The following is a 57,671-nucleotide window of genomic DNA, read 5'->3' on the forward strand; positions in this document are numbered from 1 at the left end:
ACGGCCAGCTCGAGAAGAACCTGCCCCGATATGAGGGCACCTCGCACGAGCAGTACCAGGGGAAGGTGCGACGGAAGCTGCGCCGCGGCTACGAGAGCTACAAGAAGAAGGATGTCGCCCTGGCCGAGACGCGCAAGGACCTGGCGCAGGCCCGCAAGGACCTTGCTGCGGTCAAGGGCGAAACGCAGAGAGGATAAGCGCCCGGGAGGCCATCAGCACCGCCGGGCGTCACAGTGAGGCTCCGAAGGGAGAGGAACCGAGCACGCGGCGACTGCCGCTGCTCGGATCAGTCCTCTCGGGTCTTGTTCCAGTACTTCTTGGACTTCTTGTGCCCTCGGGGAAGTCCGTCGATGCCGGGTTGCCGATAGGTCAGCAGAGGGCGCTCCCACGCGGTGTCCCGCTTGACCACGCGCGCGGGAGCCCCGACGGCGACGCAGTTGTTGGGGAGGTTCTTCGTGACGATCCCGCGAAGGCCTACGACGGACCCGTCTCCGATCTTCACGCCGCCCATCACCACCACGTCCTTGCCGAGCCAGACATGCTCCCCCACCTCGATCGAGGCTGCTGGATTGGACCTCTTTCCGGTGCGCACGTCGTATATCGCGTGCGAGTCATCGGCACGGAATGCGACGCCGGAAGCGAGCATGCAGTCATCGCCGATATTGACACTCTGCCCTTCGGAGACCCGGATGAAGGACTTGGTCTCGGCGCCGACGTTCGCCCCGATCCGGACGGTGCACTGGTGCCCCAGGCGCATCGAGAAGCGCAGTCCCGTGCGGGGCACCGTGGTGTCCCCGATGACGACCAGCGCGTCGTCGCCGGAGAAGTCGACCATCAGGTCCACGATCTTCGAGGTCGGGGCGACCACGAGCCTGTTCCCGGAGCCGCGGAGCTTGATGGTCACATTCGCGCTCGGGGGAAGCTCGCCGTCGTATTCGATCGAGTTGCCACGCTCGTCGAAGTAGGGCACGAGCTCGCGAAGCGTCTCCAAAGGTGGGACCTGCTTTCTGGTGGATAGGGAGCCATGTGATCAGGACTATCGCACGCGGAAAAGATCAGGCTCCACCGGGTCGACCCGAGCACGGTACGTCCCGGCGAACGTCCATTCAAGCGACACATCGAAGTGTGCCCTGCCCACGTCAAGGTCGAGCAACAACCGTGGCACGAGTCCGGCGTACCCTGCAGAGCACCAGCTGGCTTTATTTCCCGTGACGCCAGGCTGCGAAACGCTCCCAGGACCGCACCGGCCACATCTTCTGGAGCCGCCCGAGCTTACTCGCGTTCGTGACCGTGCGAGCCTCCGTCACCGCCAGACGCTTCTCGAGAGTCCGCATACGCTTCTCCAGGGAGGACGGGGCGACCCCAACCAGCGCATCCGCGGAGGTTGCTACGGCCTTGCCTTTCGCGGGAACCACTCTCTTGGTCGACGCAGACTCCGCAGCGCAGGTGACGCCGTTGTTCGGCGCAGTCACCGCACCATCACTGTTCGTCTTCGCGGCAGCGGCGAGCCCCCTCTTTCGAACCTTGGCGTCGTACTCGGAGATCAGACCGCGTAGAACCTCGGCCACGTCATCAGCCCCTTTGGCCTCGGCGTGATCCAGGTTCGCCTGTGCGTAGGATCGCTTACCATCGCTGGACACCTTCATCTCACGAATCGCGTCCAGGGAAATATTGGATTCGAAGGTCTTGAACTTCGGCAACACGCCCTCCACGGCGGGTGTAATCATAGTGCGCTTGCACTTCTCACATTCGCCGCAGTTGTACTTACCGGTGTTCTGCCAGCACACACGCAAGTGCCGCTGGGCTACGGGGTCACGCGAGATTCCCACGATCTTCGTGACGCGATCCGAGCCATTGCCGTCGTCGACGACGGAAAGGCGATCGCTTGATCACCGGTGGTCAAGAATCGGGTGAGTCCCCCACGCGAACGTGTCGCTGAAGGTGTAGGAGCCTGGCATGAGCATGCGGCCGAAGCGGCTGTTGAGCAGGTGTCCGACCGATGAAAGCGCTGCGCCGTGGGCAATCAGCGGCCAGGAGCCCGCTCGGTTCTGGAACCGGCGGATGTTGGTGGAAATCTCGATCAGCTCCTTGCCGGTCTCCTCGGCCACCGCCTGCAGGTGCTCAGAAGTCACCTCGCGAATCTCCTTGCGAGACAACGCGATATCGAAACCATGCACGTACACCAGTGCATCGATGTCACCCTTGTTGTTGACCAGCGTGTCGAACGAGTCCACACCACCCGTGAAACAGGCCATGGTGCGGTTCGACCGCGGAGCGCTGTCCGCCTTCCGCACAGGAGCGTCGACGTCGAAGGCCCGCAGCTTCTCCGGATACCAGGTGAGGAAGATGTCCTGGATGGCCCGCTTGTTTTACACGAGTCGCTTCGAAACGGGACTGTCCAGTCTCAGCGTACCGTCGCTGCCCAGAGCGAGGATCATCCCGATCGTGAAGAACGAATCCGCTGCGCCCTCAAGGTCCGTCCCGGCGTCGAGCGGCAGTCGGTACCACGCCTCACCTTCGTATTCGGGCATGGCGATGTTCGCCGATACGACAAGAGCGTCTCCGTCTTCCCGAATTGCAATGGATGAGATGTCAACCACGACGCTCCCCCTCTTCCTGCGCTTTAGACTTCGATAAGAACCCGTACACGCGCACACATGCAATGTGCTCGAGGAAGCGTCACTGCCCCCTCGGGCGTCGACACAGTGGCCGGTGGCAGATGTGCACCATTGCTGATCCGTCGTCACGGATACTAGCCGACGACATGCGACTCCTCAGGCTGCGACTCACAGCCCTCCACATCGCGTCGCGCCGGATCCAGCGGGCCGCAGCGGCGGCGATTGATAATCGGATGGGCAGCCCACGCCACGCACCGGAGAGTCTTCGCGCAAGAAAAGGCAGCGTCGCTCACGTTCACGCGGTAGTCATCTGCACGATGATCACTATTCCCCACGCACGAAAGCTCTGCGCACTCGGCCGATGGTCCTGCCCAGCGGAGCGAGCAGGGCGCGCCCTCTCGCAAACCGGCCTCCAGGCGTCCCCGTCGCAGCCGTGTCCTGCCCTGAGTCGACAGGCAGGGACGTCTCGTCCTTCTTCCAACGTGCCTCGAACACAACCGAGCTGATGTGGTTGACAGGCATGTGAGGGATCCTCGCCCCGTCGGGAATGACCGCCTTGGCCGCCCGGCCGCCCGCTGTGAGCTGCTCACTCGTCGCGAATGAGCCGTCCGCCAGGTACCACAGCCATCGGTTGTCGATCCGAAACCGCATGGCCCAGCCGACGAACGCGCGTCCTGCAGCGACGAACTCTCCTCGCGGCAACGGGCTGCGACCGTCGTTGACGAAGCGACGACCTGGCCACCAGTACTCAAGCGCTCCGCTGGGAACCACTTTCGTCTTCACGCGCTCAGCCTCGTCGCGAAGTGCGACCGAGCGGCCAGCACTACCGCTGTGGAAGTGGACAGGGAACTGGATCTCCCGACGCCTCTGCTCGAACCGCTCCCGATCGATGGCAGTTCCGTCAGCGATCGAGGCTTCCGCGCGGCGTAGCGCCTCGAAGATGAACGCCTCCGAGTGCTCGCGCATTGACCGCAATGGGGCGTCGGTCGAGCGGAAGTCGACGTCCGAGGACAGCGTGCGGACGTCGTCATCGGGCGCAAACTGTTGGCCCTGAAGACCGAACGTGGCCAGAAAATTCGGCACTTTCTTCCCCATCCTCTTCCCAACGAAGAAGGGCGTCTCAAACAGCAGCGAAAAGCAACAACCATGGAAGGAGTTCGTGAACACACACTCCGCGTTCTCAATGTATCCCAACCATTCGTCCTGCCCAACGTCATACCGCGCCACATGCCGCACTTCGGGATCGTTGACTTGGCCATATTTCAAGGGCCTGTCAGACAGCTCTACAATCGTCAGATCATGAAGCTTCGCGTACTCTACGGCCTTCTCTACTGTGTCTGCGGAACGCCCCATCACGTAATAGAGCAGCAGATACTTCTCCTCGCGCGGGGCTACCGCCAGATCCCGCCAGAAGCGGCCGTCGTGCAACAGGACAGGATCGAGCACTGTCGTCGCGTCCAGATCGGAGTTCTGCTCGATGTACGCTTCGAGGTCTGGTTCCCGCACTCCGATAGCCTCGATTTCCCCGAGGTAGGAGAAGAAGATATCTGCAGTCTTCCCCGTGAAGTCCTTGGAGATCCCTCGACTAGCCGCGTAAGCGATCTTCGGCTTACCCTCGAACGCCTTGCTACCCAACAGGAAGCCCCGGTCGAAAGTGTATGTGGGGTCAGCAGACCAGATCACGTCGGTCACGCAGATGTAGCAGTCAAAGCCGGGATCCTGTATCTCCAGGAGTTCGGAATCATACTGTTCCTCGGTGACGGTGAGATTCCTGCGCTCGAAGTCCTGGAATCGGTCAAATCGGCTAGCGCGTTCTGCGGCGAGGCTCCGGTAGCCGACGGCCAGATCGGCCAGCCTCTCAAGCTTCGCCGGTGACGCGCCAGCCATAACAGCCTGCCGGTACTCTTTTTCGGCGTGGGCTGCCGGACTGCGCATGTCGTGGTCGCCGTACGTCACGGGCTTATAATCCAGAATGGTCGAGGAGTACCCGTTCTTCTCTAGGAATTTCTGGAACGCGTACGCGTGCAGCTGGCACGCAAAATTTAGGAACCGCGCATACTTGTTGATGCCGATGAGCCCGATCTCCACGTTGCACCCTCGCCTTTCGGGTGCACCGACGATGGCGCACCGCCTAGAGGATAGACAAGACAGAACCGGCAGCCGTAGTCGACCCGCCTACTGGATGCTCCGTGAACTACGAGCACAGTCGAAGGGACGAGACCACACCTACCGGGTGCCGAGGCCGTGGCATGCCTATTGCATCCACATCCGCGTCGGGGCTGGCTGAGTGTCGACACTGCACCGCAACACATCGTCGAGTCCGTTCTGTGCCCGCTTTCGCCGGTGGCGAGGCGCGTGTGCGGGAACGGCGATCCGCAGCACGGCACGCACGGGCCAGGCCGCGAGCAGCGCGCGCTGACAGCCCTCCCGGCAAACGGGCAGATTCCGGAAACCGAGCAACCGGATGATCGGCTCCACCCCCCGCCCCCCGAGGACGCGCGAGGCGCCAGGTGCACGGCTCTGCCACATGAGCTATGCAGCAACCACACCGCTCTTGCTGTGGCGCCCGCCACATATATCTGGTGCAATCGTGAGTGCTGCGGTCACCACCGCACGCCCTCCCGGCCCGGAAGAACGGGTCCGATCGAAGGAGAAGCACATGGGTAACCTGCCCGGCTGGGTCATCCCGGTCATCATCCTCGTCATCGTGGTCCTCGCGATCCTGATCATCGTGGGGGTCGTCAGCTCTCGTCGGCGCCGTGCGCGCCAAGAGGAGATCGACCGCCAGCGGGCTGCCGAGCTCCGGCAGCAGGCGCAGAAGGACCAGGTCGGCGTGAAGGAGCGGGAGATCAGGGCCCGCGAGACCGAGCTCGAGGCCGACAAGGCGAAGGTCGAGGCCGAGCGCCGCGAGCAGTCCGCGCAGGAGCAGCGGCAGGAGGCCGACAACGCGCGTGCGGACGTCGATGATCGCCTGCGCCAGGCCGACGCTCTCGACCCCGACGTCGACACCAAGCACTCCGGCGCGCAGGACGGGACCGCCGTCCGCCGCGACACCGGTGACGCCGACGGCGCGACGGCGCGCCGGGATGCCGGCGCCCCGGCGGACACCTCGGACTCCCCGCCGACCACCGATCGTGAGGACGGTCGAGCGGCAGGAACGGGCGCGGCCGTCGGCGCAGGGGCCGCCGGCGCCGATGCCGGCGTCACCGCCAGCGAGGCCGGTGCCCGCTCGCGAGAGGAGAGCACCGACGAACAGGCGACGCGTTCGCATCGCAACGACGATGCCGTCACGCCGCGGGAACCCGTCCAGGAGGACGTCGACCACGACGGGCGCCGCCGGGCGGTCGACGGGCACGAGGACCGTCGCTCCACGGGCGAGACCGGGACCGCAGCCGCCGCGGGCGGAGCGGGCGCGGCCACGGCCGCCGGAGCCGGCGCCGCGGGAAGCCGCCCCGGCGACCAGCCGGCGGATGCGCGCCGCGTCGACGACGACCGTCCGCAGACCCACCGCGACGATGCCCGCGACCCCGAGACCGCGCCGCGGGACGCACGAGAGGTGCAGGCGCCTCGGCGCGAGAGGGACGAGCGCCCAGTGCCCGACCAGCAGGATCCCGGCGTCAGCACCCAGGACCCGCGCGCCGCCGAGCACGGGCTGCGGGACGATCGACGCGTCGGCGGCTCGCACGAGGCGACCACCGACACGGCCGCCGCAGGAGCCGGAACGACCGCTGCAGGAGTCGGAGCGGCCGGCGCCGGCGCCCGGCGGCCCGGCGACGAGACCCGGAGACCGGGAGACGACGAGGGCCGCGTCCTGACGGACGAGGAGATCGAAGCCCAGGGCGCCCAGCACGGCGAACGAAGTGAGAGCGCCGACGGCGTCGCGGGACACCGTGCGGAGGCTCCGGACGCCGCGGATCGCCGCGAGGTGGGCGAGGGCACCCCGGATCGTCGCCTCCAGGATCAGGGCGTCGGCACCCACCGGGACGACATCCACGGCGGCACCCACGCCGCGGATGGCCGCGTCGCCGATGGGACTGCCGACCGCCCACGGGATGACGACCCTCGCATCGCAGGTCGGGACGACCGCGGACAGGGCGCCGAGCCGACCGATTCCGCCGCCGCGGGATCCGCCGCGGCGGGCACCCGCGCCGATGGCGCCGGGGCGACCGATGAGTACGACCGGGATCGGCAGGCGCCGGTCCAGGATCGACAGGCGCCGGTCCCGAATCAGCAGGCGCGGGTCCAGGATCGGCAGGCACCGGTCGATCCCGGTCAGCAGCAGCCTCTGAATAAGCAGGACCAGGTCTCGGGCCAGTGGGGCGCGGTCCCCGCTCAGGGCGATCAGGTCCCGGAGCAGCGCGGCCAGGCCCCCACCGGTGAGCAGGGAGAGGTCGACCCCTCGCAGCAGACCGAGCGCCCCGGCGGCGGGAGCACTCTCCCCGGGTCCGAGGCCGAGGGCTCCGACTCCGAGCAGGGGCTGCTCGACCGTCTGAAGAAGCTTGGCAAGGGCGACGACGGGCGCGGGTCCACCGGCATCTGATCCCGTCGCCCCGACAGCGGGCGAGGGCAGCGTCTCCGGACGTTGCCCTCGCCCGCTGCGAAGGGGCATGTGCCGGCCGACCTCGGCCTGGAATCCCATGCTCGAGGAAGGGGATTAGACTCGATCCAATGATGCCGCTCGAGCCCCTCTTGGCCTTCTACGGGTGCTCCGCCCTCGTGCTGATCCTCCTTGTCATCGTCGGTGTCGTCATCGGACGGCGCTTCCGCCGCCGCGACGAGCAGGAGGCACGGCGAGAGCGCGAGCGCGCCGCGGCCTCCCCCGTCAGTCCCCCGGAGGATGCGACCGGCCGATGAGCCGTGACGCGCGCGGGCGCAGACGCCCGCGGGTTCAGTGGGCGAGCAAAGCGTCCGCAATCCGCTCGTAGACGTCCTGGGTGTAGTGGAACGGGGCGTGGCCCCAGCGGTGCTCGGGGTCCGAGCGGACCTCCTCGGCGTCCAGCTCGATCGTCTGCACCCCCAGTCCCCGCAGGTGGGCGTAGTAGCGGGCGAAGCGCTCGTTCGCGTCCTCAGGGCTGATGCCCATGCTCGCCGGGGTTTCGGAGCCGTCGGCCGCAGTGCGCGCCCACGGCACCTCGAGCACGACCGTGCGCTGCGCGAGGCCGGCTTCCGACAGCGTCGCGTGGAAGGCGGTGGCCGCCGTCGCCCAGGCCTCGAAGTGCTCGTCGTCGCCGAAGGGGACGTGCAGGGATCCCGCGAGGGCCGCCCGCACGTCGGGGTTGCGCATCACGTCGATGCTGCGCGTGACCACGTCGCCGTCGAGATACCCTTGGACGCCGTGGCGCTCGTCTGCGAGATCCCACACCACCAGGTCGCTGTGCGGGGCCTCTTCGAGGATGCGCTGGGCGGCGTCGCCCGCGAAGTCGCCCTCCATCATCCGGCGCTGGAAGGGCGAGTCGATCACCGCGTCCTGCGGGAACTTGGCGCTCGCGTCGTTCCCGACCGAGAGCACGGACTGGCGCGCGATGTATCCGGCCACCTCGATGCGATCGTGCGCGGCGAGGTCCACGGTGTCCCGCGAGACGCAGCTGCCGAAGATGGTGACCCGCAGCACGGGCCGCCCTGTGGTCTCGGGCACGGGTCTCCTCAGGTCTGCGGACAGGGGCATCCGCCAAGCGGCTGCACTATACGGTGTGAGCGTCAGGGTACTCGGGCTCGCTCGGGCCCCGGCGCTTCCATCCCGACCTGTGCAGGAGACCACTGTGTCCGAGTCCCGTTCGCCGCTGCGCACCGCGCGCACCGCCTTCTGGCATCTCCGCCACGGGGGCCTGTCCCAGGTGCGCACGTGGAGGCGTCGGCAGCGGGTGGGCGCGCTCACCGCGACCGCCGAGAGCACAGCGAGCGACGACGGCCGCCTCACCTTCGCCCCCGGCGCCCTGCCCGAGCGTCCCCCGCACCTGCCGGGGCTGCGCGCGGCCGTGATCCTCGACGATTTCTCGATGCTCGCCTGGTCCTACGAGATGGAGACCATCGCCGTCACCCCGGGCGAGTGGCACGAGCAGCTCGCGGACGGAAATGTGGACCTGCTGCTCGTCGAGTCCGCCTGGCACGGGAACCAGGACGCCTGGCAGTACCAGCTGACCGGGTCGAAGGCACCGAGCACGGCCCTGCGCGAGGTCGTGGAGCACTGCCGCGCCCTTGGCATCCCGACCGTCTTCTGGAACAAGGAGGACCCGCCGCACTTCGAGGACTTCCTGGACACCGCGCGGCTGTTCGACCAGGTGTTCACGACGGACGTGACGCTGCTGCCCCGCTACCGCGAAGAGCTGGGGCACAATCGCGTGGACGTGCTGCCCTTCGCCGCGCAGAGCGCCGTGCACAATCCGGTGCGGCCCCAGCACGGCCATCAGACGCGGGACGTGGCCTTCGCTGGGATGTACTTCGCGCACAAGTTCCCCGAGCGCCGCGAGCAGATGGCCATGCTGCTGGGTGGTGCGCTCGACGCCTCCGCGCGCATGGACCACGGGCTCGAGATCTTCTCCCGCTTCCTGGGCGACGATCCGCGCTACCAGTTCCCCGGGGAGCTCGCCCAGCGCGTGGTGGGCTCGCTCCCCTACCAGCAGATGCTCACCGCCTACAAGGCGTACAAGGTCTTCCTCAACGTGAACTCGGTGGTGACGAGCCCCTCGATGTGCGCGCGGCGCATCTTCGAGATCTCCGCCTCGGGCACTCCCGTGGTGACGGCCCCCTCCCCTGCACTGCACCACTTCTTCCCACCGGACGAGGTGCCGGTGGCCGGCGACCGGGAGGAGGCCGCGCACCTGACCCGCGCCCTCGTGCGCTCGCGCGAGCTTCGCGACCGCACGGTCCACCTCGCCCAGCGCCGCATCTGGCGGGAGCACACGTACACCCACCGGGCACGGCAGGTGCTCGAGTCCGTGGGTCTGGGCGAGCGCGCCGGCCGGGCGGGGATCGCGGGCGACGCCGGTCTGCCGACGGTGAGCGTGCTCGCCGCCACGAACCGTCCCCGTCAGGTCGAGCACCTGGTCTCCCAGGTCGCGCAGCAGATCGTCTCGCCGCAGCTGGTGCTCGTCACACATGGCTTCACCGTCGATCCCCGCGTGGTCGCCGCGGCCCATGAGGCCGGCATCGCGGAGCTCGTGATCCGGGAGATCCCCTCCGACCTCTCGCTGGGAGCATGCCTGAATGCAGCGGTCGCCGCCTCCGACGGCGCCGTGCTCGCGAAGATGGACGACGACGACCTCTACGGCCCCTGGTACCTGCACGACCTGCTGCGGGCTCGGGATTTCGCGGGCGCCGACGTGGTCGGCAAGCAGGCCCACTTCATGTACCTGGGCGGGACCAGGGCAACGCTGCTGCGCTTCCCGTGGCAGGAGCACCGCTTCACCGACCGGGTGATGGGGCCGACGATCACCGCTGGGAGGGAGGTGTTCGAGGCCCATCCGTTCGCCGACGTCGCGCGCGGGGAGGACACCGGGTTGCTCGAAGCTGTCGGCCGGGCCGGCGGCGTCATCTACTCCGCGGACCGCTTCGGCTTCACCCAGATGCGCGCCGGGGACTCCCATGGCCACGCCTGGTCCACGAACGACCGCGAGCTCCTGGCCACCGGGGACGTCGCCTGGTTCGGGCGCAATGACGCTCACGTGATGATCTGAAGCTGGGGGCGACTCAGCTCCGCGCGTGCGCGCTCAGAACTCTCTGATCGGATTCGCTGGAAATCGTGTGAATCGGACATGTAGTCTCACGGGCGAGCACGAGGAGGCACCATGACGACGTACGCACAGCTGAGGCGGCTCGCGGCCGACTGCCGCGCCGAGAGGGAGAAGGCCCCCCTGGATCCGGACTCCCTGGACGCCCTTCTCGATATCGCCGAGCTGCATGACGCGGCGCGCGGCGAGGCCGAGCACAGGCCGGAGGAGCGCGTCGGCTCGACCGTGTCCTGACCTCGCCGGAGGGGACGTCGCGGGCTCGCGCGAGAGCCTGTCGACGGCGATCCCGCGGTGGGGAAGAATGGCGGGGCACCCCGACCTCGGCCGCGATGCGGCCGGCGCGATGTCCTGAGAGGCGTCCATGCCCCCTTCCCCCCGCGGTCCCCACCCTGCGCTGCGTCGCTGGGGGCCGGTGGCCCTTCTTGTGCTCGCCGCCCTCGTGGCCGCGTGGATCGCCATTCCCCGCCTCACAGGCGACGGCTCCCCCGAGGCACCGAGGGCGGCTCCGGCCCCCGACCCTGCCGATCAGCTGCTCGCGGAGGGCTACGACCCCACACCCGGCACCTTCTCCCTGCCGGACGCCGCAGACGACGCGGAGGAACCGATCTCCGTGCAGCTGCGGGAGTCGCGCAGTGCGGCGACCTGGGGCGGGAATCTGGGCCTCAGCTTCGAGGCCACCGATCTCGCCGACCCCGCGTGGGACTCGGGTGACTCCAACCTCGACGAGATGCTCGATGCCCTGGACCGTCCGGTGCTGCGCTTCGGCGGCAATTCGGTGGACCGTCGTATGTGGTGGACCTCGAGCGACGAGCCCGCGCCCGACTGGGCCCAGGCCACCGTGACCCCGGACGATCTGGATCGCGTCGCCCGGGTCGCGAAGAGGGCCGACGCCTCGGTCACGCTGACCGTTGACCTGGGGCACGAGGATCCCCGTCGCGCGGCGGACATGGTGCGCTATGCGAAGAAGGCCTTCGGCACGCACCTGCTCGCGGTGAGCATCGGCAACGAGCCCAACGGCTTCCATCACCCGCATCAGAAGCAGCTCGCGGTGCGGGACGCCTCGTGGGGGCCGGAGGAGTACACCTCCCAGCTCGAGATGTATGCGCGCGCGATCGAGAAGGAATCCCCCGACACCCCGATCGCCGGCCCCGGCACCTACGACGCCCCCTGGTGGCGGGCCTTCGCGGGATCGGACGTGCGCCACAAGGCCGCACTGACGATGCACTGGTACCCGCTGTGGGACTGCGACGGCCCTGCGACGTCCATCGCGAACCCGACCGTCGAGGACCTGACGTCTCCGAAGCTGCGCACACAGGCCCGGAAGATCATCGGCATGGGCGAGGACGTCGCGAGCGCCGAGGGTCTGCCTCTGTGGATGGAGGAGACCGGCCCGACCTCCTGCGCAGGGACGAACGAGACCTCTCGCACGCATGCGCAGGCACTGTGGACCTCCGACTACGCCCTGACCGCGGCCGAGAGCGGCGTGGAGCGCATGGCATTCCACACGACCCTCGGCGCGTGCCGGGGCGGTGCCCCGATGAGCCCGCTGTGCGCACGCGGCACGGTCGACGACCCGGACCCGATCTTGGAAGGCCGCACCAGCTTCCTCTCCCTCGTTCAGCTGGGCCAGATCCCCGCGGGGCGCGTGCTGACCCCGACAGTCTCCGGAGACGGGAAGATCATGGTCCATGGGGTGCTGAGTAGCAACGGCACACTCTCGATCATCATCGTGGACATGCGCGATCCTTCGGGCGAGCAGCACCCCCGGTCGGTGCGGATCAACGCGCCCTCCAGCATCGGGCAGGACGTCCCGGATTCCTGGCACCCCGAGCAGGGATCACTCCTGACCGGAGCGTCCCCCGAGGCCCACACCAGTACTCTCGGGGCGATGTCGCCAGTGGACGCGGACCTGGAGGCCGCGACGCTCGCGCGGGGGCATCCCCTCACGCTCGACAGCGCCCCGGGCAGCACCACGGTGATCCGTCTGGCGCCGGGGGCCAAAGGGTCCGCTGCATCGTGAGGATGAGCGCGCGTTCGCTCGACGAGCGCACGCGTCTGCTACCGACCAGAAACGATAAGATCGCTCCGGTCTGCCCTTCTCCCTCCCCACCCCCCTCAGGAGGTCTCGATGAGTCCGAATGCTCCCCTCAACACTGTCTGCGTTGTCGGTCTCGGCTACATCGGCCTGCCCACGGCCGCCGTCCTCGCTCAAGCGGGGAAGCGCGTGATCGGCGTCGACGTGAAGCAGTCGAACGTCGATGCGATCAATGCGGGCACGGTGCCCTTCGTCGAGGAGGGTCTCGAGACGGTCGTCGCCGGTGCCGTAGCCCAGGGCCGCCTCTCGGCACAGACGGATACGCCCGAAGCGGACGCCTACATCGTCTCGGTCCCCACTCCTTTCAAGGGCGACCACGACGCAGATCTCTCCTACATCGAGGCGGCCGCGCGCGGCATCGCGCCGCAGCTGCACGGCGGCGAGCTCGTCGTCCTCGAGTCGACCTCCCCGCCTGGGGCGACCGAGTTCATGGCCGACGTGATCCTCGGGATCCGGCCCGAGTTCACGAAGGAGCCGAACCTTCCGAACTCCCTCTACTTCACCCACGCACCCGAGCGCGTGCTCCCCGGCCGCATCATGATCGAGATGGTCGAGAACGACCGCATCATCGGAGGCCTCACCGTCGAAGCCTCGGAGATGAATCGCGACCTCTATGCGAGCTTCTGCTCCGGGGAGCTGCTGCTCACCGACGCCCGCACCGCCGAGATGGCCAAGCTCACCGAGAACGCCTTCCGCGATGTCAACATCGCCTTCGCCAACGAGCTGTCGATGATCGCCGACCGCCAGGGGATCGACGTGTGGGAGCTCATCGAGCTCGCCAACCACCACCCGCGGGTCAACATCCTCCAGCCCGGGCCCGGTGTGGGCGGGCACTGCATCGCGGTGGACCCCTGGTTCATCGTCTCGGCCGAGCGGGAGACCGCGAAGCTCATCGCGACCGCCCGAAACGTCAACGACTCGAAGCCCGAGCTGGTGATCTCCAAGGTGCTCGAGCGCGCGAACCGCCTGAAAGACCCCGTGGTCGCCGCGCTGGGCATCGCCTTCAAGGCGAACATCGACGACCTGCGCGAATCGCCCTCCAAGGACATCACCATCCAGCTCGCGGACCGGCTCGATCACGGCACCGTCCTCGTTGTCGAACCGAACATCGACGAGCTCCCGAAGGAGCTCAGCGGACGGGACAACGTCGAACTCAGCAATCTCGACGACGCTGTGAGCCGAGCGGACATCGTGCTCCTCATGGTCGATCATGATCCTTTCAAGCAGCTGGATCGCGAGACCCTGCAGGAGAAGGTCGTCGTTGACACCAAGGGACTGTGGCGGTGACGGCCCGTCGAGTGAGTCCGGAAGGCGCCAGTACGTGCACGAACAGAGTTTCATGGGACAGCTGAACGTCGAACGCGCCCGCGACGTCACGACAGGCACGATGTTCCTCGCCTCACGGCGGGACCCCGCATCCGTGCAGAGCGTGCTCAGTGGGAAGATCGTGCTCAATCCGCACCCGGAGGCTTCCGTCGACGAGAAAGTCGATTGGGAATCAGATCCCTTCGGAGACCGGAATTGGCGAGCGCAGTTCCACATGCTCCGGTGGATCGATCCGCTTCGACGAGAGGCAGAGAACGGCGATCGTGCGGCTGCCGATCGATGGCTCGACATCGTGACGCAGTGGTGCGAGGGAAACCTCGACCCTATGGCTGCGGCCGAGAGCGCCTGGATGGACATGATCGACGGTATGCGCGCTCGAGAGATCGTCGCCGGCATCCCCCTTGTGAGCCGTGAATACCCCGATGCGCTCGACATGATGGCCACCGCAGTGCGGATACATGCGGAGTGGTTCTCCGACGAGGACAATCTGGGCCATTCCAACCACCGCCTCCACCAGCTCATGGGTCTCGCCGCCTGCGGGGCGGCCCTCGATGACACGCACTACGTGGAGCTCGCCGCGAACAGGGCTTCCGCTCTGCTCTCTCAGGAGTACGACTCCGAGGGCATCAATGCCGAGGGCGCCGTCGGCTACCACCTCAACAACTACCGATGGTGGAACGAAGCCCGAACGCTCTTCATCGCAACCGGGCACGATGTCCAGGGCGACTTCGACGTGCTCGCCGGCGCACCGACCGCATTGGCACACGCCACCCAGCCCGATGGGACGCTCGTGCCCATCGGGAACACCGGCACAGTCCGCCCCACCTCGGTGCGCCACCCGCATCTGGACTATGTGAACTCCGCCGGAGCACGCGGCGAAGCTCCCGACTCGAACGTCGCCGTCTATACGGCAGGCTACGCATACGGGCGGAGCGGCTGGGGCGAACACGAACGCTCGTTCGACCAGGAGACCTTCTTCTCGCTGAGTTTCGGATCCAACAGCAGAGTGCACGGCCACAAAGATGGCGGGTCGTTGACGCTCTTCGCCGACGGAGGTCCGTGGATCGTGGATCCCGGAAAATATTCGTACGACTTCTCTGCCGATCGCACCCATTTCGTCGAACGCGAATCTCACAATGTCGTGATCTTCGCCGGAGAGGATCGCCACCGCAAGACCAGTGTCGATCTCATCCAGCACAAGGCGTCCGCGGCTGTCGAAGACTTCAAGTTCCGAGACGAGGGCTATCCGGACTCGACAATCGAAAGGCGAGTCGTCTACTCGAACAGCGGAGAGTACCTCGTTGTCGTCGATACGATCGACTCGCGTCGCGAAGTCGATGCTAGGCAGCAGTGGCAGACTGCCCCCGGGGTCACCGTCGAAATGGACAAGAACTCTTTCCATCTCGAGAGGGATGGGGCGCATGCATTGGTCTCGACCTTCGGCATCCCCCCCGAACTCGAGATCCACGAGGGGGAGGAAGACCCTCTCGTAGGCTGGGTCGCCACGGGGTGGCGGGAGCGAGAGCCTGCACCGCTTCTCAGCGCACGGCGCCAAGGGACGCGATTCCGATTCGTCACGGCCATTGTTCCAGGGTTCCGCTCGAACAAGCCCACAGTGACGAACGTGCAGGGCCTGCCGAAGGGCTTCATCGGTCTCGACGTGGATACCGGTCGAGCGACAGAGCGCATCCTTATCTCCGCCAACAGCGTGTCCGTCTGCCCGCCGACGATCTCCCCCGAGGCACTGCTGCGCCTCGTGGAGAACGACGCCGCATCCGACGACACCGAGACCGAGTACGACATGGGGCGGGAGGAGCTGGTCCGGGCAAGCCGGGACACGCGGGCGAATGCCTGGCGGAAGCCCTCGATCGAGTCCCGTTCCCTCTTGGCCGAGCGACTCATAGAAGAGGCCGCGAGAGCTCATCCGAGCGAACGTGCCATTGCTCGCTCGACAGTGACGGACCTCCTAGGCACCACGGACACCTCCTCTGTGGTTGGAACCCGTAGCCGCGCCGGCCTCCTCGCCTGGCCCGGCATCGACCTCAACAGCACTTCAGGAGACCGCGTCCGCTCCCTGCTGGGCACCGACGAGATCGTCGACGTGCCTCGCGAACAGGAACTCCACACCTACGATCTCGGTGACCTGGTGCTGCCGCTCCTGGTCGCACCGGACCCGGGGGACACGCTGACGGTCCTCTTCCATGGCGCGATCGACAGAGCGCGTATCGAACTCCCCTACTTCCAACGGATCCGTTATCAGCGGACGTTGGGAGCCGGGCCGACTATCGCGGTCTCCGATCCCACGCTGGACCTGAGCGAATCCCTGCGACTCGGGTGGTACCTCGGGACGACGGAGCTCGACCTCATACGTAAGATCGCGGACGTGATCTCGACCTATCGTGAAGCCCTTGGAGTGCGCAATGTCGTGCTGCAGGGTGGGTCGGGTGGCGGATTCGCGGCCATTGCCGCGTCCATCTATGTCCCCGGCTCCATCGCAGTGGCGTTCGACCCCCAGACCGATCTTCCCGCCTACAGCGCTCGCTTCTACCAGGCGGCCATCGACGCCGCCTTCGGCTCAGCGGCCGCGCGAGATCAGTCCCTCGTCCCTAGGGAGCGAGTCGATCTCATCGCGCGCATGACGGCCCACGGCCATCCGGCGAAGGTCCACCTCGTCTCCAACATCGGAGACGAGATCCACCGAGAGCGACATGCTCGGCGGCTGCGTGAGTTCCTCTTGGAGCAGAATGGAGAGTGTTTCGCGGAGACGGCCCTCGACCTCGGTCCTGGGCATAGCTCGCCCTCGAACGAGCAGTACCGGATCGTGATGGAGAGCGTTTACTCGGAACTCGAGTGAGGCGAGGAGACAGCACCGGTGCCGGACTCGTGAACGACGAACGGCGGTCCGGCCGTGCTGTCCACTCGCGTGATGATCCGAGCGGAGGCCGCCGGGACGTCGCCGGGCGGCTGGATCCCGCTGATGTTCACGGTCCATGGAAGGTGGTGAACGGCGGGATCGATCGAGTTCACCTCGTCCCATACGGTTCGATCGGCGACCTCGTTGCCCTCGGCGTCGTACCAGACCACATTGATCCGGACCCGGGCGGCCGCCGGCTTATCGCTCACGAGCCCAGGCGTGCAGAGATTCCTGCTCTCGCCCCCGTCGCGGGATCCGCCCTCGGTCGTGCACGAGGTCATCCGGACCGTCTGAGTCAGATCGAAGCCCTTCTTCGGCTGATCGATCCGGCCCTCCGTCACGTATGCGGGACGATTGCGAGACACGAGCTGCGGCTCCGAGCCCTTCATGTCCAGGAACTCGACTCCAGCGCCCGACGCCGCCGCAGTGAGCCGAGTTCTTACGGTGACCTCGGGCTGAACAGAAGCTGCAGCAGAATCGAGCGGGGCACTGACGACGACCCGACAATGCGTCGCTGCCGTGGCGTCGACAAGGGCCTCGCCCTCGAGCGAGCCTCCCCGGGCGAGGACCACGTTCGTGCTCGTAATCCCGTCGAACACCATGTCCGCGCCGCCACTCGTATCGCACGCAACGCGAGCCGCCACGAGCACGCCCGTGTCGGAGTCGATGGCCGCGGGCGAAACCTCCACGTGGTACTTGAGCTGCGTCGGACCCTTGGAGTCTGCGGGAACTTCGACTTCCGACATCTTGGTATCGCCGGCCGGGAGGGCGAGCGTCTGCATGTCCTCCCCCTCTCGCGCAGGTGCAGGCGGCTTCTCCATGCGATCTAGCACGACGACGAGGACGGCGAGCGACAAGACGACGAGCACTGCCACACAGATCGCAGCACGTATCGGGAAGGCACGTCCCGAGGTAACTGAATCGCCTCCGCGGCGCATCATCGTGCATCCCCTTCCGAGGGCTCTGGCTTCGTCGTGCTGACATCGAAAGTCACGGTCCCTACAGTGACCTTCACGCACTCGGCCCGGAACACGATGCTCCAGCACGGAGTGACCTCGCCATCCGACTCACTGCGCCATCCTTCCAGTGGGTCCGGCCAGCCGAGGGCGACGTCGGGGACACGCTCGAGCGCGTCATGCCCTTGGATCCGGAGAACCACACCTGCGTCCTCCCGACACATCTCGACCACCCCGTCCACCATGCGCATCGAGAATCGACCGTCAATCAGGAATCGCGACTCCATTCGATGAGCCTGGCCGTCGTGCAGTCGCACCGTGTCACGGACCGTGAGTTTGCGCCCCGGTCGGAAGCCGATCAGCCGGCGGTGCGTCCACGTCCCATGAGGCGCTGTCCCAGAGAGGGTGAACCGTCCGGAGCGGAGCCCTGCCTGTACGTCTCCTCCGCCATAGGGCTTGCGGTGCACGCGGTCATGATCAACACCGTCCAGCAACACCGTGCTGTGGGCCCGTGTGGACTCGATGTACTGCCGCCTGGGGTCCGCGTAGTAGAAACCATTGCGTCGGAGATCGCTGTCCCGCGGCAGCACGGCCCCGTACCCGAATTTGCCCCCATCGACGAGAATATTCACGAGGCCCTCTGACCAGCACAGCGAGAGGTCATCTGCGTGCTTGTGCGAACGGGAATGAAATCCCGCATGGAAGGCGAGGTAGGACTCGCCCCCCGGCTCACTCGCGGAATCCTCAGATGGGCTTCGCACGAACGCCCACCCGGAGTCGGGAAGAGCCTTCCATTGTCGGCGTGCCCGTTGGCCCTCCCCGCCACGACTAAAGACGAATCTGGCATTCGGGGACATCGGGGGGGCCGTCGGGACCGGCAGGCGTTCCGGGGTGGTGTCACCGATCTCCACCAGATTCCCGTCCGGTCGGTACATCCACGACAGCGCCTCGTACGCCCCGCGGAGTGGAGACCCGAGCGCCGGGTGCCCACTGGGGACGAACCTCTTGAAAACCGAGTGGAACCCCAGAAGCGTCATGCGCTGGTGAGCAGGCGAATGTTCCACGTGGCCGCCGTCGGGCATGAATTGCTGGGAGAAGAGCGCAAGGATCTCGTCGATCACCGCGGCTGCTTCTCCCGAGGACTCGCCGACGGCATCATCGATGACGGCGATCTCGGCCAGAGCCGCGAGCACGAAGAGCGACTTGTTCGAGATCGTCGCACAAAGCAGGCTCGATAGGCGCTCCCGATGTCCGTTCAGGAGGTGCGGGATCATCCGGGCGATCGCCTCCCCGTGCTGCGAGTGGTCTCGCAGTGCCCGCGCCGCAACCCCCAAGATGCGCGGAACGCGAAGCGACGTCGACAGGTCATACCAGCACATGCTCGAGTCCGGCGGATCGGACTGCGCGAATTCTCCCCAGGAGAGAAGCACGCTCGCCAGATAGTCGAGATCAGCCGGCTCACGGTCACGGTCGTACGCGAGCAGAACGGCATCGAGGAACTTCAGGGACTGCAACTGCGATGCGAACGACCTGCTCAGGGCGGAAGAGTCCGCCCAATCGAAGGATGGTGCCAGGGGAATCGGCGACTCAGCACCGGGGGCCCATCCAGAGAGGGCCACGTCCTGCCCCGAACGAGGTGCATCGCGCCCCTTGTCCATACTGTGCCACCCCATGACGGGCGGGATGCGTGCGAGTAGGGCCGCACGGAGCTCAGGCGCCTCACCCAACGACGGGCCTCTGGTCGTTCACGGTCATCAGCCTGCCGTCTCCGACACGCGTCCGAGGCGCGAGTACACCTCGACGTATGCCGGAACGTTGGCGTCCCACGAACGCGCGGCACGCACCCAGTCCGCACCTGCGGCAGACATCCGCTCCTGCTCACCGTCGGTCGTGACGATTCCTCCGATCACGCTCGCCAGGTCGTGGTCGTCCCCCGCGGTGAACGTCGCGGCCGCGCCACGGGCATCATCCGCGATCTCCTTCAGCGCAGCAACATCCGAGAGCACGACCGCACGGCCGGTCGAGAAGGCTTCGAACGGCTTGAGCGGCGTCACGAGCTCGCAGACACGGGCAGGTTTCCGGGGCACGACGAAGACGTCGATCTGGCCGTAGAAATCGAGGATACGCCTATGAGGAATCCTCCCCGGCATAATGACCCCGTCGATCCCGAGCGACTCCACGAGCCGGCGCAGATGATCGAGATGCGGCCCATCGCCGACGACGAGCAGCTTGAGGCCCGTACTGACCTTTAGCCCGTGCTCCTCAGGGTGCCGCTGGAGCCGGGAGAACGCGCGGATCAGAGTGCCGATACCCTCGTACTCGACGATCGACGAGATGTACCCAACCACGGCATCATCCGGCTCAATACCGAGTTCGCGCCTGAGATCGGGGTCCGCCTCCTGCCGAGGAAAGGCCCCGCTGTCCACAGCGTTCGGGACGATGGAGATCGCCCCCTCCCCGTACGTGCCGGGAGCACTCTCGTCGACGATGTGCTGTCGCATCACGCGGGCGAGAGTGAAGATGTGGTCCGCCTCCTCGCGAACCCGCGCTTCGGCTCCTCGGCGGAGTGCATAAGCCTCTGGCTCACCGAAAACCTCGAAGATGGCGAAGGGGTCATCCCAACCAGCCATCTGAGCAGTGCGCGAGAGCCATGACTCCTCCCAGAACCCGCGCGCCTCGTAGACCACGGGAATCCCAGCGGCGCGCCCCACGTGAAGCGCGATGGCCGCATTGATGAAGTCTGCGTGTGCATGGATCACGGACGGCCGCGACTCGGAGACCCGATCCATCAGGCCCACCACATTCTGCTCCAGCCAGCCGCGCCATCCAACGGCAGTCCGTCGCGGGCCCGCCAGGAACGTGACGGGCACCTGATCGTCTTCGACCCGCACGACCGAGTCGAACTGCTCGCGTCCGCCACCCGCCTGGGCGACGATCTCGCACGGGACTCCGGCCCGCCCCAGCGCATCGACGGTGTAGCGGGTACGCAGGGTGTAGCCGGTCTGGGTATCGGGAAGCGCCTTGCCCACAAAGTGCAAGACGGGACCCTGAGGATCGCGCAGGTCCGACGACGGCAGCACGGGCATCAGAGCGCGCACATCCTCGTACACATAGAGTTCTTCGCGCAGCTCACGTGCCACCTTGATGTCGCGCTCGTTCCCGAACCGATCGGCGATGTAATCCATCAGCCGCGAGGCGAGCCGATAGTAGCCGTGCACGCGGAAGAATTTGTAGGCCTCGCGCACCTCCGTGAGCTTGCTTTCGTCGAGGATTCCATCCCATTCCTCGATGATCGGCTTCGCCTCAAGGAACCGCTTGTCCTTGAGCAGTCGCTGGAGTAGCTCCGTTGCCCGATGACGCCGCATGACCTGCTTCAAGGGGATGTCATTGCGAGCGGCAAGTCGCACGATGGCGACGTGACTGTCGATAATGCTTGCCGTGGCGTCGCGCAGGCCGCTGGGACCGTTCCCCAGCAGGGTCTCCAACCGCTCGAGGGACACGAAAGGACCGACGCCGCCCTCCTGGGCACCGGACTTCTTGGGCGCGCTGTCGACGGCCTCCTCCAACTGGGCCTCGAACCGTCGCCTGATGTTGTTCAATGCCGTGGCCTGCTCACGGAGGAGAACTCGCAGAAGCAAGCCAGCCGCCACCCCGGCGACGATACCGAGGACCACGGCGACCAGCACAGAACCCACTGGACCCGCGATAGAACCTGCGATGACGGCCGAGAGGACCGTCGACGCGACGAACACGATCCCCACGGACAATGCGAGAACGTACTTCCTGGAAATCATCGGGCGTCTCCCCTCTCGACCAGGGCCGTGAACTCCGGGACCTCCATTCCCGATGAGAGGCTGAACAGCTGGTGCAGCGCCGCAATGGTGCGCTCCGAGGCCCGTCCATCCCCGTAGGGGTTCACAGCGTTCGCCATCCCCTTGTACGCCTCCTCCGAATCAAGGAGCAGCGACACCTCATCGACGAGCCGCTGCCGGTGTGTACCGATCAGCTTCACGGTTCCCGCGAGCACGGCCTCAGGACGCTCCGTGTTCTCGCGCATCACGAGCACGGGCTTGCCAAGACTGGGAGCTTCCTCCTGCACTCCCCCCGAGTCGGTGAGAACGACATCGGCGATCCCGAGCGCACGAGTGAACTCTGCGTACGCGAGCGGTTCGATGAGGTAGACGTTCTCGACCCCTTCGACCGCCGGCCGGATTGCGGCACGGACCTTGGGATTCTTGTGGATGGGGAAGACCACTGTCAGATCCGGGTACTTTCGGGCCAGCTCTGCGACGGCTTCTCCGATATCCTTCATCGCCGTACCGAGATTCTCTCGTCGGTGAGCCGTCACTAGGAGAATGCGACCAGGATCGCCGTCGGCACGCTTTTTCTGAAGTCTCTCTAGACGCTCGTCTTCGAAGTGGACGACAAGATTCGAATTCGCGAACTGGAGAGTGTCGATCACGCTGTTACCTGTGACCACGATCGCGTTCTCACTGATGTTCTCGCGGGTGAGATTGGACTTCGACGTCTCTGTGGGTGCGAGGTGGAGGGCTGCAATCTGACTCGTGAGCTTACGGTTCGCTTCCTCTGGAAACGGCGAGTTGATGTCCCCGGATCGCAGCCCCGCCTCAAGGTGCACGACGGGGATCTGACGGTTGAAGGACGCCACCGCCGCGCCCATCACCGTCGACGTATCACCTTGCACGATCACAGCATCCGGGGCTTCCTTCTCGAGAAGCCCATCGATTCCCGAGACCACCTTGGCAACAATCTCGTTGAGGGTCTGCCCGGCGCTCATGATGTTGAGATCATGATCTGGAACGATTCCGAAGATGGCGTTTACCTGATCGAGCATCTCACGATGCTGACCGGTCACCACGATAATGTTCTCGAGGGCGCTATCGGCCTCGATCGCCTTGATGATCGGAGCGACCTTGATCGCCTCGGGGTGAGTGCCATAAACGGTCATGATACGAAATGCCATTGTGAATCCTTTGGAGGTCCGGGTATGCCGATGCGGGGATGAATATCGGGAGAGGAGTCAAGGGCCAGATGGGTCGTGCAGGTTGTTCGAAGTCTTCGCCTCCGCGGAGTCAGCCCGATTCGACCCCGGATCTTTTCCCCGCCGAATGTGCCGCGGCGCTCGCCTCGGATGCGTTGTGGTCCTCTGCCCTCGATGGAAGCCTGTCAGATCCTCTTGCGCGTCCCTCTCCTGTGCGTCCCTGCCTTCACGTCGGGCATCCATGAGCAGGCCGTTGGCGACGGAGGTGTTCCCCTGTGCGAGGTTGTGCGCGAACCAGCGATATTTCCGCGCGACCTCAACGGCATCACCATCGAGCACGACGTGGCCGCGTTCCATCCAGATCGCACGCGAACACATGTTCTCGATGGTTTGCGCCGCATGATTGACGAGGAATACCGTTCCCGCTCTTTCGAGCAGGTCGTCCATCGCCCGCCGGGAGCGCTCCATGAAGCTGGCGTCACCGGTGGAAAGCGCCTCGTCGATCATTAGAATCTCAGGGTCTGCAGCGAGGGATATGGCGAACTTCAGGCGTGCACCCATGCCAGATGAGTAGGTTCGCATCGGCAGATCGATGGCATCACCGAGCGCCGAGAGCTCCACCACGTCCTCGAAGATGTCGTCAGCCTGCTGGGGGGACAGACCCATGGCCAGAGCTCCGAGCCTCACGTTCTGTGCCCCAGTGAGATCGGGGAGGAGAGCAGCACTCACACCGAGCAACACCGGCTTGGCGGACGTGAGGACAGTGCCGGAATTCGGCGCCTCCAGCCCGGCCAGGACACGCAGGAGCGTCGATTTACCTGAACCATTCCGTCCGATGATCCCGATGAACTCTCCCGAGCGCGCCTCAAACGAAACGCCGCGAACAGCACCGACGGAGACCCGCTGAGTTCGCGGGGTCAGCCCGATGAGTCCCCGTTTCCTGGAGTGGTCCGTCCTGTTCACGTTGTAGCGGACGCGAAGGTCGTGTGCGGCGACGGTGAGAGGGGATGATTCCGGCGCCGTCCAGCGAGACGCCTGGGCGTTCTCGGCCTCGGCATCTGCACCGTCGCGCGGCTCAACGCTGCTCGTCGCCATACGTCGCCTCCCCACGCCAGAAGAATACGAATCCGATGATCAAGATCCCCACGCACCAGACTGCGAGGATGACCCAGGATGCCACCGTCGGGGCCGTACCATCCATAAGGACCCGTCGATACATGTGGAGAAGCTGGTATATCGGATTTGCCTGAATGATCGCACCAGCGACCGGATGGGTGAGGTAATTGTCGATCGGGAAGATGACGCCTGAGCCGTACATGAGCACACGAGAGAGTACCGTTATCACCTGCGAGACGTCCGGAAGAATGAAGCCCACCCGTGACATCAACAGCGATACCCCAAGATTGAGCATGCACTGCATCAAAAAGATCGGGATGACCAGCAACCAGGACAGCCGGGGAATCTCATGATTCGGCAGCACAACGATCATAGCTAGCATCACCACAACGGTGAGCACCATCTGCATCGATTCTCGCAATTGTGCAGATATAGGCAGTGCAGCACGCGGAAAGGAAAATGCGCGGATCATCGGCTTGCCGACCCGCAGCGTTCCTGGACTCTGACTCAGGCTCTGCATTGTCGAACGGAACATGAGTACACCGATGATGATGTAGGCCGTGAAGTTGTCGATGCCGCGGTCCGCCTTCAGGATCATCCCGAAGATGACGAAATACATCGCCGCGTCGAACAGTGGGCGGAGGATCAACCAAAGGTTCCCGAGCCGGTTCCTGCTGTTCTGCAGGGTGATTCGATGCCTCGAGTCCATCCAGATGAAGTGCCGGCGCTCCCACAGGTCCGAAATGTACTTCGGCAGACTCGGTCTGACCCCAACTGGGCCCAGCGCCGACACATCGAGTCCACGACGCTCGAGGTCTCGACGGAGCTGGGGAGCCGTTCTCACGTCAGTGCGCATCGGTCACTCCTCAGCAGTTTCATGGGCTAGTCGGCGATATACCGTGACGTAGCGGTCGGCCAGTGTCGGCCAACGCCTGGAGGCCGCGAGCTTCCGTCCGGCCTGACTCCGGCCGTCCGATCCGTGCCGGTGGCTCCACAGCCGGATGATCTCCCCAGCAAGAGCCTCCGGGTCCTCCGGCGGGACCAGTAGAGCACAGTCAAGACCCTCTTCCGTGCGTACGGATTCCCGGAGGGCAGGGAGATCGCTCACGACGAGCGGTCGGCCGAGGGCAAGGGCCTCCACGGGCTTCTGAGGCGTCACCCATTGCGTGACCCGAAGGTCCCGTCGAGGCACGACGACAGCATCGAGAGAGAGCAGCCATGTCGGGGCGTCGGCCCTGGGGACCCGCCCTGGCATCGTCGTGCGGTCACCGATGCCGAGCTCATGTGTGAGGGCACGCAGGGCAGGAGCGGCCGTTCCGTCCCCCGCGATCACGACGTGGAGATCGTTCCGGAGCTCCTTGGGAGAGGACGGATCATGGATGATGCGAGCCGCCGCGCGAAGCAGCACGTCGAAGCCTTCGTAGTCGACGAGCGCGCTGACCGCGCCGACTGCGTATGCCTTCGAGGGCAGGTCGGGCAGGACCTGCCTGCGTGCGTCCGTCATGTCCGTGGGACGGGAGAGCAGGGCATCCTCGACCCCGTTCGGGACGACGACGACACGAGAGTCATCCACGCCGCGGCGCGCGAGTTCCTGCGCCATGGTGCGGCTCAGCGTCACCACCGCATGCGCCTCGTTCGCAAGTTCGGCCTCCTTCGCCGCGACGAGCCGGGCCTTCTCGGAGTCAGCGGCTCGAGCACGGGAAGACTTCGATCTGTGGGAGGCGATCCACGTCTGCTCCATGAGCCCTCTCACCTCGAGGATCCATGGGATCCCCGTGGCCTGACTGACCGCCTGTGCCACGAGTGCATTGCGGTAGTCGGTCGTCGCATGCAGTACGTGGGGGCGGAACTCGTCGACGATCCTCAGAGCCGCGTCGACCTCCTGCACAAGACGCTGCTCTGCCGTCGCCCCCAAGGATGAGGGCAGCGTCCGTCTGTACACGACGCCATCGACGGCATCCTCATCGCTGGCCAGCGGCACGCCCACCATGATCGGGTAACCAGTGCGTGTCAGGGCTATCGACTGCACCCCTGCACGCCGCAGCGACGACAGCAGGCGGTGCGTGCGCAGCGAGTATCCCGACTGCGTGTGCGGCAGTGAATTTGTGATCAGATGAAGGACGCGCAGGCCGGCGTCGGCATCTGGATTCTCCTCCGTTGACGGGCCCTTGCGCCCCAGCTCAGCTCCCGCTTGAAGCGGCGCCAGGCGATGACCGGGCGCAAGAAGTTCCAGCTCGCTGCGGAGCCGACGTGCCTGCATCCTGGTGCCGACGCCTGCATGCTCGAGCAACTCCACGGCCGCTGAGAGCTCACCGCGCTGCCATGCCGCGCGAGCACGAGCGGCGACCGGTCCACCCGCAGGTAACGCCTCTGAATGGTCCAGGAGCACCGACACCTCGGCACCCACGCGGGATCCGCGCTGTGCTGAGTGTTCCGCCAGCTGCCTCGCCGCCTCGTCCCTGCCCGACATCATCGCTCCGAGCGACGCGAAGCCCTCGCCCCCCGGGACTCTCTGCGCGCAGGAGTGCAGAAGGACACCAGCACGTGTACGGACGTCAACGGGGAGCCGCCTGGACACCTGGATCGCCAGTAGGGCCGGATCATCTCGGAGGTGCTGCCATGCTGACGCAGCAAGCAACCGAGCATTCCGCAGCGTGCGGCATGCGCGGGTCAGCGGCACGACATCAAACCTCTCTGGCTCTGGGAGTGGTATCGAGCTCACCGAGTGCAGTCAGAACATCCTGAAAGATAGCGCGGTGGAACGGCAGAGGTCTTTCCGCGTTGGGACAGATTACGTGCATCAGTTCGGAGTCCTGGCGGGTCCTGTACCCGCGGGTCCTACCGGTGGGCGTCCTGTGCTGCAGCCCAGGACTCCCTCGAGAATCCGCAGGTACGTCCGTGCCAGCACGTCGTCGCTAGCGTTCTCCTGCACCCAATCCCGGCCCGAGGCACGCACCGCGACGTGGGCGCGATCGCTCTGAAGGTCCTTCCACAGGGCGACGAGGGCCTCGAGATCCTCCGGGGGCACCACGTCGCCCGCACCGGAGGCTCGCACCACATCGGCCGACTCCCCCGCGACGAGCGCCGTCACGTGCCGGCCCGTCGCCAGCAGCTCGTAGAGCTTCGAGGGGACGGTCCAGGTGAAGGGCTCCCAGTCGCGCAGGGACACGATGACGGTGTCCGCCCACGCGTACTGCTCGCCAACGTGAGCGTAGGGGATCCGCTCGTGGATCTCGACCGGCGCATCGAGTTCACGGGCCAGCTCCGCTAGTCGGTCGCGCTCCGCACCGTGGCCCACCAGGCGCAGCCGGATCGGGACGCCCTGCTTGTGCATCCTGGCCGCGGCCTGCACCACGGTCTCGAGTCCCTGCGAGCGTCCTATGTTGCCCAGGTACAGACACCGCAGCTCCGTGTGATCCGGCACATGATCGCGCTGGGGCCGCACGACGTCGAGGTCGGTGCCGTTCCGCACCACGTCGACCCGCGCCACGCCGCGCCCATGCAGGACCTGGGCGAAGCGGGAAGTGGTCGTCACGACCTGCTGTGCATCGCGCTGCCAGGCGGAGACCAGCAGATGCACCTCGGTCTTCACTAAGCCGATCGATCGACGCACCGCCGAACGGTGCTCGTCAGCCGTGACGGCCCGGGAAGCCGCCACCCCCTCGTGCCGCACCGCCGCACCCACATGGGTCACGAGATCGGGCCAGGCGTCGCGCATCTCCACGACGAGCGGCACCCGCCAAAGCCTGGAGAGGACGGTCCCGGCGAGGAGGCTGTCGATCGCGGGGGCCGTCGCGATGATGACATCGGGGCGCGCGTCACGACGTGAGAACCGCCGCAGCGAACGCACCAGGCCGTCCATCGCGGCGAGCGCGTGATCGGCGCTGCGGGTGACGATGTCGCCCCGATGCGGCAGGTAGCGCGTGCGCACGATGGTCTCGCCGTGGGCCCCGCGCTCGACAAGGCCGGCACGATGCTCCCGCGCATGCTCTGCGTCCGGTCTGCCGTGGGGATAGTGCGGGACCGGCGTCACTACGGTCACCTGGTTGCCGGCAGCGATGAACCGCCCGACGAGAGCGGACCAGCGCCTCTGGGGCGCGCCGAACTCCGGCGGGTAGTAGTGGCTGATCAGCAGAATTCGCATCCGGTTCCGGCTATGGGGGAGAGAGGGCGTGCGCACAGGATATTCGCGCACGAGCACGCGCATGGGCCTGCGTCGCGCACAGGATCGGAGATCATGGCCAGGACAGGCTAACCCTTTCGTCGCGGCGCGCCGGTTCCGGTCCGAACGAATCCGCGTCCCCGCCGCACGCTCCCGTAGAGTCGCCGTTGACCCGCCGCCCCACCACTCCTCGAGAGGCAGCATGAGCGACGTCCCCGACACCGACTCCGATGCCGGAGCGGGCCCGACTCCCCCACCGCACCGTCGGCGCCGACGCCGGCGATCCGCTCTGATCGCGCTGCTCGTGGTCGGCTGCCTGGTGGCCGTCGGAGGCCTGGTCGTGGGACGCTACGTCCACTCCCTCGACTCCGCGTACCAGAAGCGGACCGTGGTGAGCCTGGATCGAGGCGCCTCCGACTCGGAGCGCGCCGCGAACGGCAGCGGGCAGAACATCCTCCTCCTGGGATCGGACGAGCGCAGCGGCGACGAGGCTGCGAAGGAGGGTGTGAGCGGTCAGCGATCCGACTCGATGATGCTCGTCCACATCCCCGAAGACGGGTCCGAGGGCTATGTGGTCTCGTTCCCCCGCGACCTCTACGTCCCGATCCCCGGGCAGGGAGAGGACCGCATCAATTCGGCTCTCGCCTACGGGGGTCTGCCCCTCGCGGTGAGCACTGTCGAGGACTACACGGGTGCTTCCATCGACCACGTCGCCCTCATCGACTTCGACGGCATCGAGGGACTGGTCGACACCCTCGGCGGCGTCGACGTCACGATCCCCGAGTCCTTCGAACAGCACGGCATGACGTTCACCGAGGGTGAGCAGCATCTGAACGGCAAGGAGGCGCTGACCTTCGCGCGCGAGCGCAAGGCGTTCAGCGACGGCGACTTCCAGCGCAATCGCGATCAGCAGGCGCTGCTGAAGGCGATCGCGACGAAGCTCATCAGCCGGGACACGCTCTCGTCCCCCACGAAGATGAAGGACTCGATCGAGGCGCTCTCGCCGTACCTGACCACTGACGATGGCCTGGACACCCGCGAACTGGTGCATCTGGGACTGTCGAACCGGAACCTCACCAGCAGCGATCTGCACTTCCTCCCGGCTCCGCACGGCGGTCCCACCACCGCGCCGGGCGGAGCGAGCGTCGTCTCCTCGGACGACGAGGGGATGGATCAGCTCAGGACAGCCCTGAAGGAGGACACCATGGACGAGTACGCAGCCGCGAACGGCTGACGGGCCACGGATCGAGCCCCGTCGGCTGCTATTTCTCCGCCCCTGCGGTCAGTCCCCACCACCTGCTTCAGACAGAAAGCGATGACGATCGTCAGCGGCGTCACGGCACACACAGCGAGGCAGCGCCCCTCGAGAGGCACGCGCCACCGCCGAGCGATCCGGCGCAGGACACGAGATCCTCACGATCACGACAGCCGCCCCGGAACCGGGGCTCGCCTACCGTAAGGTCACCTCGTACACGTCCCGCCTGCTCCTCGAGAGGCCCCGCCATGAACGACTACATCGACCTGCCCTTCGAGGACGAGGGCGGGGCGGCCACCGCGCCCCGCCCTCGGCGCCGCACCGCCCTGATCGTGCTGCTGATCGTGCTGGCCCTGATCATCGCCGGCGGGATCGTGGCGGGAACGTACCTGAACTCGCTGAAGAACGCGTACGAGAAGCACACGACGGTCACCCTCGACGACGACACCGATCTCACCGGCGAGGGCCAGAACATCCTCCTGCTGGGTTCGGACAAGCGCAGCACCGAGGACGCCAAGGCTGAAGGGGTCAGCGGGCAGCGATCGGACACGATCATGCTCGTGCACATCCCCGCCGACGGCGGGGAGGCGTACATCGTCTCCTTCCCTCGCGACCTCTACGTCGACATCCCCGGCCACGGGAAGGACCGCATCAACGCGGCCCTCGCCTTCGGAGGCCTCCCCCTCGCGGTGACGACCCTCGAGAACTACACGCAGGTCCCGATCGACCACGTCGCCCTCATCGACTTCGACGGCATCAAGGCGATCGTCGACTCCCTGGGCGGGGTGGACGTGAACATCCCGAAGTCCTTCACCCGCGACGGGAAGACCTTCACCCAGGGCACCCAGCACCTCGACGGCGACGAGGCCCTCGTCTTCGCCCGCGAGCGCAAGTCCTTCGCCGACGGCGACTTCCAGCGCAACCGCGACCAGCAGCAGCTGCTCAAGGGCATCGCGGTCGAGTTCATCAGCAGGGACACCCTCACCTCCCCCGGCAAGCTCAAGGACGCGGTCGAGTCCATCTCCCCCTACCTCACGACGGACGACGGGCTCGACGCCGGCACCCTCGTGAAGCTCGGCTGGGACAACCGCAGCCTGCGCGGCAGTGACCTGCACTTCCTCGAGGCACCTCATGGCGCTCCCACCACGACGTCCGGTGGAGCGAGCGTCGTCTCCTCCGACGAGTCGGGCATGGACGAGCTGCGCAAGTGCCTCAAGGACGACACCATGGAGCAGTACGCGGCCGATCAAGACGGCTGACACCGCTTCCGCGAGCGAGGCGGCGCCGCACGGCTCGCTGAGGAAGGATGCCGATATGGGGATCACTCGCATTCCCCAGGCGCTGCTGCACTCCCTGACCTCTCCCCACGACGGGCATCTGGGCAAGCAGATCCTCTTCTTCGTCTACGTCCTGACGTTCAGCGCCCTGCTCGGGATCGTCCAGCCCACGGTCATGCTCGGCCTGGAATACCTCTTGGGACTCGCCGCGATCGCCGCCCTGACGGTCCTGACCTCTCTCGCGTACCCGCGGGTGTCGAGCACGCACCTAGCGTGGATTCTGCTGCCGGTCGCCGACGTCCTCGCCGTGGCGCCCCTGCGCGACGCCTTCCGGGTGGAGGCCGGCACCGTCACCCTCTTGGCCTTCGTGCCCGCGCTGTGGGCCGCATACTGCTGGCGCTACCTCGGCGCCGCGCTCGCCACCGCGGCCGTGACGTTGGCTTTCGCTGTCCCGACACTGCTGCGCGAGTATCCGGAGATCGATGGCACGCTCATCGTGAGGACGCTGATCATCCTGCTTGTGGTGCTGCAGGTGACTTTGCTGGTCGCCATGGCGACGAGCAGGGCGGCGCGTGAGCGAGCGCGCACCGCGGAGGCACTCCGGGAACGCACCGATCTGCTCTGCCGCACCGCTGATCAGGAGCAGCTGCTCACCAACGTGATCGACAGTCTGTCGGTGGGCATCGTGGTCGTCGACAAGGACGGTCACGACGTGCTCATGAACAGCGCCCAGCAGCAGCTGCACGCCCTTGCGCTCCCTGTGGGCGATCCCGACCCGTCGGAGGACCGGCTCGAGGTGCGCTACCCCGAATCCTCCATCCCGATCCCACCGCGCGCACGACCCGTGCGCCGCGCCGTCGAGCGGGAGACGTTCACGAACTACCTGGTGTCGCTCGGTCCACTCGACGGTCCGCGGCGCACGCTCTCCACCGCCGCACGCCAGATCGTCGACGTGCGCGGAGAGCGCGACGGTGCCGTGATCCTCTTCTCGGACGTCTCGGACTTCGTCGAGGTCGCGAAGCGGCAGCGACAGAGCACCGCCGATGTCTCCCACGAGATGCGGACCCCGCTGACCTCGATCCTGGGGTACCTCGACCTCACCATGGAGGCTGAGGAACTCCCCTCGACCGCGCGCGAGCATCTCGAGGTCGCCGAACGCAACGCGGAGAAACTGCTGCAGTACGTCGAGGACCTGTTGGAGGGCCTCTCCGTCTCTCCCGACGAGGACTCCGTCGCTCTCGTGCCCGCGCGGCTCGGCGACCTCGCCCGCGAGACCTGCGAGACCCTGAGGCCCCGGGCCGTCGAGGGCGAGATCGATCTGCGCTGCACGGTCGAGACCGAGGCCTCGTTGCTGCTGGACCCGCCGAGGATGACGCAGGTGCTCAGCAACCTGGTCTCCAACGCCCTCAAGTACACACCCGCCGGCGGCCGCGTCGAGGTCCGGGTCTCCGAGGCGCCTGAAGCCCTCGAAGTGCGGGTCTCGGATACCGGGATCGGAATGGCACCGGAGGAGCAGGCGAACCTGTTCATGGAGTACTACCGCACCACCGCGGTCCGCGAGGGAAGGATCCCCGGTTACGGGCTGGGGCTCTCGATCACCCAGCGGATCGTGCGCGCGCACGGAGGCCAGATCAGCGTCCGCTCAGCTCAGGGCGAAGGATCGACGTTCACGGTGCGGCTGCCACGGGAGAGACTGCTGGCGCCGCGACGCTAAGCTACCGGTCATCAACTCCCTCGGCGGATGTCGAGCGAGGCGCACTGGCGTCGCCCCGACCGCAGTCGTCCGCGGCGGCCCGCACGCTCCGGTGAAAGCGAAAACCGAATGCGCACGTTCCTGACGATCCTCCTCGCCCTCCTCTTCGCCGCGGCGGCGGTGGTGGTCTTCGGACTGTCCGGCGTCTTCGGCACGTTCGGGGAGGTGATCTGGCGCGATGTCGCCGTTCTGGTTCTCACCCTCGTCGCCGCGTGCGCCCTGACGTACGTCGCCCTGCTCCTGATGACGTTCCTGCGCGAGATCCGGAACCCGCGCAACACCCCGGGCGACCCGGGATCCCTCCAATGGCATCTTCTGGTCCCCTGCCGGGACGAGGAGAACGTGATCGCCGAGACCGTGTCCTCCGCGCGCGCCTCCTTCGCCGACATCCACGTGTGGGTCATCGATGATGCGAGCGAGGACGCGACCGCGGACGTGGTGCGCGGCCTCATGGTGTTCGACGACCACGTGCACCTGATCTCGCGCATCGCCCCCGAAGCCCGCACCGGAAAGGGCGATGCTCTGAATGCCGCATACCGGATCGTCTCCGAGCACGTGGGCGGGAGCCCGCAGGAACGGCACCGGATCGTGGTCGGCGTCCTCGACGCCGATGGCTTCCTCTCCGACAATGCACTGGCGATGCTCTCCGGTCCCGAGGCCTTCGGGGACGAGGAGGTCGGCGCGGTCCAGCTCGAGGTGTGGATGAAGAACCGCGGCGACCGCCGCCCGCGCCCCGCAGACGGCCGCTGGGCGAACGCAGTCGGTCGCTTCCTCGTGCGCATGCAGGATCTCGAGTTCCGCACCACGAACTCGGCGATGCAGGTGCTGCGCACGCGCACCGGCACCGTCGGCATGGGCGGCAACGGCCAGTTCACACGCCTGACCGTGCTGGATGCCCTCACCGAGGAGCGCGGCAAGCCCTGGGGCCGCAAGCTCTCGGAGGACTACGAGCTCGGGCTGAACATCCTGCAGCTGGGCATGCACAATCACTACAGCCGCGAGGCGCACGTCTCGCAGGAGGCGCTGCCGTTCACCCGGCGCCTGATCACCCAGCGCACCCGCTGGGCGCAGGGCAACATGGAGTGCGCCTCGGCGCTGCCGGGACTGCGGCGCAGCGGCCACCTGAGTGCGTCCGGGCTGCTGGAGATCCACTACTTCATGCTGCAGCCGGCGATCATGATGCTGAACCTGATCCTGATCCCGCTGCTGCTGGTCTACGGTGCCGCGCACGAGGGCGCCGGATTCTGGACGGCCTCGACACTGCTCACCGCCGTCCTCGCCGCGGTGTTCTTCCTGATCCTCCCCTACGCGGTATGGGGCGCTGTCTACCGCAGGGTGACCGATCACGAGATCTCGTGGCCCATGGCCGTTGCCCTGGGACTGTGTAATCTCGTCTACGTCTACCTCACCTACGTCTACTACGCGCGAGCCGCTTGGCGCGCCGTCACGGGGCGCACGGGATGGTCCAAGACCCGCCGCAACGCCGACGGCCGCCGCGCTGCCGACGTCGCGCTCGGCGCAGAGCTCGAGGGTCTGCCCCTGATCCTCGTGGCACAGCTCGAGGAACTGGGCGCGGAGCTCGACGGTCGCCCGGATCTGGGCATCGACTTCGTCTCCGCCTGGGCGGTCAACTGGCCGACGCGCCTGGCACGCCTCGAACGCTCCCTGGCCGCCGAGTCACCGCTCGCCTCACGCGACGCGATCGGCAGCATCCGCGTCACGTCGTCGATGGTGGGTGCGTCGCGACTCGAACGCGTCGCGACGGACCTCGACGCGCAGATCGAGAACGGCGACCTCGTGGGCGCGCGAGATCAGCTTCCGCTGATCACCGCCGTGGGCCGCGACACCGTGAACACTCTGCGCAAGGAGGTCTCGGTGCGGCGAAAGCTGCTGCAGACTCCGCATCCGCAGTCACCGTCGATCATGCAGACGCAGATGGTCCCTGCTCGTCGCCGCTGACGCCTCCGGCATTCTGAGCACCCTCGCCGACGATCCGACGCAGGTCCTCGCGCAGCTGGCGCGGACGGAACGGCTTGGTCAGGTACTCGTCCGCGCCCGCTTCGAGCCCGAGCTGCGCATCGCGTGCCTGGGAGCGGGCGCTGAGCACCACGATCCTTCCCGAGACGGCGGCGCGAGACTGCCGCACGACCTCGTACCCCTCCATGTCGGGAAGTCCGATGTCGACGAGAGCCAGGTCCGGCGGCTCGGTGGTGAGCAGAGCGATTCCCTCGCTCCCCGTCGCCGCGGAGGTCACCGTGTACCCCTCCTGATCGAGCACCACCTCGAGCAGTCGACGGATGTCGTCGTCGTCCTCGATGATCGTCGCTGTCCCCATGCTGCGTCCTCCCCGGCGCGTCCGCGCACCCTGTGCGGCCCCCGCCAGGGTAGAGGATCCCGCGTGATCCCTCCCACAGAGCGGCTCGCAGCGGCGCCGCGCGGCATAATCCGTTCACATGACACTTCCGGACAACGCACGAACGGGCGGCGCTCCCCCGGTCGCCCATGCATCGTCGTCGGCATCCCCCTCGGCGCCGGTCTCTGCACCGACGTCGCCTGAGCGCCCCGACCCGATCCCCGAGGGCCTCAAGATCGGCGCCGGCTTCACCTGGCGCGTGCTGATCATCGGACTGGGCATCGTCGCCGTGGCGCTGGCGGCCGTCTGGCTCTCCGAGATCGTGATCCCGTTCATGGTGGGCCTGCTGCTCTCGGCCCTGCTGGTCCCGATCTCCGCGTTCCTGCAGCGCCACCACGTGCCCAAGTGGGTCGCGATCATCACCGCCTGGGTGGCCGTGTTCGCCGTGATCACGGGGCTCGTGCTGCTCGTGACCCAGCAGATCCGCAACCAGCTCCCCTCGATCCAGATGCAGATCGGCCAGGCCATCGACCAGGCCGAGTCGCTGCTGGCGACCCATCCCTTCGGGATCACCGAGTCCGACGTCGACGGCTACGTCACCAAAGCCACCGAGTGGCTGCAGAAGCACGCCTCGGAGATCGGCGCGGGCGCCGCCGAGGCGGGCTCGAGCGTCGCCCACATCCTCGAGGGCCTGTTCATCGTCATCTTCGTGACCCTGTTCGCCCTCATCGACGGCAAGCACATCTGGATCTGGACCTCGCGGCTGTTCCCGCGCGCGGCGCAGCCGCGGATCCTCGCGGCGGGTGCCGCCGGCTGGCACACCCTGACCAGCTTCATCCGCATCCAGCTCGTCGTCGCCGCGACCGACGCCGTGTTCATCGGCATCGGCGCCGCGATCCTGGGCGTCCCGCTCGCGATCCCGATCGCCGTGGTCGTCTTCTTCGGCGCCTTCGTGCCGGTGGTCGGCGCGATCGTGGGCGGAGCGGTCGCCGTGGGCCTCGCCCTCGTCTTCAACGGCTGGGTGCACGCGCTGATCATGCTCGCGATCGTGGTGGGCGTGCAGCAGATCGAGTCCCACGTCCTGCACCCCATGCTCACCGGCACCGCCGTGAAGGTGCACCCGCTGGGCGTCGTGCTCGGCGTCGTCACCGGCACCGCCATCGCCGGCATCGCGGGAGCGTTCTTCGCCGTGCCGTTCATCGCGACGGTCAACTCGATGATCGTCGCCGCCCGCCGGTGGACGCCGGGCACGCCTGTCGACGACGTGCCCGCGATGCTCGGCGTCCCGGACGTCCCGGTCGACGACGACGGGGACGGCGAGACGGACGGGGACGACGACGGGGAGGGCGAGACGGACGGGGACGATGATGGGGACGGCGGCCGCGGAGCCGACGGCGGCGAGGTCAGCGCCGCGGACGACGGGGACGACCACACCCGCGGCACGCCCGAGACGCCCGCCGGCCCCTCGACACCCGCTCGCTGATGGCGACGAGGGAGCAGAAACCCCACCAGGGAGACGGCATGGAGACGTCCCGCGCCGACCTCGTCCTCGAGGGCGGCGGCGTGAAGGGCATCGCGCTCGCAGGGGCGATCGAAGTGCTCGAGGAGCGCGGGTACCGCTTCGGCCGGGTCGCCGGCTCCTCGGCGGGAGCGATCGCCGGGGCGCTGGTCGCGGCCGACGTGCCCGCCGCGGATCTGGTGGGGCTCCTGCGCGAGATCGACTACGAGAAGTTCTGCGACGGCCCTTGGTGGACGCGTCCACTGGTGGGGAAGGCCGTCGCCATCCTCGTGCGCAAGGGCGTGCATCGCGGGAAGTACGTGGGGACGTGGCTCGCCGACCAGCTGGCCGAGCACTCACAGCCTGCAGATCCCTCCCGCCCGTTCGCCTTCGCCGATCTCCCCTACCACGACCCCGAGGGCGAGTCTCCGGACCAGCCCGTCGCAGACGGGTCGACCTCCGGGTACGCCGCCGCGGGCTCGTCCACCGGCAATGGGACCGGAGACGGGACCGGCGACGGGACCGGCACAGTCACGAACGCGTCCCGCCTCGTCGTCACCGCCTCCGACGTCACCGCGGGGCGCCTGCGCCTGCTGCCCCGCGACGCCGGCAGGTACGGCATGACCGCCGCCGACCTCCCGGTCGCCGACGCCGTGCGCGCCTCGACCGCCATGCCCTTCTTCTTCCGGCCCGTGCGCTGGACGACCTCGCAGGGGCGGCGCGCGCACCTCGTGGACGGCGGGATGCTCTCGAACTTCCCCGTCGGCGTCTTCGATCGGGCCGACGGGGCGCTCCCCCGCTGGCCCACCTTCGGGATCAAGCTGTCGGCGCGTCCGCCGGCCGACCCGGCCCCGGTGAACCGCATCCGCGGCGCGCTGTCCTACGCGCTCGCCCTGCTGGACACCCTCATCGGCGCCCGCGACCGCATGCACATCGACGATCCGCACGTGCAGGCCCGCACCATCTTCATCGACACGAGCTTCGTGAAGCCCACCCAGTTCGACCTCACCGACGAGGACCGCGAGAAGCTCTATCGCACCGGCCGGCAGGCCGCGACCGACTTCCTCGACGGGACGGCCACCCGCGAGGGCTGGGACTTCGAGGAGTACGTGGCCCGGTACCGCACCGGGGCGCGGGCCGGGGCCGAGGCGTAGGGCGAGGACACGCGGCGCCGCGGCATCCGTGGTCCCGGGGGCCCCGTGACAGCCCCGCGGCCGTCCTGCCCGCAGCGGTACGGTGGCTCGGCCGACGCGCGCGGCGCGCCGACGCCCCACCCCCCATCGAAGGAGCCGCAGCGTGCAGACGCTCTACCATTCCGGCCGCATCCTCACCATGGTCGACCCCGACGACGCCCCCGAGGCGGTCCTCGTCGAGGACGGCCTGATCACCGGCGTCGGCAGCTCCGCCGACCTCCGCGAGCGTGCCGACGAACCCGCCGAGGTGGACCTCGCGGGCCGCACCCTGATGCCGTCCTTCGTCGACTCCCACGGCCACCTGCTGGGCCACGGCCGGCTCGCCGCACTGGTCGACCTCGAAGACGCCCGCAGCATCGACGAGGTGGTCGCAGCACTCCGCAAGCGCCTCGCCGCGCGGGAGGCGGGCGACGTCTCGCCACTGGTCGGCGCGAAGTACGACCCCACGCAGCTGGCCGAGGGGCGCCACCCCACGCGCGATGACCTCGACCGAGTCTCCACCGAGATCCCCGTCCTCGCCCTGCACCGCAGCATGCACGTGGGCGCGGCGAACTCCGTCCTCGTCGAGGCCGCCGGCATCACCGCCGAGACCCCCGATCCCGAGGGCGGGCGCTTCGGCCGACGGCCCGACGGCACGCCCGACGGCTTCGCCGAGGAGCATTCTGCGCTCGGCGCCCTGCTCACGGCGATCGCCCCGGAGGGCGGCAAAGGCGGCATCTTCGGCGGCGGGGACGCCGCGGACGCACTGCGCCTGGCCACCGAGGACTATCTGCGCCACGGGATCACGACCGCACAGGAGGGCGCGGCCGATCCGGGCACCGTCACCGCCCTCGCGGACGCGGCGCGTGCGGGCGATCTGCCGCTGGACCTCGTGGTCTACCCGGTCGCGGCCTGGGGCGCCCCGGCGCGCGAGCAGTTCGCGGAGTTCACCGGCGACTACGCGGGGCGTCTGCGCCTGGGCGGGTACAAGCTGATCCTCGACGGCTCCCCGCAGGCGCGCTCGGCGTGGATGAGCGAGCCCTACGAGCCGATCCCGGGCGACGAGCACCCCGGCTGCGCCTACCCCGCCCACTCGGACGAGCAGGTGCTCGCCTGGACCCGCGAGCTCGCGGCGGACGGCGTCCAGCTCATCGCCCACTGCAACGGCGACGCCGCCGCGCAGCAGTGGATCGACACGGTGACGCAGGTGGGCGCCGAGAACCCGGCGCTGCTGGCCGAGCGCCCGGTGATGATCCACGCCCAGACCGTGCGCGACGACCAGCTGGAGACCATGGCGCGGCTCGGCATGATCGCCTCGATCTTCAGCGTGCACACCTTCTTCTGGGGCGACGCCCATCTGCGCAACTTCGGCCCCCGCCGCGGCCGCCGCGTCTCCCCGGCGCGCTCGGCGCTGGACCGCGGAGTGCGCGTCACCCTGCACCAGGACTCCCCCGTCACGCCCCCGGACATGCTGCTGAGCATCTGGGCGGCCGTGAACCGGATCAGCCGGGAGGGAACGCCCGTCGGCCCCGAGGAGCGCATCTCGACCTGGGAGGCGCTGCGCGCGGTCACGACTGACGCCGCCTACCAGTACGGCGAGGAGGAGACGAAGGGGCAGATCCGCGAGGGGATGCGGGCCGATCTGGTGATCCTCTCGGCCGACCCTCTCGCGACCGACCCGCAGGACCTGCGGGACATCGAGGTGCTCACCACCATCAAGGACGGCGAGGTCGTCCACTCGGCGTGAGCGCCGGCCGGGGGACCGTTACGGCCCGCTCCGCCCGGCCGGGCTCTCACGGCTCGGGGTGGAGGACGACCTCCTCGAGCTCCGCTTCCGGGGCGGCCATGAGCCGACGGTGACGCACGGCGAGGAAGACCCCGCCGAGCACCACCCACACGGCGAGCGCGACGAGCGGCGCGGTGCCCAGGCGCCCCGGGGATCCCGGGACGAACAGCAGCAGGAGGAAGCCCAGCGACAGCAGCGCGCCCAGCAGGGCGATCGCGCGGTAGACGGGGCGAGCGCGGCCGAAGGCGTCGTGCTCCCCCGCCCGCGCGGGATGGGCGAGCTTGAACGCGGCCAGGCACGTGTACCCGTAGGCGATGGTCACGCCCACCGAGGTCATGTCCACGATCCACTGCAGCGCGGAGCGTCCGAAGAACGGCGCCAGCAGGCACAGGGCGCTCGTGAACACGATCGCGACCACGGGCGTGCGGTGCCGGCTCTCGACGCGTCCGAAGAACGCCGGCAGCATCTTCGCCCTGCCCATCGCCATCAGCACGCGCGAGGAGGAGACGGTGAAGCCGTTCAGACCCGTCGCCACCCCCATCAGCACGGCGATCACCATCAGACCCTTGCCGAGCGGGCCCATGATCCCGGCGATGACCTCGGCCGTGGGCCAGGCGGCGTCGGGGTGGGTGTCGCCGTTCGGGCCCAGGGCGACGGAGCTCGAGAAGATCATCGCGAGGTAGACGAGCCCCGCCGTGCCGATCGCGGCGAGGATGAGGAACAGCGCCTTGCGGGGCGAGAAGTCGAACTCCCCGGCCGCCTGCGGCACGTTGTCGAAGCCCACGAACGCCCACGGCGCGAAGGCGACCATCACGGCGATCGCCGGCAGCGGCGAGGAGCCCTCCGGGAACGCCGGGTAGAGCGCGAAGCCGTGCTGCATGCCGTGCAGCAGCGCGCCCAGCAGAATCGCGACCACCGCGATGATCAGCACCACGCAGGCGATGAACTGGAAGCGCCCGGACAGGGCCGTGCCCATCGCGTTCATGAAGCCCGTGGCGACGATCGCGAGGGCCGCGATGATCACCTCGGGCAGGTAGATGTCCCAGCCCGCGACCGTGTACAGGTGCACCTGCTCCATGAGCGAGGGCAGCAGCATGCGGAACACCAGGGCGACGGCCGTCGCGTTCAGGGCGACGATGCACGAGTAGGCGAGCGCGAGGAACCAGCCCACCACGAACGCATGGCGCCGCCCGAACTCCTGCAGCACGAAGGCGAGCTCGCCGCCGGTCACGGGCAGCACGCGGATGATCATCCCGTAGCTGATGCCGATGATGCCGATCAGCACGGCACCGATCGTGAAGCCCAGGAGCGCGCCGGCGGTGCCGCCGTCCTGCAGCCAGTCCACCGGCAGCATGAACGCGCCCCAGCCCACGGCCGAGCCGAGCGCGATCGCGAACACCCAGGAGGGCTTGAGCGTGGACTGCAGGGAGCGCGTGTTCTCGTCGGCGCCGGGCGGGGCGGACGTCCCGGCAGCGGAGGAACCAGTGGTCGACGAGGGGGCGGAGGGTCTCTCCGACATAGGAAGCCTTTCGATGGCGACTGTTCGGTCGACAGCGTCGTCGCTGCACAGCTTCGTCGCGCGGGCGGAGCCGGGGAGCCATGATGCCACCGGCGGGGAGGGCGCCGACGCAGAAGCCGACGCAGAAGGGACACGGACGCGGCAGCGAGAGGCCGTACTCTGACCTCGACAGCCTCGACCCCGTCGTCCCCGACGGGTCGGTGGCGACGAGGAGCAGGACGGAGCGGGACATGGCCGGGAACGCCGACGAGACAGCGGAGCCGATCGAGGGCACCGGGCGCATCCGCGCCATCGGCGAGCGCCTCATCCTGCCTCTGCCCGCCGCGGCGAGCGCCCGGCTGCGCACGCGCGGACAGAACGCGGTGACCGCGGTGCTGGACGGTCATCCCTTCGACCTCGTCGTCGAGCCCGACGGCGCCAAGGGGCACTGGATCAGTCTCGACGAGGAGATGCTCGAGGTGCTGGGCCGCGGCGACGGCGAGGAGGTCTCCTTCGCGCTGACCCCGTCGGCCGCCTGGCCCGAGCCCGCGGTCCCCGAGGACCTCGGCGAGGCGCTCGCGGGCGCCGACGGCGTCGGCGGGGTCTGGGAGGACATCACCCCCATGGCACGGTGGGAGTGGGTGCGCTGGGTCGGTGCCACGAAGAACCCCGACACCCGCGCGCGCCGCGTCGAGGTCTCCCTCGACAAGATGCGCAACGGCAAGCGCCGTCCCTGCTGCTTCGATCTCGCCTCGTGCACCGACCCCGAGGTCTCCAAGAGCGGGAAGCTGCTCGGGATCGAGTGACGGACGGGCGCCTGCGCGAACGCTGCGACGGGCGCACTCCCGGGGTCGGCTCACTCCACCGGCACGTCGTCCAGGAAGTAGTAGGCGGGCACCTTGGCCGCGTAGTCGTTGCCGTCCAGCTCGCGCCAGCCCACGACCTCCGTCGACCCCTCGCGCTCCTGGGCGAACTGGGTGGCCAGGAACATCAGGCCGATCACGGAGGCCAGACCCTGGCGCGCGGGCTCCTCGCGCAGCACGTCGCCGATCGAGGCCTGCCCGGCGAGCGAGCGCACGCGGTTCACGGAGCCGGTGAGGCCCACGGTGTCGATGTCGTTGGTGCGCACCAGATCCTGGAGCACCTCGACGCTGAGCGTGGTCGCGTCGTGCACCTCGGCCTCGACGGGCGATCCCGGGTCGGTCGGATCCTTCAGACGGTGCTGGGAGACCGAGGACATCCGCACCCGCGCGACCCGCAGGTCCAGCGAGAACGGGAAGCGGGTGGAGACCTCGTCCTTCTGTGCAAGCGCGAGGCCCTGCGCCTCCTGCAGCAGGTCCAACAGCACGCGGTGCTGGCGGAAGTCCTGGGAGCGCACGAACCGCGCGAGCGAGCGGTACAGCTCGGTCTTGACGTCGAGCACCTCCTGCGCGGGCTCGTAGAGGTCGCTGAACACGTTCGCGAGCTTCTCGCGGTCCTCGCGCGTGAGGTGCTGGGTGAAGTCGCGCTCGAGCAGCCGGTCCACGACGTCCTGCGCCCGACGGGTCTGGGCGGGGTCGTTGAGCATCCGGAAGAAGGCGGTGAAGGTGCGGCCCACCTGGGACTGGCCCAGCAGGTCGTCGCCCGCGAGCAGCTGCTCGAGGATCTCGCCGCGCGAAGCCTCCGGGGAGAGGATCTGCTCGCGCAGGTGGAGGTCGACGGCGCGCAGGTCCTCGCGGTACTGCAGGAAGTCGCCCGAGAGCTCGGAGGCGATCTGCAGGATGTCCCGCAGGCGATCGGCGGAGGTGTCGACGTTGGGCAGCAGCAGCTCGCCCTCGGCGAGATCGCGGATCTCCTGCTCGATGGCGGCGCGGCGGCGCTGGAGGTCCGCGAGCCGCACGTCGCGGTCGGTCTCCGTCTCCTGCGCGAGGCGATCGAACTGCTGGAGCACCAGCTGCAGGCGCGACTCGGTGGTCGTGGGCCGGTGCTCCTCGAGGGAGGCGATGAACTGGACCGCGTCGATCGTCGCCGGGGACGGCTCGAACATCGTCTCCAGGTGCTGCGGGTCGTCGCGCCGGGTCAGGTAGCCCTCGCGCACCCACGAGTCCACGTACTCCGGGGCGGTGCGGCCCTGGCCGTCCTCGTGCAGCAGGTTGAGGTGCGTCTCGACGCGCGCCACGAGATCGCTGCGCCCCAGGCGACGGCTGCCGCCGGGGAACACAGTCTGCAGGATCGCGAGCACCGCCGGCGCCTTGGTCGCGCTCAGCAGACGCCAGGTCGAGAGGCGTCGCAGCTGCTCGTAGGCGTCCTTGCGCGCGGAGACCGTCTGCGGACGGTCGCTCGCGGACCCGAGGAGCGGGGCGGACGCCGGGGACGAGGCGGTCGCCGGAGCGTCCTCGGCGAAGGTGCCCGGGACATCGTCGCGGGTCGACGCGGGCTCCGGGTGCTGCGGCTGGGGCTCGGACGTGGTCACGGCCGACGAGTCTACTGGGGACGAGCGGAGCGAGGCGGGGCGTAGCGGGGCGTGGGGGTGGGGCGGAACGGGCGGGAGGCGCGACGGCGCTGGCCGACGGCGCCCGGCGCCCTCGACGCCCCGCGCCACCGAGAAGTGAGAAGTTGCTGTCAAAACCGCCTCTTCACGACGACTTCTCACTTCTCGCGGCTCTGGCGGAGGCGGGGCGGGGCGGACCGGGCGCGGGGCCGGCGGGGAGCGCGGCCGTGGGGGGGGGGGGGGGGGGGCCGGGGGGGGGGGCGGGGGGGGGGGGGGGCGGCCGGCGGCCCGGGGGGGGGGGGGGGGGCGCACAGGCAAACGAATTCGAACCACTCACGCGCCGTGGCGGGTTGGGGATGCAGTGGCGCCGATGTCAGCGCGCGCCACCACTTCTTCCCCTGGTCCACCGCGAGCCCCGTGGCGCGCAGTCGCGCGACGAGGCGGTCGTACTCGGCGTCCAGGGCGTCGGCTTCCTCCGGATCCGGGTCATGCGCGCCCGTCTCATCGGCGTACGCGGCGCCCATCGCCTCGGACCACGCCCTCAGGGCGTCCCGGAGCGGAGCCGGGATCAGCTGCTCGGGCGCAGGACCTTCGAGATATGCCACGCCGTCCCACCACTCCAGGATCAGCACATAGTCCCAGTCGACCAGGAGCGGCCCGGGCAGATCGTCGACGCGAGCGCGCAGATCTTCATCGTCGATGGCGTCCATATCGGTCCTTTCGTGCTCGTCCGTGCGCGTCGGCGCCGCGGCGTTTCCTGCTGGGCGGGCGGCGCATGACCGTTCCCGCTGCTTCGCAGGCCTGTCCGCCACGTTCGCGGGGTCCCTGCGCGCTCCTCGATCATGCCTCACGTGAACGCTCACGAATCTGTAGGCTGGACCCAGCGCCACCGTCGGCCGTCAGCGCCCGGTCCGACGCGAAGACCCCATCTGACCTGGAGGAATCCTCACGATGACCACCGCTGCTCCCGTGACCGCCCCGACCGACCGCTGGTGGGAGGCCCTGCCCGCCGGCAGCGGTCGCCTGCGCGGTCGGGCGCACCTGCACTCCGACGCCCCGGAGATCAGCCTCGACGGCACCTGGGACGTGCGCTTCGGCTCCCGGGCCGACGGCTCCGACCTGGGCGAACCAACGACGATCGCGGTGCCGGGCCTGTGGCAGCTGCAGGGCCATGGCGCCCCGCAGTACACGAATGTCGTCTACCCGATCCCGGTCGACGTCCCGCACGTGCCCGACGAGAACCCCACGGCCCATTATTCGCGCCAGCTCGCGGTGCCGGCCGACTGGGAGCAGCAGCTCGTCGAGGGCGCTCGCGCGATCCTGCGCTTCCAGGGCGTGGACTCGGCGGCGAAGGTGTGGATCGACGGCACCGAGGTGGGCGTGACCTCCGGCTCGCGTCTCACTCAGGAGTTCGACGTCACCGACCTGCTGCGCGCGGGCGCCGCCCACCTGCTCGAGATGCGCGTGGTCCAGTGGAGCGTGAACACGTACCTCGAGGACCAGGACATGTGGTGGGCCTCCGGGATCTTCCGCAGCGTGGACCTGCTGCTGCGGCCCGTCGGCGGCATCCACGACCTCGTCACCCGCGTCGACTTCGACCCGCAGACCGGCCGCGGCACGCTGAGCGCCCGCGCGACCGGGATCGACGGCGCGCCGCTCGAGGGTGCGGTGGTGCGCATCCCCGCCCTCGGCGTCGACGCCCCGGCAGACGGCACGAGCATCGACGTCGGCCCCGTCGACCCGTGGAGCGCCGAGGTGCCCGCCCTCTACGACGCGACGGTGACCGCCGCGGGCGCATCCGCCGGCGGCATGGCGGAGACCGTCTCCCTGCGCGTGGGCTTCCGGCGCGTGGAGATCGACGGCGAGATCTTCCGCATCAACGGCGAGCGCGTCGAGATCCGCGGCGTCAACCGGCATGAGGTCGACCGGATCGTCGGCCGCACGCAGCACCTGGGCAACCAGGACCTCGACGCCGCGCTTATGAAGCAGCACAACATCAACGCGGTACGCACCTCCCACTACCCGCCCCACCAGCGGTTCCTCGAGGTGTGCGACGAGGCCGGGCTGTACGTGGTCGACGAGTGCGATTTCGAGGCGCACGGCTTCCATGCCGACACCACCGGCGAGGACACGATCGGCGCCGCGAAGCGCCCGGCCGACGACCCGCAGTTCACCGACTCCCTGCTCGAGCGGACCGACCGCTTCGTGCGCCGCGACCTCAACCACCCGTCGATCGTCATCTGGTCGATCGGGAACGAGGCGTCGACGGGCCGGAACACGACGGCGATGATCGAGCGCGTCCGCGAGGTCGATCCCACGCGTCCGGTCATCTACGAGCAGGACTACCGGGCGCTGGACGCGGACTTCTTCTCGCTCATGTACCCCAGTCACGAGCAGTCCCGCCAGATCGGCGAGCGCGCGCTGGATGCGGAGAACAGGAAGCAGCTGGTCGGCATGCTGCGCCACCTGGGCGTGGATGCGGCCGACGACGCCTTCGACGAAGTCCCGGCGCTCTCCAAGCCGTTCCTGTGGATCGAGTTCGCGCACGCCATGGGCAACGGCGCCGGCTCCCTGAAGGAGTACTTCGACCTGGTCCACGAGTACCCGGCGATCCAGGGCGGCTTCATCTGGGAGTGGATCGACCACGCCCTGGCCACGACCGACCCCGAGGGCCACGCGATCGACGGCTACGGCGGCGACTTCGGCGAGCGTCTGCACGACGCGAACTTCGTGGCCGACGGCCTCGTGCTCCCCGACCGCACTCCCTCCCCCGCGCTGCTCGACGCCAAGCACCATTTTTCCCCCGTCGGGCTCCAGATCCTCGAGGGGACGACGGGCGACGGAGCCGGCGCCTCCATCGTGCGCGTGACGAACCGCTATGCGTTCCGCACCCTCGAGCATCTGCGCGCGGAGGTCTCGCTCGATGCGCAGGAGACCTGGCAGGAGCTCGCGCTGCCGGACCTCGCGCCGGGGGCGTCGGCCGATGTGCCGCTGTCCGCGGGCGACGGGCCCGCGGTGACCGTGCGCCTGCTGACCCGCGAGGAGGAGGGGCCGGTCCCGGCGGGCCACCTCGTGGTCGCCGCCGACCGCGTGGATCGTGTCGCACTCGCCGCGCAGCAGGAGGGCCTGGGCGAGCTCGTTGCACCCATCCCCCCGGATGCGGCCGTCGGCCGTGACAGCTGGCGCGTGGGCCCGGCGGTGCTCGACGACCTGGGTCGTCTGGCGAAGGTGGGGTCGGTCGACGTGCCGCACGCGGGCGTCGACCTGTACCGCGCTCCCGTGGACAACGAGCGCGCCTTCACGTCCGTGGCGCTCGAGACGCGGTGGAAGCGGATCGGTCTGGACGTGGCCCGCCTGCGACTGGTCTCGGCCGACGTCGAGGGCGATGTGCTCGTGCTGCGCAAGCGCCTGGGACTGGACGGATCGAGCCTCGGCGCCGACGTCACCGAGCGCTGGTCCAGCGACGGCGAGCGCGTCGGGGTGCAGGTGGACGTGGCACCCTCGGCGCACTGGCCGGAGGATCTGCCGCTGCCCCGCGTGGGCTGGACGTTCGCGGTTCCCGGCGGCCTCGACGACGTGCAGTACACGGGCTACGGGCCGCACGAGTCCTACCCGGACACCGGCGGCGGCACGACCTTCGCGACCTACCGCTCCTCCGTCGCCGATCTCCAGACCCGCTATGTGATGCCGCAGGAGAACGGCAACCGCGCGGGCGTGGTGCGGGCGACGCTGCGCGGCGGCGGACACGAGGTCGACCTCTTCGCACCGGACGGACTCGGACTCGCGGTGCGCCCGTGGTCGACGGCCGAGCTCGACGCGAGGGCGCACGACGGCGCCCTGGAGACTGACGGCCTGACCTGGGTGACGCTGTCCGCGGCGCTGCACGGCGTGGGATCGGCGGCCTGCGGCCCCGAGCCGCTGCCGCAGTACGTGCTGGGCGCCGCTCCCGTCAGCTTCCGGTTCGAGCTCGCCGCACGGTGACCGCCCGGCGGTCCGGTTGCCCGATGCCGAATCGCGTGCAGCAGGCTCGCCGGCGGGAGGGTCGCCCGCAGCAGGCTCGCCCGCAACCGCCGTGCCCGCCACGGGTTGTCCGGCGCCCTGTGCACTTGGCGTAGCAGGAGGTCGGGTCACGTGTCATATATGCCGTGACCCGACCTCCTGCTCCGCGTCCTGCTCACCCCTGGCGGAGAGCCGGCCCGGCGCGACGTTCGCGGGACGGTGCGTGCACGGCACGATCGACGTGACCGCGCGGGTCGGCCGAGGCCGGGGCGACGTGACCTGCCCGATAGGCTGGAACCGCACGAGGGTCGAACAGAGCAGGGAGAACAGCACATGTCGCAGGGCTACGGGCAGCCGGATCCGCAGCGGGATCAGCCGGGGTACGGGCAGGCCCCCGACGAGCAGCGGGGATACGGCGAGCATGGGGTCGGCCAGCAGGCCGCCCAGCCGCACGACCCGTACCGCAGCACGTCGGAGCAGAGCTCTGCACAGACGGGCTGGCCCCAGCAGGGAGGTCAGCAGCCGAGCTGGCCGAACCAGGGCGCCGCATCAGCGAACGCTCCCCAGCCGGGCACGGACGATCCGAACACGGGCCAGCCGGACGCAGGCCGACCGAGCGCGACCGAGCAGCCCTCCCCGTGGGGGCAGCCCGGGCAATCACAGCCCTCCCCTGCGCCGCAGCCGTTCGGTGCCCCGCCGCAGCAGCCGTCGCCCTACGCCGCTCCTCAGCCGGCTGCGCACGGCGGGCCCTACGCTCCGGGGAACGCATCGATGCCCGTCTACGCACCGGCGGCAACGCCGGATCGCAGCCGGCTGACGCGAACCTTCGCGATCATCGTCGTCACCCTCGGCGCTCTGTTCCTGCTGATCCGTTCGATCGCCATCATCGTGACCACCGCCGGCGGGTACTCCGCCGGATACCAGGGCTCCGAAGCAGGGGTCGCCGGCTTCGCCGTGGGCGGCGTGCTGCTCGTCATCCTCAACGTGATCGTGGGCATCGCCCTTCTCGCAGCCGCCGTCTACTTCCTCGTGGTCGGCCCGCAGCGGGTGCGAATCGGTGGCGGACTGGTCCTCGCTCCGCTCGTCTGCGGCGTCGTCACGCGACTGATCATCTCGGCGATCGCGCAGGCCGCACTGCAGTCCGCTCTCCATGACGGGAGCTTCGACGCCGCGCGAGGATTGCTCGTCGTGATGGTGATCGTCGAGGTGATCCGCCACATCATCGAGGGCGCGTTCGTGATCGTCGGCGGGATCGTCGTGCTCCGCGCTGCGAAGAAGTCCTGACCTCGGCGCTCGGCGCGCGTCGCACCCTCCGTCAGCAGCCGACCTCCGCGAGACCGCTCACCGCGCCTCGCCGTAGTACGCGCCCGTGCGCTCCTCGCGCAGGGCGTCGAAGTCGCCGCTCGCGATCGACGCCCTGATCTCGTCGACCAGGCGCACCACGAACCGCTCGTTGTGGATGGTGCAGAGCGTCGCCGAGAGGATCTCCTTGGCGCGGAACAGGTGGTGGATGTACGCGGCGGTGTAGTGCGTGCACGTGAAGCAGTCGCAGGTCTCGTCGATCGGCGCGAACTGGCGCTTGTACCGCGAACCGGTGAGGTTCACCCGGCCCGTGCGCGTGTAGACGGCGCTGTTGCGGGCGACCCGGGAGGGCGAGACGCAGTCGAAGGTGTCGGCGCCGGCGGCCACGGCGATGAACAGGTCGTCGACCTCGCTGATGCCCAGCAGGTGCCGCGGGCGCTCCTCGGGCAGCTCATCGGTCACCCAGCCGACGATCGTCCCCAGGTTCTCCTTCTCGAGCGCGCCGCCGATGCCGAAGCCGTCGAAGACCTGGTCGTCGACCTCCATCGCACCGAGGTCGCGGGAGGCCTTCCGGCGCAGGTCCTCGTACTGGGCGCCCTGGATGACGCCCCACAGCTGCTGATAGGGCTTGGTGTCCCGCTCGATCGTCAGACGGCGGTGCTCGGCGAGGCAGCGGATCGCCCACAGCCGCGTCCGCTCGAGCGCCTGCTCCTGGTAGGGGCGGGAGTTCATGAGCGTGGTGAGCTCGTCGAAGGCGAACATGATGTCGGCGCCGAGCCCGTGCTGGATCTGCATGGAGATCTCGGGCGTGAAGCGGTGGACGTCGCCGTTGATGAAGGAGCGGAAGGTGACGCCGTCGTCGTCGACGTGCGCGAGGCGCTCCTTCCCCTCGGCGACGGCGTCGTCCTCGCCGCTCGCGGTGCGGGCCTTCTGCCCGCCGGAGAACTCGCTGGAGAGGACCTTCTTGAAGCCCGCGCCCAGGCTCATCACCTGGAAGCCGCCCGAGTCGGTGTACGTGGGGCCGGGCCAGTTCATGAAGGCGCCCAGACCACCGGCCTCGTCGACCAGGTCGTGGCCGGGCTGGAGGTAGAGGTGGTAGGCGTTGGCGAGCACCGCCTGCGCGCCGAGATCGGCGACGGCCTGCGGCAGCACGGCCTTCACGGTCGCCTTGGTGCCCACGGGAACGAAGGCAGGGGTCGCGATGTCCCCGTGCGGGGTGCGGATCACCCCGGCGCGGGCCTTCTCGCCGTGGCGCGCGGTGATCGTGAAGCCGCTGCGGTCCGGGGCGAGGTCCGACAGGGCGGCCGACGCGGGGTACGGGGCAGCGTGCGGCGCCGAGTGCGGGGCCAGGTGCGCGTTCGACGGGGCCTGCTGCGCGGGATCGGACGACGGGGAGGTCATGGGGCTGGGCACCCGCTCAGTGTCCCACGCGGCGAGGCTCCGACCTCGTCCCGTCGCGGCGCCCGACGGCACGTGCGAGCTCGACCCGTCGCGGCACGCGCCGTCAGCCCCGCAGGTACTCCTCGAGGGCTGCGTCCTGGTCGGCCGGGGTGAAGCCCGTGGCCTCGATCCTGGCGAGGGAGAGCACAGAGCTGCGAGGGCGGGGCGCGATCGTGCCGTCGCCCTCGGCGCGGCCCTGGGCGGCGTAGTACTCCGCCGTGGGGACGCCGCGGACGCGCGCGGGGTCGTGCCCGGTGAGGGCGAAGACGCGGCGGGCGATGTCCGCCCAGCTGCTCGGCTCCCCCGCGCACGTCACGTCGTACACCCCGGGCGCGGGGCGCACGGTCAGCAGATGGTCGATCGCGCGGGCGAGCTCGCTCGCGAAGGTCAGCCGGCCCAACTGGTCGTCGACCACCGCGGGGTCGATGCCGCGCGCGGCGAGGTCCGCCATGGTGCGCACGAAGTTCCGTCCCTCCCCCACGACCCAGCTGGTGCGCAGCACGAAGTGCTCGGGCAGGGTCTGGACGAGGCGGTCGGCCGCGGCCTTCGTCTGCCCGTAGACGCCCAGGGGGCTCAGCGGCTCCTCCTCGTCGTGGACCTCCGCGGCGCCGTCGAACACGTAGTCGCTCGAGACGTGCACGAGGGTCGCCCGGTGCCGTCGTGCCGCCTCGACGAGCCGCGCGACGCCGTCGACGTTCGTCGCCCACGCCTCCCGACGGCCCTCGGGGGTCTCGGCGGCGTCGACGGCGGTGTGCGCGGCGGCGTTGACGATGACCCCGTAGGGCGAGAGGTCGAAGGCGCCGACGGAGGCGGGGTCGGCGATGTCCAGGCGGTCGCGGCCCACCAGGTCCACGTCGGCCCGGCCCTGCCAGTGCGCGGCGAAGGCGCGGCCCAGCTGGCCGCTCGCGCCCACGACCAGGGTGCGGCGGGGCAGCACCGGGGCCACGTCCGCGAGGCGGGGATGGGAGCGGTCCTTGTCCGAGAGGACGGCCCGTTCGAGGGGGATCGGCCAGGGGATCGCGGAGGACTCGTCGGCCAGGTTCAGGAACGTGTACTGGGCCTGCGCGGCCTGCGACCAGTGGTCGTTGACCAGGTAGGTGTAGGCGGCGGGGGCCTCCAGGGTCTGGAAGGCGTTGCCGACTCCTCGGGGCACGAGGACCGCGACGCCCGGGGTGATCTCGTGCCAGTAGGCCGTCCCGAACGTCGGCCCCTCGCGCAGATCCACCCAGGCCCCGAACACCCTGCCCGTTGCGACCGAGACGTACTTGTCCCAGGGCTCGGCGTGGATGCCGCGCGTGACGCCCGCCTCCTGGTTGAAGGAGATGTTGTTCTGCACGGGGCCGAAGTCCGGCAGCCCCGCGGCGACCATCTTCCCGCGCTGCCAGTTCTCCTTGAACCAGCCGCGCGCATCGCCCGGCAGCGGCAGGTCGAGCACGAGGAGACCCGGGATCGGCGTGGTGGAGACGACGAGTCCGCCCGTGCCCGTCACTGTCCCGCCTCCGCGTACTTCGCCTAGGTCGCGGCCTTCTGGCCGCGCCACCAGTCCTCGTTGTCCCGGTACCAGTCGATGGTCTGCGCGAGGCCGCTCGCGAAGTCCGCGAAGACCGGCTGCCAGCTCAGCTCCTCGCGCAGCTTCGTCGCGTCGATCGCGTAGCGCAGGTCGTGCCCGGGCCGGTCGGCGACGAGGTCGTAGTCGTCCGGCGCGCGGCCCATGAGCTGCAGGATCAGCTCCACGACCTCCCGGTTGGAGGCTTCCCCGTCGGCCCCGATCAGGTACGTCTCGCCGATGCGGCCCGCCTCCAGGATCCTCAGCACGGCCGAGGAGTGGTCCTCGACGTGGATCCAGTCGCGCACGTTCGCGCCCGCCCCGTACAGGCGCGGGCGGATGCCGTCGATCAGGTTCGTGATCTGGCGCGGGATGAACTTCTCGACGTGCTGGCGGGGCCCGAAGTTGTTCGAGCAGTTCGAGATCGTCGCCCGCACGCCGAAGGACCGCACCCACGCGCGCACCAGCAGGTCGCTGCCGGCCTTCGTCGAGGAGTACGGGCTCGAGGGGTTGTAGGCGGTGGCCTCGGTGAAGCGCGCTGGGTCCTCGAGCGCGAGGTCGCCGTAGACCTCGTCGGTCGAGACGTGGTGGAGACGGGCGCCGTGGCGGCGGGCGGCCTCGAGCAGCGTGAAGGTGCCCACGAGGTTGGTGCGGACGAAGGGAGCGGGGTCGGACAGGGAGTTGTCGTTGTGGGACTCGGCGGCGAAGTGCACGATCGCGTCGTCCTCACCGGTGAGGGAGCCGACGAGTTCATCGACCACCTCCACGTCGGCGATGTCGCCGCGGACCAGGCTCATCCTCTCCTCGGGCAGGCCCGCGAGCGAGGCGGCGCTGCCCGCGTAGGTGAGCTTGTCGAGCACGGTGACGGTGTCCTCGGTGCGCGCGAGGGCGTGGTGCACGAAGTTCGAGCCGATGAAACCGGCGCCGCCGGTGACGAGCAGGTGGCGGGGTGCCATGAAGAGCTCTCCTGGATCGTTGGATTCGGTCTGGCCAGGGGCGATGAGGCGACTCGTTCGAGGATACGGCACCGTTCTCTGCACATCACTGCGGTGCGTCTTGCCGGGCCTCGGTAGCGCTGCTAATCTTCTTCGACACAGCCTCCGCCGTTGACCCTCCACCTATCAGGAGTGCCGCCGATGACGGGGGCTTCGTCATGTCGAGGGAGACCATGGCCGATCACCGCAAGACGTCTGGCAAGCCGACCGACACCGTACCGATGCGCGAGATCGTCACCGCGATCATGGTGGACGGTGGGTTCTACCGGAGGCGAGCGCGTCGGCTCTTCGGTGAGAAGACCGCCGCAGAGCGGGCAGACGAACTCATGGAGTACTGCCGACGCCACATCCGCACGTCGCGAAGCCATCTGTACCGGATCTACTACTACGACTGCCCACCCTCGGACAAAGTCATTTTCCATCCCCTAACGCGCCAGCACGTCAACCTCGCGAAGACACCGGAGCACGGGTGGATGTCGGAATTCCTGGAGACGATCGTGCGCAAGCGCAAAGTTGCGCTTCGACGCGGAGAAGAGCTAGAGACACAGCAGGGATACACGCTCAAACCGACTCCTCTAAAGAAGTTGTGCAGCGGCGCGATCGCGATCCAGAACCTCACCGAGCAGGACTTCTCGCTCGACATCACTCAAAAGGGCGTCGACATGCGGATTGGGCTGGACATCGCATCGCTGGCTGAACGGCGCGCGGTGAACCAGATCATCATGATCTCCGGCGATAGCGACTTCGTGCCCGCGGCGAAACACGCACGCCGGGAAGGCATCGACTTCATCCTCGATCCAATGTGGGCGCCGGTCGCAAAGAGCCTCAATGAGCACGTGGACGGGGTCAGAGAGTGCGTGCGCCGCGACCCGTCGAATAGACTGGACCCGCTCCATGTCGAGAAACTTCACGCCAACGAGCCTTCACCGGATCTCGACCCTGATCGAGAAGAACTCTGAAGGAATCTTCGCGAACTTTCAGGTAGGCCGACCGGTCTCGCGCTCGAGGATGTCGAGCAGGTGGGCGCCGTAGCCGGACTTCACGAGGGGCTCGGCGCGCTCGCGCAGCTCGTCGTCGGACAGGAACCCCATGCGCCAGGCGACCTCCTCGGGGGCGCCGATGAACAGGCCCTGGCGCTTCTGGACGGTGCGGATGAACTCGCCGGCGGCCGCGAGGTCGTCGAAGGTGCCGGTGTCCAGCCAGGCGGTGCCGCGGGTGAGGACCTCGACGCGCAGCGCGCCGTCCTCGAGGTACGAGCGGTTCAGGTCGGTGATCTCGAGCTCGCCGCGGGCCGACGGGCGCAGCGCCTTCGCGCGCTCCGAGGCGGTGGCGTCGTAGAAGTACAGGCCGGGGATCGCGAGGTTCGAGCGGGGCCGGGCCGGCTTCTCCTCGAGGGAGAGGGCGCGCCCGTCGGCCCCGACCTCGACCACGCCGTAGGCGCGCGGGTCCTTCACCCAGTAGCCGAAGACCGCGGCGCCGTCGACGTCGACGAAGCGGCGCAGCTGCGTGCCCATGCCCTGGCCGAAGAAGAGGTTGTCGCCCAGGACCAGTGCAGCGGGGCCGCCGTCCAGGAAGTCCTCGCCGATGACGAGCGCCTGCGCGAGGCCGTCGGGCGCGGGCTGCACGGCGTACTCGAGGCGGATCCCGAAGCGCGAGCCGTCGCCCAGCAGCGTCCGGAAGGACTGCTGGTCGTGGGGCGTGGTGATGATGAGGATGTCGCGGATGCCGGCGAGCATCAGGGTGCTCAGCGGGTAGTGGATCATCGGCTTGTCGTACACCGGCAGCAGCTGCTTGGAGACGCCCAGGGTCAGCGGATGCAGACGCGATCCGGTGCCTCCGGCGAGGATGATGCCGCGCATGGGTGCACGCTCCTGAGGGTGTCGACGCGGGTGGGGCGCGGGGGCGCGCCCCGATGCCCCTGTCCGGATGCTATCGAGAGGGAGGACGGCCCGGCGACGCGCCGACGCGACGACGCGGCGCGGACCGTGGCGTTGCGGCCGGGTCGCGTGTGGCATGGTGAGCTCGCCCGAGCGGCCCGCGCCGCCCCCTTCCCCGTCGGACCGTGCCGAGGAGTCCGCATGCCGCTGGCAGTGATCGCCGCCTTGGCCGCCGCGCTCGGCGTGCTCGTGATCCCCGGGCTGCCGCTCGTGGTCGCCCTCCGGCCGCGCCCGCTCACCGGCGCCGCGCTGCTCGCCCCGGCCTCGCTCGTCGTCGTCGCGGTCGCGGCCGAGGGCTCCCACGCCGTGGGCGCGGCGTGGTCCCTCGAGACGCCCGTGATCGTGGGCGTGATCGCGGGTGCGCTCGTCCTCGCGACGGGCAGGATCGCTGCGCGAGCGGGGCGGACGACGTCCCGAGGAGTGTCCCCGCGTGGCGCAGATGACGGGGACGGCCCGTCGGCTCCTTCCACCCCGCCGGCCCCGACGGACGGCTCGCCGCGCGCCCGGACCCTCGCCGGGCTGCTCGGGCTGATGATCGGCGGCGCGGTGATCGTGGTGCGTGCGCTGCACGGGATGGGCGGCATCGACGCGATCAGCCAGACCTACGACAACATCTTCCATCTGGGCGGTGTGCGCGCGATCCTCGACGCCCACGACGCCTCCGCCGCGGTGGTCTCGACGCTCAACCTCCCCGAGGGGCGCAGCGGCTTCTACCCGGCGGGCTGGCACCAGCTCGCGAGCCTCGTGGTGATGGCCTCGGGCCAGTCCCTCCCTCTCGCCTCGAACGCGCTGATGCTGCTGGTCGGAGCGGTCGTGTTGCCGCTCGGGATCGTGGCTCTGGTCGCCGGGTGCACGCGGGTGGGCCCGGCCGGCCTGTGCGCGGCGGGCGCGCTCACGGGCGCGTCCTTCGCGTTCCCGCTCGCGCTCATGACCTGGGGCCTGCTGCTGCCGAACTTCCTGTCCACCGCGATGCTCCCGACGGTGGTGCTGGTGGCGGCGCAGGCGCTCGGCCTCGCGCCCCGCGTCCGTGAGCACCTGCGCCCGCTGCAGCTGGTGATCGCGGCCCCGGTCGCGGCGTGCGCCGTGCTCTGGGCGCATCCGCAGGGCCTGCACGCCTCGCTCGTCCTGGTCGCGCCGATGGCGCTGTGGGCGGCGGTCGGCGGGATCCTCGCGTGGACGCGGGGACGGAGGAGTCGGAACTCGGTCGACGGGCGCGGCCCCCGCCGGCGCTTCCCGCTGTTCGCGTGCGGCGCCGCGCTCGTGCTCCTCGCCCTCATCCCGTTCGCCTGGACGGAGCTGCGGCCGTCGCGCCGGGCGTCGGCCTGGCCAGCGCACATGCACATCGCGGAGGCTCTCCGGGCGGGGCTCGGGATGTCCGGGGCGCACGTGCCTCCCGGCGTGATCCCCGCGCTGCTCGTGGGCCTTGCGATGCTCGTGGTGCTCGTGTTCTCCCGCTCGCGCTGGATGCTGCCGCCGCTGCTGGTCAACACTTTCCTGTTCGTGGCGGCGGCGGCCTTCGGCGACCGCGACCTCCGCTACCTGCTCACCGGCCCCTGGTACATCGACAGCTATCGGCCGGCCGCCCTGATCCCGGTCCTCGCGATCCCCGTGCTGGCCGTCGCGGTCGATGTGCTCGCCCGCGCGGCGGGTGCCCTGACGGCCCGGCGCCGAGCGCCCGCTGGACGCCGAGTGCGCGCAGGGAGCGCGGCTCACCGCGGACACACCGCTGGGTCTCCCGCGTCGGCCCTCGTGGTCGCGGTGTGCGTCCTCGGCCTCCTGGCTCCCGCCGTCCGCTCCCCCGCGGCGCAGCACGAGGACGACCTCATGGACCGCTACTGGCAGCATCCGCACGTCGTCTCCCCCGACGAGCTCGCCGTGTTCGCGCAGGTCGACGCCCTGGTGCCGCCGCACGCGACGATCATCGCGGATCCCTGGGACGGAGGCTCGCTGCTGTGGGCGCTCGAGGACCGCCGCGTCCTCGCCCCGACGCCCGCCTCGGCCCTGAGCGAGGACGACCGCCTGCTGCTGCGGGGACTCGGCAGGATCGACAGCGACCCCGCGGTGTGCGACGCCGCCGCGCGGCAGGACGCCCGCTACGTCTTCACCTCCACGGAGGGTGCGCTCTGGCGCAAGCGCAGCCCGAACCGCGGTCCCGAGGACGCCGCGCGCAACGGCAGCGCGATCGAGCTGCACCGGGTGGGGAAGGCTGCGCTGTGGGAACTGCGCCCGTGCCGCGGGTCCGACGGGCGGATGGAGCTCACCGGCGACGGCTGAGACCCGGATCGGCGGCCGACGGGCCGCGCAGCCGGCTCCGGCGTGCGAGGCAGGACTCGCCTGGGCGCCGTGCGCGCTGACGATAGGATCTGTGCGCTCGCCTCCGCATGCATGCCGCGACGGACGGGTGCGCTGACGAGCTGACGAAGGGGGACGGATGTCGGACGACGACGCGCGGTCGGCGCCGCGCGCCCACGGCCGTCGCCGCGGCACCCCTCGTGACGAGACGCCGCCGGTCGCCTCGGAGACCCCGGGGGCCGACGGGCGCGTCCCCGGCCCGGCCGAGCGGGAGGCGTCGCCGGACCTGCGCGCCGCCGCCGTGCAGAGCACGAGCACGCCCCCGCCCGCTCGCCGCCACGGCCGTCGCGCCCGACGCCTCGAGGAGCCGCCGCCCGAGGCTCCCACCTCGTCGGACGCGGAGACGCCCGCCGCCGCGTCCGAGGAGACACCCTCCGAGCGCACCCCCGCTCGCGCCGCATATGCGCACGTCCATCCCGGGTCCCTGGACGCCTGGCTCGAGCCCGGCGATGCTTCGGCCGACCTCGGGTACCCCGTCGAATTCGAGGGGACAGCGGACGACGGGGACGACAGGACCAGGGACGAAGCGACCGGGGACGAAGCGACCGGGGACGACGGGGCCGGGCACGTCGGGATTGAGGCTCGGGCGACCGCGGAGGATGCAGCGCCCGCGGCAGACGACACCGCCGAGATCCCGCGCGCGGATCCGCGCCCCGCTGCGCCAACCGAGCCCGCCGGGCCAACCGAGCCCGTCGGGCCCGCTGACGACGTCCACGACGCGTGGACCACGGCACCCCGCGCCGAGCCGACCGCGCCCGACGCGCGACCGCTCCCCTCCCACGCCGATCTCGACCGCGCCACCCGCGGACGCACGCACCCGGCACCTGCAGCACCCGCGGAACTCACAGCACCCGCCGCGCCCGCAGCTCCCCCGGAGTCACCGGCGCCTCGGCCCGTCGAGCCCGCGCCCACCGACCCGTCGGCCGATGCACCCGCCCCCGCCGCACTGCCGACCGAGACGCCAACCGCCCCGTCGACCGAGGCTCCGGCCTCTCTGCCGACCGAGGCTCCGGCCGCCCCGTCGACCGAAGCGCCTGCTGCTCCGTCGCCCCGCCCCTCGGAGCCGGGCCTCTCGGTCCCGTTCCGGGTCGAGATCCACGGGCTGCGCGCGATCGCGATCCT

At 68.9% G+C, this 57,671-nt stretch carries 40 protein-coding genes and 1 pseudogene (2 of these 41 running past the window's edge); 21 read left to right on the plus strand and 20 right to left on the minus strand.

Annotation, left to right across the window (positions count from 1 at the left end):
- Window positions 1–197, plus strand: the end of a protein-coding gene (locus I8D64_RS04795; RefSeq protein WP_200501373.1) for a polysaccharide pyruvyl transferase family protein. Its footprint begins 1,390 nt before the window's first position; the window shows 197 of its 1,587 coding nt (coding positions 1,391–1,587); its start codon lies off the left edge, out of view; the stop codon is at window positions 195–197.
- Between the two features lie 89 nt (window positions 198–286).
- On the opposite strand, the gene I8D64_RS04800 is transcribed toward I8D64_RS04795, so the two are convergent.
- The 4 genes from I8D64_RS04800 to I8D64_RS04815 all read right to left on the minus strand — a co-directional run bounded on the left by I8D64_RS04800 (window position 287) and on the right by I8D64_RS04815 (window position 4,706).
- Complete coding sequence (locus tag I8D64_RS04800) at window positions 287–991, minus strand: acyltransferase (protein ID WP_200501374.1); 705 nt, start codon at window positions 989–991, stop codon at window positions 287–289.
- Between the two features lie 208 nt (window positions 992–1,199).
- On the minus strand, window positions 1,200–1,727 hold the full coding sequence (locus tag I8D64_RS04805; RefSeq protein WP_200501375.1) for a hypothetical protein: 528 nt from the start codon (window positions 1,725–1,727) through the stop codon (window positions 1,200–1,202).
- A 162-nt stretch (window positions 1,728–1,889) separates the two neighbouring features.
- Entirely contained in the window at window positions 1,890–2,255 is a 366-nt protein-coding gene (locus I8D64_RS04810; RefSeq protein ID WP_200501376.1) for a hypothetical protein, read from the minus strand.
- A 687-nt stretch (window positions 2,256–2,942) separates the two neighbouring features.
- Window positions 2,943–4,706 (minus strand): polysaccharide pyruvyl transferase family protein, encoded by a 1,764-nt coding sequence (locus tag I8D64_RS04815; protein WP_200501377.1) that lies wholly within the window; start codon window positions 4,704–4,706, stop codon window positions 2,943–2,945.
- Window positions 4,707–5,277: 571 nt separating this feature from the next.
- Between I8D64_RS04815 and I8D64_RS04820 the strand changes: the two genes are divergently transcribed.
- Window positions 5,278–7,158, plus strand: a complete 1,881-nt coding sequence (locus tag I8D64_RS04820; RefSeq protein WP_200501378.1) for a hypothetical protein — start codon at window positions 5,278–5,280, stop codon at window positions 7,156–7,158.
- Window positions 7,159–7,286: 128 nt separating this feature from the next.
- Window positions 7,287–7,472: a hypothetical protein gene (locus I8D64_RS04825; protein ID WP_200501379.1), complete on the plus strand. Its 186-nt coding sequence runs from the start codon at window positions 7,287–7,289 to the stop codon at window positions 7,470–7,472.
- A gap of 34 nt (window positions 7,473–7,506) precedes the next feature.
- Here I8D64_RS04825 and I8D64_RS04830 read toward each other — a convergent pair whose 3' ends face one another.
- On the minus strand, window positions 7,507–8,253 hold the full coding sequence (locus I8D64_RS04830; protein WP_200501380.1) for a DUF6270 domain-containing protein: 747 nt from the start codon (window positions 8,251–8,253) through the stop codon (window positions 7,507–7,509).
- A gap of 124 nt (window positions 8,254–8,377) precedes the next feature.
- On the opposite strand from I8D64_RS04830, the gene I8D64_RS04835 reads away from it, so the two are divergent.
- The 5 genes from I8D64_RS04835 (at window position 8,378) to I8D64_RS04855 (ending at window position 16,620) form a co-directional block, all read left to right on the plus strand.
- Entirely contained in the window at window positions 8,378–10,291 is a 1,914-nt protein-coding gene (locus I8D64_RS04835) for a glycosyltransferase family protein (RefSeq protein WP_343068437.1), read from the plus strand.
- A 111-nt stretch (window positions 10,292–10,402) separates the two neighbouring features.
- Complete coding sequence (locus tag I8D64_RS04840; RefSeq protein ID WP_200501382.1) at window positions 10,403–10,579, plus strand: hypothetical protein; 177 nt, start codon at window positions 10,403–10,405, stop codon at window positions 10,577–10,579.
- Window positions 10,580–10,706: 127 nt separating this feature from the next.
- Window positions 10,707–12,365, plus strand: a complete 1,659-nt coding sequence (locus I8D64_RS04845) for a hypothetical protein (RefSeq protein WP_200501383.1) — start codon at window positions 10,707–10,709, stop codon at window positions 12,363–12,365.
- Window positions 12,366–12,473: 108 nt separating this feature from the next.
- Window positions 12,474–13,727 carry a UDP-N-acetyl-D-mannosamine dehydrogenase gene (wecC, locus tag I8D64_RS04850; protein ID WP_200501384.1) on the plus strand — a complete coding sequence of 418 codons (1,254 nt, stop codon included), beginning with the start codon at window positions 12,474–12,476 and terminating at the stop codon, window positions 13,725–13,727.
- A gap of 34 nt (window positions 13,728–13,761) precedes the next feature.
- Window positions 13,762–16,620, plus strand: a complete 2,859-nt coding sequence (locus I8D64_RS04855; RefSeq protein ID WP_200501385.1) for a heparinase II/III domain-containing protein — start codon at window positions 13,762–13,764, stop codon at window positions 16,618–16,620.
- Here I8D64_RS04855 and I8D64_RS04860 read toward each other — a convergent pair.
- The 8 genes from I8D64_RS04860 to I8D64_RS04895 form a co-directional block, all read right to left on the minus strand.
- A complete protein-coding gene (locus tag I8D64_RS04860) occupies window positions 16,602–17,462 on the minus strand; it encodes a hypothetical protein (RefSeq protein ID WP_200501386.1) in 861 nt (286 codons plus the stop codon). The two genes, I8D64_RS04855 and I8D64_RS04860, sit on opposite strands and share 19 nt — an antisense overlap.
- 155 nt (window positions 17,463–17,617) lie before the next feature.
- On the minus strand, window positions 17,618–19,294 hold the full coding sequence (locus I8D64_RS04865; RefSeq protein ID WP_200501387.1) for a heparinase II/III domain-containing protein: 1,677 nt from the start codon (window positions 19,292–19,294) through the stop codon (window positions 17,618–17,620).
- A gap of 96 nt (window positions 19,295–19,390) precedes the next feature.
- The gene (locus I8D64_RS04870; protein WP_200501388.1) at window positions 19,391–21,430 is read right to left on the minus strand and encodes a glycosyltransferase; all 2,040 of its coding nucleotides are present in this window, start codon (window positions 21,428–21,430) and stop codon (window positions 19,391–19,393) included.
- Window positions 21,427–22,605: a non-hydrolyzing UDP-N-acetylglucosamine 2-epimerase gene (wecB, locus tag I8D64_RS04875; protein ID WP_246482747.1), complete on the minus strand. Its 1,179-nt coding sequence runs from the start codon at window positions 22,603–22,605 to the stop codon at window positions 21,427–21,429. Before wecB ends, I8D64_RS04870 begins: the two co-directional genes overlap by 4 nt.
- A 72-nt stretch (window positions 22,606–22,677) precedes the next feature.
- Complete coding sequence (locus I8D64_RS04880) at window positions 22,678–23,733, minus strand: ABC transporter ATP-binding protein (RefSeq protein ID WP_200501390.1); 1,056 nt, start codon at window positions 23,731–23,733, stop codon at window positions 22,678–22,680.
- A complete protein-coding gene (locus I8D64_RS04885; protein WP_200501391.1) occupies window positions 23,714–24,610 on the minus strand; it encodes an ABC transporter permease in 897 nt (298 codons plus the stop codon). The genes I8D64_RS04880 and I8D64_RS04885 overlap by 20 nt, the downstream gene beginning before the upstream one ends.
- 3 nt (window positions 24,611–24,613) lie before the next feature.
- Entirely contained in the window at window positions 24,614–26,050 is a 1,437-nt protein-coding gene (locus tag I8D64_RS04890; protein WP_200501392.1) for a glycosyltransferase, read from the minus strand.
- Window positions 26,051–26,554: 504 nt separating this feature from the next.
- The gene (locus tag I8D64_RS04895; protein ID WP_246482748.1) at window positions 26,555–27,961 is read right to left on the minus strand and encodes a glycosyltransferase family 4 protein; all 1,407 of its coding nucleotides are present in this window, start codon (window positions 27,959–27,961) and stop codon (window positions 26,555–26,557) included.
- A gap of 157 nt (window positions 27,962–28,118) precedes the next feature.
- Here I8D64_RS04895 and I8D64_RS04900 point away from each other — a divergent pair, with 157 nt between their 5' ends.
- From I8D64_RS04900 to I8D64_RS04915, 4 genes are all read left to right on the plus strand, one after another.
- Window positions 28,119–29,150, plus strand: coding sequence for an LCP family protein (locus tag I8D64_RS04900; RefSeq protein ID WP_200501393.1), 1,032 nt, complete (start codon window positions 28,119–28,121; stop codon window positions 29,148–29,150).
- A gap of 269 nt (window positions 29,151–29,419) precedes the next feature.
- Window positions 29,420–30,430: an LCP family protein gene (locus I8D64_RS04905; RefSeq protein ID WP_200501394.1), complete on the plus strand. Its 1,011-nt coding sequence runs from the start codon at window positions 29,420–29,422 to the stop codon at window positions 30,428–30,430.
- 55 nt (window positions 30,431–30,485) lie between these two features.
- Window positions 30,486–32,162: a sensor histidine kinase gene (locus I8D64_RS04910; protein ID WP_200501395.1), complete on the plus strand. Its 1,677-nt coding sequence runs from the start codon at window positions 30,486–30,488 to the stop codon at window positions 32,160–32,162.
- Window positions 32,163–32,270: 108 nt separating this feature from the next.
- Entirely contained in the window at window positions 32,271–34,160 is a 1,890-nt protein-coding gene (locus I8D64_RS04915) for an XrtP-associated glycosyltransferase (protein ID WP_200501396.1), read from the plus strand.
- Here the strand turns inward: I8D64_RS04915 and I8D64_RS04920 are convergent.
- Window positions 34,123–34,536, minus strand: a complete 414-nt coding sequence (locus I8D64_RS04920) for a response regulator transcription factor (protein ID WP_200501397.1) — start codon at window positions 34,534–34,536, stop codon at window positions 34,123–34,125. The two genes, I8D64_RS04915 and I8D64_RS04920, sit on opposite strands and share 38 nt — an antisense overlap.
- Window positions 34,537–34,654: 118 nt before the next feature.
- Between I8D64_RS04920 and I8D64_RS04925 the strand changes: the two genes are divergently transcribed.
- From I8D64_RS04925 to I8D64_RS04935, 3 genes and pseudogenes are all read left to right on the plus strand, one after another.
- Window positions 34,655–36,037 carry an AI-2E family transporter gene (locus I8D64_RS04925; RefSeq protein WP_200501398.1) on the plus strand — a complete coding sequence of 461 codons (1,383 nt, stop codon included), beginning with the start codon at window positions 34,655–34,657 and terminating at the stop codon, window positions 36,035–36,037.
- Between the two features lie 38 nt (window positions 36,038–36,075).
- Window positions 36,076–36,876 (plus strand): annotated as a pseudogene (locus I8D64_RS04930) (patatin-like phospholipase family protein); the annotation flags it as partial.
- Window positions 36,877–37,348: 472 nt separating this feature from the next.
- Window positions 37,349–38,971 (plus strand): amidohydrolase family protein, encoded by a 1,623-nt coding sequence (locus I8D64_RS04935; protein WP_200501400.1) that lies wholly within the window; start codon window positions 37,349–37,351, stop codon window positions 38,969–38,971.
- A 46-nt stretch (window positions 38,972–39,017) separates the two neighbouring features.
- Here the strand turns inward: I8D64_RS04935 and I8D64_RS04940 are convergent, their stop codons facing one another.
- The gene (locus I8D64_RS04940) at window positions 39,018–40,529 is read right to left on the minus strand and encodes an APC family permease (protein WP_200501401.1); all 1,512 of its coding nucleotides are present in this window, start codon (window positions 40,527–40,529) and stop codon (window positions 39,018–39,020) included.
- A gap of 230 nt (window positions 40,530–40,759) precedes the next feature.
- Between I8D64_RS04940 and I8D64_RS04945 the strand changes: the two genes are divergently transcribed.
- Window positions 40,760–41,314, plus strand: coding sequence for a YdeI/OmpD-associated family protein (locus I8D64_RS04945; protein WP_200501402.1), 555 nt, complete (start codon window positions 40,760–40,762; stop codon window positions 41,312–41,314).
- Window positions 41,315–41,364: 50 nt separating this feature from the next.
- Here I8D64_RS04945 and I8D64_RS04950 read toward each other — a convergent pair whose 3' ends face one another.
- Entirely contained in the window at window positions 41,365–42,780 is a 1,416-nt protein-coding gene (locus I8D64_RS04950; RefSeq protein WP_214651096.1) for a DUF3375 domain-containing protein, read from the minus strand.
- A gap of 1,149 nt (window positions 42,781–43,929) precedes the next feature.
- On the opposite strand from I8D64_RS04950, the gene I8D64_RS04955 reads away from it, so the two are divergent.
- Together I8D64_RS04955 and I8D64_RS04960 are read left to right on the plus strand one after the other, a co-directional pair.
- On the plus strand, window positions 43,930–46,959 hold the full coding sequence (locus I8D64_RS04955; protein WP_200501404.1) for a glycoside hydrolase family 2 TIM barrel-domain containing protein: 3,030 nt from the start codon (window positions 43,930–43,932) through the stop codon (window positions 46,957–46,959).
- Between the two features lie 789 nt (window positions 46,960–47,748).
- Window positions 47,749–48,261: a hypothetical protein gene (locus I8D64_RS04960; protein WP_200501405.1), complete on the plus strand. Its 513-nt coding sequence runs from the start codon at window positions 47,749–47,751 to the stop codon at window positions 48,259–48,261.
- A gap of 57 nt (window positions 48,262–48,318) precedes the next feature.
- On the opposite strand, the gene tgt is transcribed toward I8D64_RS04960, so the two are convergent.
- The 3 genes from tgt to rfbB form a co-directional block, all read right to left on the minus strand.
- Window positions 48,319–49,692, minus strand: coding sequence for a tRNA guanosine(34) transglycosylase Tgt (gene tgt / locus I8D64_RS04965; RefSeq protein WP_343068438.1), 1,374 nt, complete (start codon window positions 49,690–49,692; stop codon window positions 48,319–48,321).
- A gap of 91 nt (window positions 49,693–49,783) precedes the next feature.
- Entirely contained in the window at window positions 49,784–51,208 is a 1,425-nt protein-coding gene (locus I8D64_RS04970) for a sugar nucleotide-binding protein (protein ID WP_200501406.1), read from the minus strand.
- A gap of 23 nt (window positions 51,209–51,231) precedes the next feature.
- Window positions 51,232–52,221 carry a dTDP-glucose 4,6-dehydratase gene (gene rfbB / locus I8D64_RS04975; protein ID WP_200501407.1) on the minus strand — a complete coding sequence of 330 codons (990 nt, stop codon included), beginning with the start codon at window positions 52,219–52,221 and terminating at the stop codon, window positions 51,232–51,234.
- A gap of 212 nt (window positions 52,222–52,433) precedes the next feature.
- Here rfbB and I8D64_RS04980 point away from each other — a divergent pair, with 212 nt between their 5' ends.
- On the plus strand, window positions 52,434–53,219 hold the full coding sequence (locus tag I8D64_RS04980) for an NYN domain-containing protein (protein WP_246482749.1): 786 nt from the start codon (window positions 52,434–52,436) through the stop codon (window positions 53,217–53,219).
- An 18-nt stretch (window positions 53,220–53,237) separates the two neighbouring features.
- On the opposite strand, the gene rfbA is transcribed toward I8D64_RS04980, so the two are convergent.
- On the minus strand, window positions 53,238–54,119 hold the full coding sequence (gene rfbA, locus I8D64_RS04985) for a glucose-1-phosphate thymidylyltransferase RfbA (protein ID WP_200501408.1): 882 nt from the start codon (window positions 54,117–54,119) through the stop codon (window positions 53,238–53,240).
- A gap of 219 nt (window positions 54,120–54,338) precedes the next feature.
- On the opposite strand from rfbA, the gene I8D64_RS04990 reads away from it, so the two are divergent.
- Window positions 54,339–56,471, plus strand: a complete 2,133-nt coding sequence (locus I8D64_RS04990) for a DUF6541 family protein (protein WP_200501409.1) — start codon at window positions 54,339–54,341, stop codon at window positions 56,469–56,471.
- A gap of 157 nt (window positions 56,472–56,628) precedes the next feature.
- Window positions 56,629–57,671 carry the 5' portion of an acyltransferase family protein gene (locus I8D64_RS04995; RefSeq protein WP_200501410.1) on the plus strand. 2,119 nt of this gene lie beyond the right edge of the window, so 1,043 of the gene's 3,162 nt are visible here — the first part of the coding sequence; it begins with the start codon at window positions 56,629–56,631; its stop codon lies off the right edge, out of view.

The sequence above is a fragment of the Brachybacterium halotolerans genome (genome assembly GCF_016623465.1).
Classification (GTDB): domain Bacteria; phylum Actinomycetota; class Actinomycetes; order Actinomycetales; family Dermabacteraceae; genus Brachybacterium; species Brachybacterium halotolerans.

What these genes read in the sequence shown, in the direction of transcription:
- rfbB (WP_200501407.1), bottom strand. Translation starts at nt 52,221, where the DNA reads ATGGCACCCCGCCACCTGCTCGTCACCGGCGGCGCCGGTTTCATCGGC.
- I8D64_RS04895 (WP_246482748.1), bottom strand. Translation starts at nt 27,961, where the DNA reads ATGCGCGTGCTCGTGCGCGAATATCCTGTGCGCACGCCCTCTCTCCCC.
- I8D64_RS04885 (WP_200501391.1), bottom strand. Translation starts at nt 24,610, where the DNA reads ATGCGCACTGACGTGAGAACGGCTCCCCAGCTCCGTCGAGACCTCGAG.
- I8D64_RS04870 (WP_200501388.1), bottom strand. Translation starts at nt 21,430, where the DNA reads ATGATTTCCAGGAAGTACGTTCTCGCATTGTCCGTGGGGATCGTGTTC.
- I8D64_RS04865 (WP_200501387.1), bottom strand. Translation starts at nt 19,294, where the DNA reads ATGGACAAGGGGCGCGATGCACCTCGTTCGGGGCAGGACGTGGCCCTC.
- wecB (WP_246482747.1), bottom strand. Translation starts at nt 22,605, where the DNA reads ATGACCGTTTATGGCACTCACCCCGAGGCGATCAAGGTCGCTCCGATC.
- I8D64_RS04960 (WP_200501405.1), top strand. Translation starts at nt 47,749, where the DNA reads ATGCCCGTCTACGCACCGGCGGCAACGCCGGATCGCAGCCGGCTGACG.
- I8D64_RS04805 (WP_200501375.1), bottom strand. Translation starts at nt 1,727, where the DNA reads ATGATTACACCCGCCGTGGAGGGCGTGTTGCCGAAGTTCAAGACCTTC.
- I8D64_RS04955 (WP_200501404.1), top strand. Translation starts at nt 43,930, where the DNA reads ATGACCACCGCTGCTCCCGTGACCGCCCCGACCGACCGCTGGTGGGAG.
- I8D64_RS04980 (WP_246482749.1), top strand. Translation starts at nt 52,434, where the DNA reads ATGGCCGATCACCGCAAGACGTCTGGCAAGCCGACCGACACCGTACCG.
- I8D64_RS04880 (WP_200501390.1), bottom strand. Translation starts at nt 23,733, where the DNA reads ATGGCGACGAGCAGCGTTGAGCCGCGCGACGGTGCAGATGCCGAGGCC.
- I8D64_RS04915 (WP_200501396.1), top strand. Translation starts at nt 32,271, where the DNA reads ATGCGCACGTTCCTGACGATCCTCCTCGCCCTCCTCTTCGCCGCGGCG.
- I8D64_RS04900 (WP_200501393.1), top strand. Translation starts at nt 28,119, where the DNA reads ATGAGCGACGTCCCCGACACCGACTCCGATGCCGGAGCGGGCCCGACT.
- I8D64_RS04820 (WP_200501378.1), top strand. Translation starts at nt 5,278, where the DNA reads ATGGGTAACCTGCCCGGCTGGGTCATCCCGGTCATCATCCTCGTCATC.
- I8D64_RS04825 (WP_200501379.1), top strand. Translation starts at nt 7,287, where the DNA reads ATGATGCCGCTCGAGCCCCTCTTGGCCTTCTACGGGTGCTCCGCCCTC.
- I8D64_RS04860 (WP_200501386.1), bottom strand. Translation starts at nt 17,462, where the DNA reads ATGCAGACGCTCGCCCTCCCGGCCGGCGATACCAAGATGTCGGAAGTC.
- I8D64_RS04905 (WP_200501394.1), top strand. Translation starts at nt 29,420, where the DNA reads ATGAACGACTACATCGACCTGCCCTTCGAGGACGAGGGCGGGGCGGCC.
- I8D64_RS04920 (WP_200501397.1), bottom strand. Translation starts at nt 34,536, where the DNA reads ATGGGGACAGCGACGATCATCGAGGACGACGACGACATCCGTCGACTG.
- I8D64_RS04840 (WP_200501382.1), top strand. Translation starts at nt 10,403, where the DNA reads ATGACGACGTACGCACAGCTGAGGCGGCTCGCGGCCGACTGCCGCGCC.
- I8D64_RS04810 (WP_200501376.1), bottom strand. Translation starts at nt 2,255, where the DNA reads ATGGCCTGTTTCACGGGTGGTGTGGACTCGTTCGACACGCTGGTCAAC.
- I8D64_RS04910 (WP_200501395.1), top strand. Translation starts at nt 30,486, where the DNA reads ATGGGGATCACTCGCATTCCCCAGGCGCTGCTGCACTCCCTGACCTCT.
- I8D64_RS04990 (WP_200501409.1), top strand. Translation starts at nt 54,339, where the DNA reads ATGCCGCTGGCAGTGATCGCCGCCTTGGCCGCCGCGCTCGGCGTGCTC.
- I8D64_RS04940 (WP_200501401.1), bottom strand. Translation starts at nt 40,529, where the DNA reads ATGTCGGAGAGACCCTCCGCCCCCTCGTCGACCACTGGTTCCTCCGCT.
- I8D64_RS04945 (WP_200501402.1), top strand. Translation starts at nt 40,760, where the DNA reads ATGGCCGGGAACGCCGACGAGACAGCGGAGCCGATCGAGGGCACCGGG.
- I8D64_RS04845 (WP_200501383.1), top strand. Translation starts at nt 10,707, where the DNA reads ATGCCCCCTTCCCCCCGCGGTCCCCACCCTGCGCTGCGTCGCTGGGGG.
- wecC (WP_200501384.1), top strand. Translation starts at nt 12,474, where the DNA reads ATGAGTCCGAATGCTCCCCTCAACACTGTCTGCGTTGTCGGTCTCGGC.
- I8D64_RS04925 (WP_200501398.1), top strand. Translation starts at nt 34,655, where the DNA reads ATGACACTTCCGGACAACGCACGAACGGGCGGCGCTCCCCCGGTCGCC.
- rfbA (WP_200501408.1), bottom strand. Translation starts at nt 54,119, where the DNA reads ATGCGCGGCATCATCCTCGCCGGAGGCACCGGATCGCGTCTGCATCCG.